At 64.4% G+C, this 46,628-nt stretch carries 45 protein-coding genes and 1 pseudogene; 21 read left to right on the top strand and 25 right to left on the bottom strand.

Translation table 11 applies throughout. The annotated features are described in order from the left end of the window. Positions 1 to 179: 179 nt before the first annotated feature. The 4 genes from NKI15_RS30225 to NKI15_RS30210 form a co-directional block, all read right to left on the bottom strand. Positions 180 to 794 (bottom strand): LysE family translocator, encoded by a 615-nt coding sequence (locus NKI15_RS30225; RefSeq protein ID WP_023704199.1) that lies wholly within the window; start codon positions 792 to 794, stop codon positions 180 to 182. Positions 795 to 891: 97 nt separating this feature from the next. Then, positions 892 to 2,352 carry an amidase gene (locus NKI15_RS30220; protein ID WP_352515312.1) on the bottom strand — a complete coding sequence of 487 codons (1,461 nt, stop codon included), beginning with the start codon at positions 2,350 to 2,352 and terminating at the stop codon, positions 892 to 894. Further along, complete coding sequence (locus NKI15_RS30215; protein ID WP_023704197.1) at positions 2,349 to 3,257, bottom strand: ribokinase; 909 nt, start codon at positions 3,255 to 3,257, stop codon at positions 2,349 to 2,351. The genes NKI15_RS30220 and NKI15_RS30215 overlap by 4 nt, the downstream gene beginning before the upstream one ends. A 141-nt stretch (positions 3,258 to 3,398) precedes the next feature. Beyond that, positions 3,399 to 4,304 carry a methylated-DNA--[protein]-cysteine S-methyltransferase gene (locus NKI15_RS30210; protein ID WP_023669734.1) on the bottom strand — a complete coding sequence of 302 codons (906 nt, stop codon included), beginning with the start codon at positions 4,302 to 4,304 and terminating at the stop codon, positions 3,399 to 3,401. A 115-nt stretch (positions 4,305 to 4,419) separates the two neighbouring features. Between NKI15_RS30210 and NKI15_RS30205 the strand changes: the two genes are divergently transcribed. Then, entirely contained in the window at positions 4,420 to 5,235 is an 816-nt protein-coding gene (locus NKI15_RS30205; protein WP_023704196.1) for a class I SAM-dependent methyltransferase, read from the top strand. Between the two features lie 10 nt (positions 5,236 to 5,245). Here NKI15_RS30205 and NKI15_RS30200 read toward each other — a convergent pair whose 3' ends face one another. Next, the gene (locus NKI15_RS30200) at positions 5,246 to 5,740 is read right to left on the bottom strand and encodes a DUF2244 domain-containing protein (RefSeq protein WP_023669732.1); all 495 of its coding nucleotides are present in this window, start codon (positions 5,738 to 5,740) and stop codon (positions 5,246 to 5,248) included. Between the two features lie 22 nt (positions 5,741 to 5,762). On the opposite strand from NKI15_RS30200, the gene nth reads away from it, so the two are divergent. Then, positions 5,763 to 6,596 (top strand): endonuclease III, encoded by an 834-nt coding sequence (nth, locus tag NKI15_RS30195; protein WP_023707573.1) that lies wholly within the window; start codon positions 5,763 to 5,765, stop codon positions 6,594 to 6,596. Here the strand turns inward: nth and NKI15_RS30190 are convergent. The 4 genes and pseudogenes from NKI15_RS30190 to NKI15_RS30175 all read right to left on the bottom strand — a co-directional run bounded on the left by NKI15_RS30190 (position 6,556) and on the right by NKI15_RS30175 (position 10,253). Then, positions 6,556 to 8,064, bottom strand: coding sequence for a tripartite tricarboxylate transporter permease (locus tag NKI15_RS30190; RefSeq protein ID WP_023683079.1), 1,509 nt, complete (start codon positions 8,062 to 8,064; stop codon positions 6,556 to 6,558). The two genes, nth and NKI15_RS30190, sit on opposite strands and share 41 nt — an antisense overlap. 9 nt (positions 8,065 to 8,073) lie before the next feature. Beyond that, the gene (locus NKI15_RS30185; RefSeq protein WP_023686558.1) at positions 8,074 to 8,547 is read right to left on the bottom strand and encodes a tripartite tricarboxylate transporter TctB family protein; all 474 of its coding nucleotides are present in this window, start codon (positions 8,545 to 8,547) and stop codon (positions 8,074 to 8,076) included. Positions 8,548 to 8,641: 94 nt separating this feature from the next. Further along, a complete protein-coding gene (locus NKI15_RS30180) occupies positions 8,642 to 9,619 on the bottom strand; it encodes a tripartite tricarboxylate transporter substrate-binding protein (protein ID WP_023704194.1) in 978 nt (325 codons plus the stop codon). A 178-nt stretch (positions 9,620 to 9,797) separates the two neighbouring features. After that, positions 9,798 to 10,253, bottom strand: a pseudogene (locus tag NKI15_RS30175) (DUF2214 family protein). A gap of 141 nt (positions 10,254 to 10,394) precedes the next feature. Here NKI15_RS30175 and NKI15_RS30170 point away from each other — a divergent pair. From NKI15_RS30170 to NKI15_RS30160, 3 genes are all read left to right on the top strand, one after another. Beyond that, the gene (locus tag NKI15_RS30170) at positions 10,395 to 10,625 is read left to right on the top strand and encodes a YdeI/OmpD-associated family protein (protein WP_023683083.1); all 231 of its coding nucleotides are present in this window, start codon (positions 10,395 to 10,397) and stop codon (positions 10,623 to 10,625) included. A gap of 196 nt (positions 10,626 to 10,821) precedes the next feature. Beyond that, positions 10,822 to 11,307: a GNAT family N-acetyltransferase gene (locus NKI15_RS30165; protein ID WP_352887879.1), complete on the top strand. Its 486-nt coding sequence runs from the start codon at positions 10,822 to 10,824 to the stop codon at positions 11,305 to 11,307. 120 nt (positions 11,308 to 11,427) lie between these two features. Then, positions 11,428 to 12,528 (top strand): OmpA family protein, encoded by a 1,101-nt coding sequence (locus NKI15_RS30160; protein WP_023704192.1) that lies wholly within the window; start codon positions 11,428 to 11,430, stop codon positions 12,526 to 12,528. Here NKI15_RS30160 and NKI15_RS30155 read toward each other — a convergent pair. After that, entirely contained in the window at positions 12,515 to 13,288 is a 774-nt protein-coding gene (locus tag NKI15_RS30155; RefSeq protein WP_023686553.1) for an IclR family transcriptional regulator, read from the bottom strand. The two genes, NKI15_RS30160 and NKI15_RS30155, sit on opposite strands and share 14 nt — an antisense overlap. 206 nt (positions 13,289 to 13,494) lie before the next feature. Between NKI15_RS30155 and NKI15_RS30150 the strand changes: the two genes are divergently transcribed. From NKI15_RS30150 to NKI15_RS30130, 5 genes are all read left to right on the top strand, one after another. Next, the gene (locus NKI15_RS30150) at positions 13,495 to 14,472 is read left to right on the top strand and encodes a Bug family tripartite tricarboxylate transporter substrate binding protein (RefSeq protein WP_023686552.1); all 978 of its coding nucleotides are present in this window, start codon (positions 13,495 to 13,497) and stop codon (positions 14,470 to 14,472) included. Between the two features lie 125 nt (positions 14,473 to 14,597). Beyond that, positions 14,598 to 15,134, top strand: coding sequence for a tripartite tricarboxylate transporter TctB family protein (locus tag NKI15_RS30145; RefSeq protein WP_023683087.1), 537 nt, complete (start codon positions 14,598 to 14,600; stop codon positions 15,132 to 15,134). A gap of 4 nt (positions 15,135 to 15,138) precedes the next feature. Continuing rightward, a complete protein-coding gene (locus NKI15_RS30140) occupies positions 15,139 to 16,662 on the top strand; it encodes a tripartite tricarboxylate transporter permease (RefSeq protein ID WP_352887875.1) in 1,524 nt (507 codons plus the stop codon). Positions 16,663 to 16,677: 15 nt separating this feature from the next. Beyond that, complete coding sequence (locus NKI15_RS30135; RefSeq protein WP_031196007.1) at positions 16,678 to 17,856, top strand: CaiB/BaiF CoA transferase family protein; 1,179 nt, start codon at positions 16,678 to 16,680, stop codon at positions 17,854 to 17,856. Then, on the top strand, positions 17,853 to 18,719 hold the full coding sequence (locus tag NKI15_RS30130) for a citryl-CoA lyase (protein ID WP_031196006.1): 867 nt from the start codon (positions 17,853 to 17,855) through the stop codon (positions 18,717 to 18,719). Before NKI15_RS30135 ends, NKI15_RS30130 begins: the two co-directional genes overlap by 4 nt. A gap of 6 nt (positions 18,720 to 18,725) precedes the next feature. On the opposite strand, the gene NKI15_RS30125 is transcribed toward NKI15_RS30130, so the two are convergent. Together NKI15_RS30125 and NKI15_RS30120 are read right to left on the bottom strand one after the other, a co-directional pair. Next, the gene (locus tag NKI15_RS30125) at positions 18,726 to 19,202 is read right to left on the bottom strand and encodes an NUDIX hydrolase (protein ID WP_023669717.1); all 477 of its coding nucleotides are present in this window, start codon (positions 19,200 to 19,202) and stop codon (positions 18,726 to 18,728) included. A 122-nt stretch (positions 19,203 to 19,324) separates the two neighbouring features. Then, a complete protein-coding gene (locus tag NKI15_RS30120; protein WP_023669716.1) occupies positions 19,325 to 19,597 on the bottom strand; it encodes a hypothetical protein in 273 nt (90 codons plus the stop codon). A gap of 248 nt (positions 19,598 to 19,845) precedes the next feature. Between NKI15_RS30120 and NKI15_RS30115 the strand changes: the two genes are divergently transcribed. Beyond that, positions 19,846 to 20,436 (top strand): invasion associated locus B family protein, encoded by a 591-nt coding sequence (locus NKI15_RS30115; protein ID WP_352544912.1) that lies wholly within the window; start codon positions 19,846 to 19,848, stop codon positions 20,434 to 20,436. Between the two features lie 15 nt (positions 20,437 to 20,451). Here the strand turns inward: NKI15_RS30115 and NKI15_RS30110 are convergent, their stop codons facing one another. The 6 genes from NKI15_RS30110 to NKI15_RS30085 form a co-directional block, all read right to left on the bottom strand. Beyond that, positions 20,452 to 21,144, bottom strand: coding sequence for a response regulator transcription factor (locus NKI15_RS30110; RefSeq protein ID WP_023683092.1), 693 nt, complete (start codon positions 21,142 to 21,144; stop codon positions 20,452 to 20,454). Next, entirely contained in the window at positions 21,141 to 23,873 is a 2,733-nt protein-coding gene (locus NKI15_RS30105; RefSeq protein ID WP_352515316.1) for a DUF4118 domain-containing protein, read from the bottom strand. Before NKI15_RS30105 ends, NKI15_RS30110 begins: the two co-directional genes overlap by 4 nt. Positions 23,874 to 23,940: 67 nt before the next feature. Next, on the bottom strand, positions 23,941 to 24,507 hold the full coding sequence (gene kdpC, locus NKI15_RS30100) for a potassium-transporting ATPase subunit KdpC (protein ID WP_023710827.1): 567 nt from the start codon (positions 24,505 to 24,507) through the stop codon (positions 23,941 to 23,943). A 12-nt stretch (positions 24,508 to 24,519) separates the two neighbouring features. Then, positions 24,520 to 26,613, bottom strand: coding sequence for a potassium-transporting ATPase subunit KdpB (kdpB, locus tag NKI15_RS30095; protein ID WP_352887871.1), 2,094 nt, complete (start codon positions 26,611 to 26,613; stop codon positions 24,520 to 24,522). A gap of 232 nt (positions 26,614 to 26,845) precedes the next feature. After that, a complete protein-coding gene (gene kdpA, locus NKI15_RS30090) occupies positions 26,846 to 28,549 on the bottom strand; it encodes a potassium-transporting ATPase subunit KdpA (RefSeq protein ID WP_352887869.1) in 1,704 nt (567 codons plus the stop codon). A gap of 18 nt (positions 28,550 to 28,567) precedes the next feature. Further along, positions 28,568 to 28,657, bottom strand: a complete 90-nt coding sequence (locus tag NKI15_RS30085; RefSeq protein ID WP_023669708.1) for a K(+)-transporting ATPase subunit F — start codon at positions 28,655 to 28,657, stop codon at positions 28,568 to 28,570. Positions 28,658 to 29,059: 402 nt separating this feature from the next. On the opposite strand from NKI15_RS30085, the gene NKI15_RS30080 reads away from it, so the two are divergent. Continuing rightward, positions 29,060 to 30,850, top strand: a complete 1,791-nt coding sequence (locus NKI15_RS30080) for a flavin-containing monooxygenase (protein WP_023704186.1) — start codon at positions 29,060 to 29,062, stop codon at positions 30,848 to 30,850. A 154-nt stretch (positions 30,851 to 31,004) separates the two neighbouring features. On the opposite strand, the gene NKI15_RS30075 is transcribed toward NKI15_RS30080, so the two are convergent. Together NKI15_RS30075 and NKI15_RS30070 are read right to left on the bottom strand one after the other, a co-directional pair. Continuing rightward, positions 31,005 to 32,231 carry an amidohydrolase/deacetylase family metallohydrolase gene (locus NKI15_RS30075; protein WP_023726473.1) on the bottom strand — a complete coding sequence of 409 codons (1,227 nt, stop codon included), beginning with the start codon at positions 32,229 to 32,231 and terminating at the stop codon, positions 31,005 to 31,007. Positions 32,232 to 32,333: 102 nt separating this feature from the next. Beyond that, entirely contained in the window at positions 32,334 to 32,699 is a 366-nt protein-coding gene (locus tag NKI15_RS30070; RefSeq protein WP_023707576.1) for a RidA family protein, read from the bottom strand. A gap of 175 nt (positions 32,700 to 32,874) precedes the next feature. On the opposite strand from NKI15_RS30070, the gene NKI15_RS30065 reads away from it, so the two are divergent. Then, a complete protein-coding gene (locus NKI15_RS30065; protein WP_023726474.1) occupies positions 32,875 to 33,360 on the top strand; it encodes a hypothetical protein in 486 nt (161 codons plus the stop codon). A gap of 133 nt (positions 33,361 to 33,493) precedes the next feature. Here NKI15_RS30065 and NKI15_RS30060 read toward each other — a convergent pair whose 3' ends face one another. Next, positions 33,494 to 33,724 (bottom strand): hypothetical protein, encoded by a 231-nt coding sequence (locus tag NKI15_RS30060; RefSeq protein WP_023747054.1) that lies wholly within the window; start codon positions 33,722 to 33,724, stop codon positions 33,494 to 33,496. 146 nt (positions 33,725 to 33,870) lie between these two features. On the opposite strand from NKI15_RS30060, the gene NKI15_RS30055 reads away from it, so the two are divergent. The 3 genes from NKI15_RS30055 (at position 33,871) to NKI15_RS30045 (ending at position 37,246) form a co-directional block, all read left to right on the top strand. Next, a complete protein-coding gene (locus NKI15_RS30055; RefSeq protein WP_023714111.1) occupies positions 33,871 to 34,512 on the top strand; it encodes a glutathione S-transferase family protein in 642 nt (213 codons plus the stop codon). 137 nt (positions 34,513 to 34,649) lie between these two features. Beyond that, positions 34,650 to 36,152 carry a helicase HerA domain-containing protein gene (locus NKI15_RS30050; protein ID WP_023737555.1) on the top strand — a complete coding sequence of 501 codons (1,503 nt, stop codon included), beginning with the start codon at positions 34,650 to 34,652 and terminating at the stop codon, positions 36,150 to 36,152. A gap of 128 nt (positions 36,153 to 36,280) precedes the next feature. Then, complete coding sequence (locus NKI15_RS30045) at positions 36,281 to 37,246, top strand: hypothetical protein (protein WP_352515319.1); 966 nt, start codon at positions 36,281 to 36,283, stop codon at positions 37,244 to 37,246. 70 nt (positions 37,247 to 37,316) lie between these two features. Here the strand turns inward: NKI15_RS30045 and NKI15_RS30040 are convergent, their stop codons facing one another. Further along, positions 37,317 to 37,760: an SRPBCC family protein gene (locus NKI15_RS30040; RefSeq protein WP_023683102.1), complete on the bottom strand. Its 444-nt coding sequence runs from the start codon at positions 37,758 to 37,760 to the stop codon at positions 37,317 to 37,319. A gap of 415 nt (positions 37,761 to 38,175) precedes the next feature. On the opposite strand from NKI15_RS30040, the gene eglC reads away from it, so the two are divergent. Genes eglC through NKI15_RS30025 form a run of 3 tightly spaced genes read left to right on the top strand, consistent with a single transcriptional unit; the run spans position 38,176 to position 42,684 of the window. Next, a complete protein-coding gene (eglC, locus tag NKI15_RS30035; RefSeq protein ID WP_023669698.1) occupies positions 38,176 to 39,600 on the top strand; it encodes an endo-1,3-1,4-beta-glycanase EglC in 1,425 nt (474 codons plus the stop codon). Next, complete coding sequence (locus NKI15_RS30030) at positions 39,601 to 41,361, top strand: type I secretion system permease/ATPase (RefSeq protein WP_023744106.1); 1,761 nt, start codon at positions 39,601 to 39,603, stop codon at positions 41,359 to 41,361. Positions 41,362 to 41,364: 3 nt separating this feature from the next. After that, positions 41,365 to 42,684, top strand: coding sequence for an HlyD family type I secretion periplasmic adaptor subunit (locus NKI15_RS30025; protein ID WP_023814687.1), 1,320 nt, complete (start codon positions 41,365 to 41,367; stop codon positions 42,682 to 42,684). Here NKI15_RS30025 and NKI15_RS30020 read toward each other — a convergent pair. From NKI15_RS30020 to NKI15_RS30010, 3 genes are all read right to left on the bottom strand, one after another. Continuing rightward, complete coding sequence (locus NKI15_RS30020; RefSeq protein WP_023814686.1) at positions 42,671 to 42,985, bottom strand: type II toxin-antitoxin system RelE/ParE family toxin; 315 nt, start codon at positions 42,983 to 42,985, stop codon at positions 42,671 to 42,673. The genes NKI15_RS30025 and NKI15_RS30020 overlap by 14 nt on opposite strands. After that, positions 42,982 to 43,263: a type II toxin-antitoxin system ParD family antitoxin gene (locus NKI15_RS30015; RefSeq protein ID WP_023669694.1), complete on the bottom strand. Its 282-nt coding sequence runs from the start codon at positions 43,261 to 43,263 to the stop codon at positions 42,982 to 42,984. The genes NKI15_RS30020 and NKI15_RS30015 overlap by 4 nt, the downstream gene beginning before the upstream one ends. 68 nt (positions 43,264 to 43,331) lie before the next feature. Next, positions 43,332 to 44,327, bottom strand: coding sequence for a GlxA family transcriptional regulator (locus NKI15_RS30010; protein WP_023814685.1), 996 nt, complete (start codon positions 44,325 to 44,327; stop codon positions 43,332 to 43,334). A gap of 289 nt (positions 44,328 to 44,616) precedes the next feature. Between NKI15_RS30010 and NKI15_RS30005 the strand changes: the two genes are divergently transcribed. Continuing rightward, positions 44,617 to 45,765 (top strand): amidohydrolase, encoded by a 1,149-nt coding sequence (locus NKI15_RS30005; protein ID WP_352515320.1) that lies wholly within the window; start codon positions 44,617 to 44,619, stop codon positions 45,763 to 45,765. Positions 45,766 to 45,888: 123 nt separating this feature from the next. After that, positions 45,889 to 46,212 carry a protein kinase family protein gene (locus NKI15_RS30000; RefSeq protein ID WP_352515321.1) on the top strand — a complete coding sequence of 108 codons (324 nt, stop codon included), beginning with the start codon at positions 45,889 to 45,891 and terminating at the stop codon, positions 46,210 to 46,212. Positions 46,213 to 46,628 lie beyond the last annotated feature (416 nt).

Below are 46,628 nucleotides of genomic sequence, written 5' to 3'. Positions count from 1 at the left end.
GGGGGGGCCCCCTGGCCGGGGGCTCCACACGGGCCCCCCCCCGGGGCGGTGGCGCCGAAGGCGACGGAGAGGTGTTCCAGGAAACGCCAGCGTCTCACTCCGCTGGAACACCCCTCAACCGTCTCGGCGCTATCGCGCCGATCCACCTTCTCCCACAAGGGGAGAAGGAAAAGGCGCCGTTACTTCGCCTTTGAAAACGCCAGCCACACGCCGCCGCCGACCAAAAAACTGCCGCTGATCCTGGACATCAGCTTGATGCGGCTGGCCGAGAGCAGGCGGCCGGCGCGGCTGGCGGCGAGCGCGTAGGTCGAGTCCGAGACGGCGGCAAAGATCATGGCGGTAAGGCCCATGACGACGATCTGCAGGGTGTAATTGCCCTGCGGGGCGATGAATTGCGGGAAGAAGGCGCCGAAGAACACCAGGGTCTTGGGGTTGCTCAGCGCCACGAGCAGGCCCTGCAGGAAGAAGCCGCCGCGCGGCTTTCTCGCGGTGCCGTCGGCATTCAGCGCGCCCTTGGAACGGAACATCTGCACCCCCATCCAGATCAGATAGGCGGCGCCGATCAGGCGTACCCATTCGAACCAGTGGCCCATGCCCGATATCAGCGTGTTGAGGCCGATGCCGACAATGGCGATCATCACGGCGAGCCCGGCCTGCGTGCCGGCGACATTGGCAAGGCCGGCGCGGTAGCCATGGCGGATGCTGTTGGCGATGATCAGCGTCACAGTCGGACCGGGCACCAGGATGATGACGATGCAGGCAAGGACATAGGCGGCGTAGAGTTCCAGCGACATGGGGATTTCCTCGAGGATGCGCTTAGGCGGCTGGCTGCAATCAATGCATGGCGGCGGGGCTGGTGCAAGCCGGTCGCAGACCGTGCCGCCCCTCGCGTCAGGACGCCCCCACCTGCCAAGGCAAGGTCGCCTCATAGGCCGCTCCGGCCCTGAGCACGGCGAGGTCGCCGCGCGGCCGGCCGATCAACTGCATGCCCATGGGGCGGCCTTTGTCGTCGAAGCCGACAGGCACGTTGAGCGCCGGACAGCCGCCGAGCGTGGCGAAGGCCGAAACCTGCATCCAGCGATGGTAGCTGTCCATGGCGCGTCCGGCGACCTCACTTGGCCAATGCGTGCCGACTTCGAAAGGAAACACCTGCGCCGTCGGCAGCGCGATGAGATCGAAGTGCTCGAACAGCGACAGCAGCGTCCGGTGCCAGGAGGTGCGGATGACCGAGGCCGCGCGGATCTGCGGCGCCGTCAGTCGCATGGCGTTCTCCACCTCCCAGACGGCTTCCGGCTTCAGCAGGGCGCGCTTGTGCGGGTCGTCATAATGGACTTTCAGCGCCGAGCCGCTGCTCGCCTGCCGCAGCGTCACGAAGGCTTGCCACAGTGCCTCGAAATCGAAATCCGGCAGCAAGGGCTCGGTCAGGAAGGATGCCTCCGCGAAGCGGCCGAGTGCGGCCTCGCACAGGTCGAGGATGCCAGGCTCTACCGGCAGGTGACCGCCGAGATCACCGAGCCAGCCGACGCGGCCGCCGCTTGCCGGCGTTGCCAGCCCTTCGAGGAACGAACCAGGCTTTTCCCAGGACAAGGGCGCATGCGGATGGTAGCCCGCCTGCACATCGAGCAGCAGCGCCATGTCCCTGATGCTGCGGCCCATCGGTCCGTCTATGCCCATCTGGGCATGAAAGACTTCAAGATCCGGCCCGCCGGGGACAAGGCCCTGCGACGGGCGGAAGCCATAGACATTGTTCCACGCCGCCGGATTGCGGAGCGAGCCGCCGAAATCGCTGCCGTCGGCGACCGGGACCATGTCGAGCGCAAGGGCGACCGCTGCGCCGCCGCTCGAGCCGCCGGCGGTCAGCGCCGGATCGAACGCGTTCAGCGTCGGTCCGAAAACATTATTGTAGGTGTTGGATCCCAGCCCGAATTCGGGAACGTTGGTCTTGCCGATGATGATGCCGCCGGCCTTGCGGATGCGCTCGACGAAGAAATCATCCTCCTGTGGCACGAAATCGGCGAAGATCGGCGAGCCGAAACTGGTCCTCAAGCCGCGCGTCATGGCGAGGTCTTTTATCGCCATCGGCAGGCCAAACAGCGAGCCGGCCGGCCCGCCTTGCGCTAGATGCGCGTCCGCCGCGTCGGCCTCGCGCAGGATGTCGGAGCGCTCGCGCAACGAGACGATGGCGTTGACCAGCGGGTTTACCGCGTCGATGCGGTCGAGGAATGCGGCGACCAACTCGCGCACGGACAGGCGGCGCAGCCGGATCGCCTCGGCCAGGTCGACAGCGGACATCCGGCAGATGTCGCCGGCGGGGGGCACGGCGTGCTTCGTTGCGGGGCGCAGGGCTGTCATCCGGCGTTGTTGCGCAGGGCGGTGTCGACATCCGCCGCCAGCGGGATGGCCGGCTGGGCGCCGGGCTTCAGGCAGGCGAGCGAGCCGGCGGCTGCGGCGCGGGTGAGAGCCTGCTCCAGCGGCAGGTTGGACGCCAGCCCGGCGGCGAGATAACCGCAAAAAGTATCGCCGGCCCCGACGGTGTCGACCGGCGTGATCTTCAGCGCCGGCACGGTCAGGAAATCCTCCGGGGTCGCCGCCAGCACGCCGTCGCCGCCGAGCGTGACGACGATGGTGCGGCCGGTTTTGCCGGCGAAGTCGCGCATGCGCGCCGGGCGGTCGCGGCCTTTCAGCGACAGCGCCTCGCCGTAAAGGTCGAATTCGGTTTCGTTGGCGACGGCGTAGTCGGCCTTGCCGAGCAACGCTGCCGCCTCGCTACGGAACGGCGCGGTGTTGAGCACGGTGACGGCGCCGGCGGCGCGTGCGGCGTCAAGCGCTGCATCGACGGTCTGCAGCGGGATCTCGTGCTGCAGCAGGACGACGTCGCCCTTCGCAAGGAAAGCCTTGGCGAGATCGCCGGGCAGCACCGAATCATTGGCGCCCGGCACGACGGCGATGACATTCTCGCCATCGGCGCCGACGAGGATCAGCGCCGTGCCGGTGGAGGCGAAGCTCTGGCCGACGCCGGAGAGATCGACCTTGCCGGCCACGAGCAAAGCGAGGGCTTCGGTTGCGAAATTGTCCTTGCCGACGGCGCCGACCATGCGCACCTTGGCGCCGGCGCGCGCCGCAGCCAGCGCCTGGTTGGCGCCCTTGCCGCCGGGCGCGGTGGTGAAGCCGGAGCCGCGAACCGTCTCGCCCGGCGAAGGCAGGCGGTCGACATTGGCGATAAGGTCGAGGTTGATCGAGCCGACAACGATGATCAAGAAAGCCTCCTGCGGAATGCGCGGGAAGCTAACCTGTAAGCCGGCGGCTTGCCAGAGCGTGCGGATGTTTTGCGCCGGGAGCTCGCAAAAAGAAAAACACCGGCGAAGGGATTTCGCCGGTGTTGTTTGATGCGGGCAGCTTCAGGACGCGGTCTGGCCCGCTTCCCAACCGAGGATGGCGCGTTTGCGGGTCAGGCCCCAGTGGTAGCCGGTGAGTGCGCCGGACTTGCCCAGCGCCCGATGGCAAGGGACGACGAAGGACAATGGGTTGGCGCCGACCGCCGCCCCCACCGCCCGGCTGGCGTTTGGCGCGCCGATCCTGGAGGCGATCGAAGAATAAGTGCAGGCCTTGCCCATCGGGATCCTGAGCAGCGCGTCCCAGACGCGCAGCTGGAAGTCGGAGCCGATCATCACCACGCGCAGCGGCTGGTCGGCGCGCCACAATGTCGGATCGAAGATGCGCGCCGCATAGGGCTGGGTGGCGCTCATGTCCTCGACATAGGTGGCGTTCGGCCAGCGGCCCGACATGTCGGCGAAAGCCGCCCGCTCGCCGCCCGGATCGTTGAAGGCGAGCCCCGCAAGGCCACGGTCGGTGACCATGATCAGGGCGATGCCGAAGGGCGAGATGTGGTAGCCGTAGCGGATGGTCAGGCCGGCGCCGCGCGTCTTGTAGTCGCCCGGCGACATCGCCTCGTGGGTGACGAACAAATCGTGCAGCCGGCCGGGGCCGGACATGCCGAGTTCGAACGATGTTTCGAGGAGCGGCATGCCGGAATCGAGCAGTTTGCGGGCATGGTCGAGGGTGACCGCCTGCAGGAAGGCTTTTGGCGACAGGCCGGCCCAGCGGGTGAACAGCTTTTGCAGGCCCGTGGGTGTCTCGCCGACATCGGCTGCCAGGGCTTCCAGCGAGGGCTGGTCGCGATAGTCGAGGCTGATCTTCTCGATGGCGCGGCGCACGACCTCGTAGTCGCTGCCCTCGGGGGTGATGTCGTGCTGCAGGATCGCTGTCGGTTTCATCTGCGTATTCATGGTCATCTGGGCGTTCATGGCAATATCTCCTTGACCGCGAATATCGGTCTTTCCGCCCCTTGCAACCACCCGAAACTTGCCTTGTTGCCGCCTGTTCCCAGATAAATACTGGATTGCGCCCCGGGAGATGCCAATGGCCGGCGAAAGGGTGAATCTGAGCGGAGCAAGGGAGACCTTGCTGATGACGCTTTATGGCAAGGCACTGGAAAGCCGGCTGCCGCATTCGCTGCTCGGGGATCGCTTCGCCGACGAGGCCGTGCGCAAGATCGACTATGATTTCTCGCGCCTCAAGGTCGACACCAATCTCGGCATCGGCCTGGCGATCCGGGCCAAGACGTATGATGTCCGCGTTCAGGACTTCATCGCCAGAAATCCCGGCGCCATCGTGCTGCATCTCGGCTGCGGGCTCGATACGCGCATTTTCCGTGTCGATCCACCCGAAGGCGTGGAGTGGTTCGATGTCGATTTTCCGGATGTCATCGCGCTCCGGCGCAAGCTTTACCCGTCCCGGGACCACTACCACCTCGTCGGCTCTTCGGTAACCGACCCAGACTGGCTGGCAGAAGTGCCGCGCAATCGTCCGGCCGTCGTGGTGATGGAGGGGTTGACGCCTTATCTCCCGGTAGAGGAGGGGCCACGGCTGCTGTCACGCCTTGTCGCGCATCTTGCCGGCGGCGAGCTGATGTTCGACGCCTACAGCCACTTCGGCCTGAAGATGCTGCGCCTCAATCCGACCATCAGGGCGACGGGCGCCGAGGTTCACTGGGCGATCGACGACCCGCAGGTACTGGAGCGTGCCGTTCCGAAGCTGCGCTTTGTCGACGATATCTCGGCCTACAGCGCGGAACGCACAGCGCATATGAGCTGGTCCGCAAAACTGTTCATCGGGCTCTGGAGACACATTCCCGCATTGCGCAAGGTCGGCAGGATTTTACGCTACCGGTTCTGACGCGCCGGCTCTAACGCGTCCTGGCTTTTGTCAGAGCACGTGAAAATGCAGTGGCAAAACTCTCGCGGGAGTCAGGGTCCAGGAATGACCCGATCGGCACATTCTGTCCTTGTGCTTCCACCGTCATCCTGGTGATGCCGATCTCGGCATGGCGAGCGACGGAAAAGCGTGCCCAGAACGGGTTGAAGCGATGCGCTTCCGACTTTCCCGAGGGCGCCGTCTTGCGGATGTCGAGGCTGGTGCGCGACACCGACACTTCCTCGCGGGCACGGGCGGCACGATAGTTTGCGCGGAAGGCGATGTAGACGGCGATGACGTCGAGGCCGAAGAAGCCGAACACCGGCCAAGCGCCGCGCGACAGGAAAAACGCCCCGGTCACCACCCAGCCGAACAGCAGCGCGCCCATCAGCACGGCAAAGCCGGTGCGGCCCAGCGAGCGGTGCGGTGTCAGCAGCGCCTGGAAGAATGGCTCGTCGGCCTGAAACGAGGCGTTTGTGTCGCTCATCCCAGGATATTATAGGAGGGATATGGCCAGCCCCAAGTCCAAAAATCTTTCCCTATCCAAAAGTGAACTGCCGCCCGGGCGGCGCGACGGCTCGAATGCCAAGCCGCGACCGCGGCCGGCGCGGCTCCGTTCGCTCTACAGCGCCGCCGAGGTGCATGAGATCTTCCGGCGGTTTTCGGTGCAGCGGCCCGAGCCGAAGGGCGAGCTCGAGCACGTCAACGCCTTCACGCTGCTGGTGGCCGTGGTGCTGTCGGCGCAGGCGACCGATGCCGGCGTCAACAAGGCAACGCGGGCGTTGTTCAAGGTCGCCGACACACCTGAAAAGATGCTGGCGCTGGGCGGAGCCAGGGTCGGCGAGTACATCCGCACCATCGGACTCTGGCGCAACAAGGCCAAGAATGTCGTGGCGCTCTCGGAGGCGCTGATACGCGATTACGGCGGCGAGGTGCCCAGCGAGCGCGATGAGTTGGTCAAGCTGCCGGGGGTCGGGCGCAAGACCGCCAATGTCGTGCTCAACATGGCATTCGGCCAGCACACGATGGCGGTCGACACCCATATTTTCCGCATCGGCAACCGCCTCGGCCTGGCGCCAGGCAAGACCCCGGAGCAGGTCGAGGAAGGGCTGCTGCGGATCATTCCGGATGAGTATATGCGCCATGCGCATCACTGGCTGATCCTGCATGGCCGCTATGTCTGCAAGGCGCGCAAACCCGATTGCCCGGCCTGCGTCATTGCCGATCTCTGCAAGGCCGAGGTGAAGACGACCGATGTGCCGGCGCCGCTGGTGGAAATCGCGGCGCCCGGCGTCCCGACAACTAGCTTTCCTCCACGAACACCTCTTCGCGCTTCTTCTTGACCGACGGCAGGAAGACGACGACGAGCACGGCCAGTGCGACGAGCAGCAGGCCGGCGCTGATCGGCCGCGTCACGAAGGTCGAAGGGTCGCCGCGCGACAGGATCATGGCGCGGCGCAGGTTTTCCTCGAGCAGCGGGCCGAGCACGAAGCCGAGCAGCAGGGGGGCGGGTTCGCAGCGCAGCTTGGTCAGGATGTAGCCGAGCAGGCCGAAGAATGCCACCGCGTAGAGATCGAAGGCGTTGGTGTTGACGCTGTAAACGCCGATCGAGCAGAACGCCATGATGATCGGGAAGAGCACATAATAGGGGATCGTCAGCAGCTTCACCCACAGCCCGATCAGCGGCAGGTTCAGCACGATCAGCATCAGATTGCCGATCCACATCGAGGCGATGATGCCCCAGAACAGCGCCGGCTGCTCGATCGCGACATTGGGGCCGGGCACGATGCCCTGGATGATCATGGCGCCGATCATCAGCGCCATGACCGGATTGGCCGGAATGCCCAGCGTCAGCATCGGAATGAAGGAGGTCTGGGCGCCGGCATTGTTGGCCGATTCCGGTCCGGCGACGCCGGCAATGGCGCCCTTGCCGAACTCCTCCGGGTGTTTCGACACGCGCTTTTCGACCGTGTAGGAGGCAAAGGCCGCAAGCACCGCGCCGCCGCCGGGCAGGATGCCGAGCGCCGAACCGATGATCGTGCCGCGCACGATGGGCGCGGCCATCGCCTTGAAGTCGTCGCGGGTCGGCATCAGGCCGGAGACCTTTTTGATCATCACCGAGCGCTCGTGCTCGTTTTCGAGATTGCGCAGGATCTCGGCAACGCCGAAGACGCCGACCGCCACCGCGACGAAGTTCAGCCCGTCGGCATATTCGCGGATGCCGAGCGTGAAGCGCGGCGTGCCGGTGTAGATGTCGGTGCCGACAATGCCGAGCAGCAGGCCGAGCACGACCATCGCCAGCGCCTTGACGATCGAGCCGTGGGCGAGCGCGATGGACGAGACGAGGCCGACGATCATCAGCGAAAAATATTCGGCCGCGCCGAATTGCAGGGCTATTGCCGTCAGCGGCGGGGCAAAGACGGCGACGAGAAAGGTCGACACCGTGCCGGCGAAGAACGAGCCGATCGCGGCGATCGCCAGAGCCGCCCCGGCGCGACCGTTCCTGGCCATCTGGTAGCCGTCGATGGCGGTCACGGCCGAGGAGGATTCGCCGGGCATGTTGATGAGAATGGCGGTGGTCGAACCGCCATACTGGGCGCCGTAGTAGATGCCGGCCAGCATGATGAGGGACGAGACCGGGTCGCCGATCTGGAAGGTGATCGGCAGCAGCATGGCGATGGTTGCGGTGGCGCCGATGCCGGGCAGGACGCCGATCAGCGTGCCGAGCAGAACGCCGATGAGGCAAAAACCCAGATTGGCCGGCGTGGTGGCCGTCGAAAAGCCGAGTTCGAGGTTCCTGAGGAGGTCCATCTCAGCGCCTCACAATGCCAGCCATTGGGGCAACCAGGGGCCGAAGCGCTGGAATGGCAGCCCGAGCGCGTAGCTGAAGACCAGCACCGAAAACAGCGTCAGGCCGGCCGACAGCAGAAGTGCCGTCAGCGGCTTCATGCGGGCGCTGGCAAAAGAGGCGATCAGCGCCGTCAGGAAGATCGACGGGACGAAGCCGAGGCCGCGCACGGTCATGCCGAAAAAGATCGGCGCCGGCAGGATGAACAGCATGCCGCGCCACGCAATGGGGCCGATCGGCTCGCCCTCGACGCGCACCGCCTGGACGAGGATGATGGCGCCAAGCACGATCAGCACGATCGCCAGCACCAGCGGGAAATAGCCCGGTCCCATGCGGAAGGCGGTGCCGATTTCGAGGCCGAGCGATTGTATCGCGAAAAAGGCGCCGAAAAAGATGAACAGCGCGGCGCACAGGCCGTTTGTCCTGTCGATGGCGAAAGGTTTCATGGCGGTCCTCCCTGACCCTTGCGACGGCTGCCGTTGCAAATGTGAAACGGACGTCGAAGCGAAAACGGGGCGCCGGCAGCGCCCCGTTCAAGCCTCAGTCGGCGTATTGGCCGGCGGCTTCGATGATCGGCTTCCAACGCGTGATCTCGCCTTCCAGCTTGGCCTTCAGCGCTGCCGGCGTCGCGTCGGACTCGGACGACGGCTTGGTGCCCAGTTCGGCAAAGCGGGCGATGACGTTGGGGTCCTTCAGCGCGACCTGGAGCGATTTCGACAGTCGGCCGGTGATCTCGGCCGGCGTGCCCTTCGGCGCATAGAGGCCGTGCCAGATGCTGACCTGCACCGCGGGCAGGCCGGCTTCGATGGTCGTCGGCACGTCCTTCAGCACGTCGAGGCGTTCCGGCGTGGTGACGGCATAGGCCTTGATCGTGCCGCCCTGGATCTGCTTGGTGGTGTTGGTGGTCTGGTCGCACATAATGTCGACCTGGCCGCCGAGAAGGTCGGTCATGGCCGGGCCGGTGCCCTTGTAGGGTACGGTGACCAGCGGCGTGCCGATGGCGCTCATGAATAGCATGCCGCACAGATGCGAGGCAGCGCCGATGCCGGCATTGGCTACAGTGATGGTGTCCTTGTTGGTCTTGGCGTATTCGACCAGCCCTTTCAGGTCGGCCGGCTCCAGGTCCTTGCGGGCGACGATCGCCATCGGCACCTCGGTGACGAGGCCGACATACTCGAAGGCGTTCAGCGTGTCATAGGCGAGTTTTCTGTAGAGGGTCGCGCTGGTCGCCATGCCGATGTGATGGAGGAGCAGCGTGTAGCCATCCGGGTCGGCGTTGGCGACGCGGCCGGCGCCCAGCGTGCCGCCGGCGCCGCCGACATTTTCGACGATGATCTGCTGGCCAAGATCCTTCGACATGGCTTCGGCGACGAGCCGCGTAACCGTGTCGGTCGGACCGCCGGCCGCAAACGGCACGACGACGGTGATGGTGCGCTCGGGATAGGTCTGTGCGCTGGCGGCGAACGAATAAAGCGAGACGGCCGCGGCGGCGGCCAGGGCGGCTACAATTTTCCTCATCGTAATTCTCCTCCCAGGATATCAATCTCCGATCGCTGTGCAGGTCAGGCAGCGACGGTGCAACAAAGGCAAGCTAACAGATTGTCGCCTGACGCAAACTGCAAAATACAGCCGTGCGCAACCATGGCGATCAGTGCGGAGTATGCCCGGCGGAGATGGGTTTGGTGTTGGCGTTGCTTCAATAACCGTAGCCGCGCGCCATCGCCGCCGCGAAGATCGGGATCAGCAGGAAGATGAAGGCTTCGGCGCGCACATAGGTCTTCACCGAGGCGAGTTCCGCCACCGGCACCTGAAAGCCGGGATTTGCACTGGCTTGCCGCTTCCAGGAGATGAAGCGGATGGTCGGGATGATCGACAGCAGGCCAACGATGCCGAATGCCGCCATCTTGGCCCAGAACACCCAGTTGTAGACGTAGAATTCCCAGCCCTTCAGGCCCTAGATGACGCGGCAGATGCCGATGATGATGATCAGCATGGCGATGATGCCATAATGGCGGTCGATGCCGGCAAGCCGCTTGAGCGTGGCGGCGGAGAGGTCGCCGCGGATCAGGACAAATTCGGCGCCGATGATGCCGGCCAGCGACAACACCAGCAGATGATGGAAAATGGCAAGCACGAGATCGGTGGTGTCCATGGCGTTCTCCTCCCATTGGCGGTATCGAGACCGGCCCTTGCCGGACCGGTTGCGAAAGGTAGCATCGTTCGGCAGAATTCCCAGAGGCGGACCTGGGTTGGACCATCGGCGTCGCCATCCTGACAGCTGGGGTTTTCTGAAATGACCGGACTGAAGCGCGCCCTGAACCCGATGCCGGACGACATCCGCATCGCCCTGACCGAAAAAGGACTGACAGCGGCCTACGAGGCGCGGCCGGACTACCAGAAGAACGATTATCTCGGCTGGGTCGCCCGCGCCAAACGCAGCGACACCAGGCAGAAGCGGCTCGACCAGATGCTGGACGAATTGCGGCGCGGTGGGCTCTACATGAAGATGGTCTGGCACGGCTGAAAGTAAGCCGACGCTGTTCGCTTCGACCGTCTGGTCGCGCCAGGCCGTTCGGAAGCTTCCCTGGCTGAATGATGATCCGGCTTGGCCCTTGTCCGGGCGCGCTGGTTTGCTAAACGCTGACCGTCAACGGAGGCAGAGTTTCGTGGGCAGTCCAAAAACAGCCGGCGTCCCGGTTCTCGAAACGGAACGGACCATCATGCGGGCGCACCGGATCGAAGATTTCGACGACTATGCCGTCATGTGGGCCGACCCCGTCACCACCCGTTTCATAGGCGGCAAGCCGCGGACGCGGGAGGAAAGCTGGATGCGGTTCCTGCGGCATGCCGGCCTGTGGTCGCTGCTCGGCTACGGCTTCTGGGCGGTCGAGGACAAGGCCAGCGGTCGCTTCATCGGCGAAGCCGGATTCCACGACCTGAAGCGCGACATCGAGCCGTCGCTCGAGGGCATTCCGGAAGCCGGCTGGGCGCTGGCGCCGCAAGCGCATGGCAAGGGTCTTGCCAGCGAAGTCGTCAGAAGGGCCCTGGCCTGGGGCGACGAAACCTTTGCCGGCGCGAGAACCGTCTGCATCATCGATCCGGAAAACACCGGCTCGTTGAACGTTGCGGCAAAGTGCGGCTACACCAAGGTCCTGGAAACCACCTATCACGACGGGCTGACGATCCTGCTCGAACGGCGGGTGTGAAGCGCTTCATCGACGCAATTTCCACGTTCTGCCAGGGTTGGCTATTCTAATCTAGCTACGCAATTCCTGTGGGAAAACCGCTCACACTTTTCCTGGAATTGCTCTTTGGGGGAGCCGACCATGCGTGCGATCAATGCGATATTTCTGAAGCTTTTCTGGGCGGGGCTGCTGCTCCTGGCGGCCGTGCAACTGGCGGGCGCCGATGCGACGGTGCCGACCGCCGACATCGAGGGCGGTGCCGACAATCATCTGGCCAAGCGCTACGAGGGGTCGTTCATCGTCTCCTACGAAAAATTCGCCTATACCGATTTTACAGTGCCGCTGTCGCCGCTGAAGCCGAGCGCCGATCCGGATGCCCGTGACACGATGAACAACCGTGTGTTCGCGCCGGACAAGAAGGCTGAGGTCGAAGGCGCGCTGACCCGCATCGCCTATGTGCTGCCGGCCGGGCGCTCCCCGCTCGAAGTGCTGCGCAACTACCAGGATGTGATCGCGGCCGCCGGCGGCGAAGTCCTGTTCGAATGCAAGAAGGAAGAGTGCGGCGGCGCCGCCGACCGGTCGTCGAGCGGTGGCGGCGGCGACATGAGCCTGATGATGTATTTCTTCCATGAAAGCGACGTCAAGGACGCGGCCTTTTCCAATGGCGCCTGTGCGGTAACCACCGGTATCAACGACCAGCGCTTCTTCGCTGCCAAGGTGCCGCAGGATGGCGGCGACGCCTATGTCACTGTTCAGGCCTATTCGCTGATCGACGACCTCTACTGCAAGGAACTCAACGGCCGCACCATCGCCGTCGTTCAGGTGCTGGAGCCCAAGGCGCGCGACAAGAAGATGGTGGTGGTCGAAGCGGCCAAGATGGCGGATTCGCTGTCGGCCACCGGCTCCATCTCGCTCTACGGCATCTTCTTCGACACCGACAAGGCCGACATCAAGCCGGAATCGGAACCGACGCTGAAGGAGATCTCGACGCTTCTGACCAACGAGCCCGGTATGGCGGTGATCGTCGTCGGTCATACCGACAACCAGGGCGCCTTCGACTACAATATCGATCTGTCGTCGCGGCGGGCGCAGTCGGTGAAGGCGGCGCTGGTCTCGAAATACGGCATCGATGGCGGCCGGCTGACCGCCGCCGGCGCCGGCATGATGGCGCCCGTCGCCAGCAATGACGGCGAAACCGGCCGCGCCAAGAACCGCCGTGTGGTGCTGGTCAAGGCGAACTGAGGCCGATCACGGTTTCAGCGCCGGCTAGGCGCGCTGCCTGCTCCAGCATCGAGGCATCCTCGCCGAAGGCGCGGGTGGCGCGAGCGGCGGCCTCCAGCAGGTCCGGTGTCATGCGGCGCAGGAACGCCGTGTCGACGCGTGTCGACGGGCCGGCGAGCGTCAAGGCGCCGAGCAGAACGCGGCCCGGTCCGAACACCGGCACCGAGACGCCCGCCGTCTCAGGGTCGCGGTCGCCGATCGACAGATAGTGGCAGGCGTTGCGGATGGTCTCGTATGGTTCGCCCGGCTGGCCTGAAAACGCTGCCAGCACGCGGCCGCCAGAGCCGGTGAGCAACGGCAGCAGGTCGCCTTCCCGGATCGTGTAGCGGATCGGGTGCTTGGATTCGACGCGGTAGAGACAGGTGCGGGCGTCGCCCGAGCGGACATAGAACGCCACGCTTTCCCAGCTGCGTTCGGCAAGATCGCGCATGATCGGCAGCAAGATGTCGACCGCCACGACCGAGCGCTGGTAAAGCGCGCCAAGCCGGAAGGTGGCGGGTCCGATGCGGTAGCGGCCATCGTCGAGCCGCTCCAGCAACTGCCCACGCAGCAATGAGTTCGCTAGCCTCAAAATGGTGCTTTTGTAGAGCCCGGTGCGCGCCGCGATCTCGGCCAGGCTGAGCGAGCGGTCGGCGGTCGCGAACGCGTCGAGAATGGCGATCGCGCGGTCGAGCGCGGCAACACCATCGGCCGGCAACGGCTGGGATCGCGCTTCGGTCATCTCACGAACAGTTTCATTCCAGTTTACCTGCTCGGACAAAGGCCGGCCGAAGCGATTGTGCCGCACATCCATGGTTCTGTCTAGTAGAACAGCGTTCCTGTTGACAGAACGTACCGAAATCGGCATGAATTTTTGCCGAGCGGGTCTGTTTTCAGGCTACGTTTCTGGCAGGCACCGGAGGAGGTGTCGTGATTTGGAGGAATCCCATGCTGAACAGACGCAGATTTTTGATGAGCACCGCGGCCGCAGGCGCTGCCGGATTCGTTGCAACGCATTTGACGCCCGCCCTCGCTCAGGATGCACCGCAGATCCAGATCTTCGTGCCGGCCGCGCCCGGCGGCGGCTGGGACCAGACGGGGCGCACCATCGACCAGGTGCTGCGCAGTGAAAAACTGATCTCCGGCTCGCAGATCACCAATGTCGGCGGCGCCGGCGGCACGGTCGGCCTGCCGCAGTTCATCAGCCAATGGAAGGGCAAGGGCAATTCGCTGATGGTGGCCGGCATGGTCATGGTCGGCGCCATCATCGCCAACAAATCGGCCAACAACCTCTCCGAAGTGACGCCCATCGCTCGCCTCACCGGCGAGTTCGAGGCGCTGGTGGTGCCGGCGGATTCGCCGTTCAAGACGGCCGGCGATTTCGTCGCCGCGCTCAAAGCGGATCCGACCAAGGTTCCGGTGGCCGGCGGCTCGGCCGGTGGCTCCGACCACATCCTGTTCGGGCTGATCGCCAAGACGGTCGGCGTTCCGGCAACCAACCTCTCCTATGTGCCTTTCGCCGGCGGCGGCGAGGCGCTGTCGGCGCTGCTCGGCAACCAGGTGGCGGCCGGCATTTCCGGCTTCGGCGAGTTCTCCGAGCAGGTCAAGGCGGGCGCGCTTCGGCTGTTGGCGATCTCCGCCGACAAGCGCCAGGACGGCATCGACGCACCGACGATGAAGGAAGCCGGCATCGACGTCGAACTGTTCAACTGGCGCGGCGTATTCGCACCGCCAGGCGTCTCCGACGCCGACAAGGCGGCGATGGTCACGATGATCGAGACCATGGCCAAGAGCGATGCCTGGGCAGCCGAATGCAAGAACCGCAACTGGACCCCCATCCTTCTGACCGGCGACGATTATGCGAAATTCCTCGTCGACGACACCGCCCGCATCACCGCGATCCTCAAGGATCTCGGCCTCGCCTGATGTCTTCAGGGGCGGCCACGGCCGCCCCTTCCGACATTAGCCTGCGAGATGGACATATCATGCGCTGGGAGTGAAACTGCGGATGCGGCCGGCGGGAGGATGCCGGCCATCTCGGGAGGACATCGATGAGCACCAGCGACCAGCAGCCGGCGCCCCCGCGCCTTGCCATGCCCGAATTGTTGATCGGCATCGGGCTTCTCGCCTGTGCCGCGGCCGTGGCGTGGCAGACCCTGGCGATCCCGGTTTCGCCGCTCTATTCCAAGGTCGGGCCGACCGTCTTCCCCTACATCACCATGACAGGCATGATCGTGCTTTCGCTGCTGCTCATCGTCGCCGCGCTGCGCGGCGGCTGGCAGCCGCAGGAGGAAAAGGAAACGCCGACCGACTGGAAGGCCATGGGCATCGTCGTTGCCGGCCTGGTCGCCAATCTGGTGCTGATCCAGCCGCTCGGCTTCACCGCCGCCTCGGTCATCATGTTCGTGCTCGTCTGTTATGGCTTCGGCAGCAAGCACACGCTGCGCGATGCGCTGACCGGCCTGATCCTGGCGCTTGCCGCCTATTTCGGCTTTGCCAGGGCGCTCGGCGTCAACATTGGCGCCGGCTTCATCGAAAACCAGCTGAACACGGTGATCGACGCGATCATCGCCACTGCGAGGGGCTGACGCCATGGAGACGCTCGGCCATCTCGCCCACGGATTTTCCGTCGCTTTCTCGCCGATGAACCTGCTGTGGTGCCTGGTCGGCACCACGCTCGGCACGGCCATCGGCGTGCTGCCCGGCCTCGGGCCGGCGCTGACCATCGCGCTGCTGCTGCCGATCACCTACCAGGTGGCGCCGGAGGCGTCCTTCATCCTGTTTGCTGGCATCTATTACGGCGCCATGTATGGCGGCTCGACGACCTCGATCCTGCTCAACACGCCGGGCGAAAGCGCCACCATCGTCACCGCGCTGGAAGGCAACAGGATGGCCCGCTCGGGTCGCGGCGGCGCGGCACTGGCGACCTCGGCGATCGGCTCCTTCGTCGCCGGCACCATCGGCACGATGGGCGTCGCCTTCCTGGCCCCGGTGGTGGTGAAGTTCGCGCTCGCCTTCGGGCCGGCCGAATATTTCTCGCTGATGGTGCTTGCCTTCATCACGGTGTCGGCGGTGCTCGGCTCGTCCTCCGTGCGCGGCCTCACCAGCCTGTTCATCGGTTTCGTCATCGGCATGATCGGCGTCGACCTGCAGACGGGACAGCCGCGCTTCACCTTCGGCATGAACGAACTGCTCGATGGCGTCGATGTCATCATTGCCGCGGTCGGCCTGTTTGCCGTCGGCGAGACGCTCTACATGGCCTCGCGCCGCTATGCCGGCAAGGACGAGATCGTGCCGCTCAAGGGCTCGCTCTACATGACCGCGGCCGAATGGGGGCGCTCGTGGAAGCCATGGCTGCGCGGCGCTTTCATCGGCTTCCCGATCGGCGCCATGCCTGCCGGAGGCGCCGAGATCCCGACCTTCCTGTCCTACGCCATCGAAAAGAAGCTGTCGAAGCACAAGGAGGAGTTCGGCACGGTCGGCGCCATCGAGGGCGTTGCCGGACCGGAAGCCGCCAACAATGCGTCTGCCGCCGGCGTGCTGGTGCCGATGCTCACCCTTGGCCTGCCGACCTCGGCGACCGCCGCAATCATGCTGTCGGCCTTCCAGAGCTACGGCATCAATCCGGGACCGCTGCTGTTGACGACGCAGGCCGATCTGGTCTGGGGCCTGATCGCCAGCCTGTTCATCGCCAACGTCATCCTGGTCGTTCTCAACCTGCCGCTGATCGGGCTGTGGGTACGGCTGTTGAAAATCCCGGCGCCGCAGCTCTATGCCGGCATCCTGGTGTTCGCCACCGTCGGCACCTACGGCATCTCGCAATCGCCGATCGACCTCGTCATCCTCTATCTCCAGGGGGCCGCCGGCTTCCTGATGCGGCGCTTCGATTTCCCGACCGCGCCGGTCATCATCGGCATGATCCTGGGGCCGCTTGCCGAAACGCAGTTCCGCCGGGCGATGACGATCTCGAACGGCGACTGGTCGGTGTTCTACACCCACAAGCTGTCGCTGGTGCTGCTGATCCTTGCCTTCATCGGGCTCGCCGGTCCGCATATCTGGGCCTTCATCGAGCATCGGCGCCGGCGCGGACCCGAGCATGTGCCGGGCGATGCCTGAGCGACCTGGAGCATCATGACCGATCTGCTTGCCGGCATCCGCATTCTCGACCTGACCAATGTGCTGGCGGGCCCTTATTGTGCCTACCAGCTGGCGCTGCTCGGCGCCGATGTCATCAAGGTCGAGACGCCGCAAGGCGGCGATCTGGCGCGCCAGCTCGGCGCCTCGCCGGCGCTCAACGAGGCGGGGATGGGCGCGTCGTTCCTGGCGCAGAATGCCGGCAAGCGATCGGTGGTGCTGGATCTCAAAAGCGAAGCCGACCGCGAACGCTTCCTCGATCTCGTCGCCTCCGCCGATGCGCTGGTCGAGAACTTTCGACCGGGCGTGATGGGGCGGCTGGGGCTTGGCTATGAGGCGCTGAAAGCGGTTCGTCCGGGTCTCGTCTATTGCGCCATATCGGGGTTCGGCCAGACCGGGCCGATGCGCGACAATCCGGCCTACGACCAGATCATCCAGGGGCTGTCCGGCATCATGAGCATCACCGGCACGCCGGAGACCGCACCCTTGCGGGTCGGCTATCCCGTCGCCGACACGCTGGGCGGGCTGGTCGGGGCCTTCGCCATCGCCGCGGCGCTGGTCAAGCAGAAGACCTCGGGCGAGGGCGCGTTTCTCGATGTCTCGATGCTCGAATGCACGCTGTCGGCGCTGGGCTGGCCGGTGTCCAACTATCTGACCGCCGGCGTCGAGCCGCAGCCGATGGGCAATGAGAACATGACGGCTGCGCCCTCCGGCGCGTTTCGCACCGGCGACGGCCTGCTCAACATCGCCGCCAACAAGCAGGAGCAGTTCGTCACGCTTTGCCGGCTGATCGGCCAGCCGGAACTGGCCGACGATCCGCGCTTTGCCGAGCGCGAGACGCGCAAGCAGAACCGCGCTGTGCTGAAGGTGCTGATCGAGACGGCCTTGGCGAGCGCCTCGGCCGCAGCCTGGGAGGAAAAATTCAACCGCGCCGGCGTGCCGGCGGGCCGGGTGCTGACGATCCCCCAAGTGCTTGGCGAGCGCCAGGTGGTCGAGCGCGACATGACCACGCGTTTCCAGGGTCTGCCCGGCATGGCGCAGCCGCTGACCGTGGTGCGCGGCGGCTTCATGGTCGATGGCGCGGCACCCTTGCCGGTCCTGCCGCCGCCTGTGCTGGGCGAGCATATGGACGAGGTTTTTTCCACCCTGCCGCCGCGCGCCAGGAGAAGCGCGTGAGCGAGAGAAAAACCGGCCGCGAACGCGGCGAGGAATGGTGGCAGACCGGCATCATCGAGATGAGCCCCGGCATTATCCGGCTGCGCGGCTATGAAATCCAGGAGCTGATCGGCCGCGTCAGCTTTCCGGCCACGATCTGGCTGATGCTGCGCGGCGAATTGCCGAGCGAGGAGCAGGCGGCGCTGCTCGGCATTGCGCTGGGGGCGGCCGTCGACCACGGGCCGCAGGCGCCGTCGATCGCCATTGCCCGCATGGCCATCACCTGCGGCGTCGGCATCAACAGCGCCATGGCGTCCGCCGTCAACGTGCTGGGTGACGTGCATGGCGGCGCCGGCGAACAGGCGCTGTCCTTCTATGGCGACATTGCCGTGGCACTTGACCAGGGTGTTGCGCTGGACCAAGCCGTAGCCGCACGGCTCGACCGTTTCTTCGCCGAGGAGAAAGGCTATGTGCCGGGATTTGGCCATCGCTTCCACCCGGTCGATCCGCGCGCGCCGCGCCTGATCGCAGTGACGCGCGAGTTTGCCGCGCGCGGCGTCGTCAGCGGACGCTTTGCCGACATCGCCGAGGCCGTCGAATCAGAGGTGGCACGGCGCAAGGGGAAGAAAATACCGCTCAACATCGACGGCGCCACCGCCGTCATCTATGGCGAGCTCGGCTTTCCGCCGCCGTTGACGCGCGGCCTGTTCGTGCTCTCGCGCTCGGTGGGCATCCTGGCGCATGCATGGGAACAGTCGCAGCAAAGCGAGCGCAACAAAGGGCCGCTGCCGCGCGAATGGCTGTGGGCCTATACGGGCACGCCGCTGCGGCCATTTCCCGCTGAGGGGGATGAGGGTCCCGCTGAAGGGGACGAGGGCAAGTGAGGTTGGTCAGGCCGGGTCCGGCACTGCCGGCTGAGGCGGCGCCAGGTTGGCCATCAGCGTCGAGAGATCCGGCTCATCGATGAGCAACGCCGCGTCCTGCGGCTTGAGCCATGCCCGCTGGCGGCTCTTGGCCTCCTGCCAGTTGGCCAGTTCCTCGGACACCTCCAACAGATAGACGACGACGTCGACGCGCACGAAATTGTGCTCCAGCCGTTTCCAATAGGAATAGCTGCCGGCCGGCGCCTTGCGGGTCTTGCCGAGCACGCCGGCTTCTTCGCGCGCCTCGATGGTGGCGGCCTTGCGCCCGCTCTTGCCTTTCATGGGCCAGCCCTTGGGCACGATGAACCGCTTCGTCGCTCGCGACGTCACCAGCATCACTTCGAAATTGCCTGAAACGTCCAGGCGAAAGGGAATGGCGGCGACCTGGCGAATGCGTTCGCCTCGCCTTGCCTTGCGTACCGCCTTTTTCTTGGTCGTCGCCATGTGCTGAAAATCCGGTCGGCGGGCGCACCGCCGCACGCCGCCTGCAAACCCCTGATATGCCCGCGAGGCAATGAGGCATTTTTAGTAAATAAGTCGACTAAGTAAATCGCAAGCGACCGATATCAACGGCAAACACGCACAATCTGGTTGTTGACGATCTGAATCGGACAAGCTTGCCGGACGACGGGCACTTCGGGGCGCGGCTGCGGCACGATCCGACGGTCCTGCTCGCGATATTGCTGCTGCTGTTGCTGGAACTGCTGCCGCTGCAGGCTGTTGCGCAATTGCTGCAGCTGGTTCTGCTGGATCAGCCGGTTGGCGCTGGGATTGACGGACTGAGCCGCAGCAGATTGCATGATGCCGGCGAGCGTTGCCGCCGCCAGCATTGCCGACATGAGAACTGTCGATAGGCGAAGCGTCGACATCAGTTCATTCCCGTACAGATATAGCCTCCTCTCTATATAGGGCGTTCGTCTCGATCTGCCATGGGCCGGTCTGCCATGGGCCGATCTGCCACGGGTTGGCGAAATCCCTGAGGAAGCGGCCCGGCCGCACTTGACAGAAAAGATCGATTGACCGCTCTATCTGGCGCGGATCTCGGCCTCAATCGCGGCTGACTCGAGGCACAATCGGGAGCATATTGATGAAAAGCAGGCAAGTATATTTCGCGGCGCTACTGGGCAGCATCTGTATTCTTGGCCCGGTGGCAGTCGCGGCGCAAACCAAGACCGACAAGGCGGCGCCTGCCGCCGCAGCGCCCGCCCCTGCTGCCGGCCCGACATTGCCTGGCGGCGCCTCGGCGCTGTCCGAGACACATGGCGACTGGACGGTCAATTGCCAGGTAACCGGCACGGCCAAGGTTTGCAGCCTGTCGCATCAGCAGTTCAACAAGCAGTCCAACCAGCGCCTGCTGGCCATCGAGCTGTCGAGCAAGAGCGGCGAGGATGCCACCGGAACGCTGGCGCTGCCGTTCGGCCTGGCGCTCGCCAAAGGCGTCAGCCTGACCATCGACGACCAGAAGCTGGAAGGCAGCCTGCCGTTCAACACCTGCCAGGCCGTCGGCTGCCTGGTGCCGGTGGCGTTCGATGCCAGCGTCACGCCGCTGCTCAAGGCAGCCACCACGCTGAAGATCGACGCCTTCGCGGCCGACACCGGTCAAGCGGTGAGTTTCACCATCCCGCTCAACGGCTTCGGCGGCGCACTGGCACGGACGGCGGAATTGTCGGTCGACTGAGCAGCGAGCGCGCGGTCACTCAACCTCGCGTAGCCGGTACCCCACCCCGGTTTCGGTGGTGATGTAGCGCGGCTGGTCGGGCGACTTTTCGATCTTCTGCCGGAGCTGGCGGACATAGACCCTGAGATACTGCACGTCGGTCGAATCGCCCCACACCTGCTTCAGAAGGAAATGGTGGGTCAGCACCTTGCCGGCATGCTGCACCATAATACGCAATATGTCGTATTCCTTGGGGGAGAGCTTTATCTCCTTGCCTTCGACCTTGACGATGCGCTTGACCAGGTCGACGCTGAGATCGCCGGTGTGGAACACCGGCTTTTCGCCATGCTGCTGGAATTTGTGGCGCAGCGCGACGCGGATGCGGGCGACCAGCTCGTTCATGCCGAACGGCTTGGTGATGTAGTCGTCAGCGCCGAGTTCGAGCGCCGCGACGATGCCGGCTTCGTCGGTGCGGCTGGACAGGATGACCACGGGCACGTCGAGGCCGTCGTCGCGCCATTTGCGCAGGAGATCGAGGCCACCCATGCCGGGCAGGCCGAGGTCGAGCAGGATCAGATCCGGCTTTTGTGCATCGACGAGTTCGATCGCAGCGTTGGCGTTGGGCGCTTCGCTGACCGCATAACCCTGGCTGCCGAGGCCGACGCGCAGCAGTTTGCGGATCGGCGGCTCGTCGTCGACGACCAGTATGCTGACGTTGGAATTTGTCATGCCGGATCACCAGAGTTTTGCCCGTCCGCGTTCCGTTCGTCCAGGCCGGGCGATCGTGCCGGCTTCGGCATGCGGATGGTGAAGACCGCGCCTTGGCGATCGCTGCGGTTCGCCGCCATGATCGTGCCGCCCATCGCCTCGATGAAGCCCCGGCAGATCGACAGGCCGAGCCCGGTGCCGGCCTGGACCTGATCGCGCTTGCGCACCCGGTAAAAGCTGTCGAAGACGCGCTCCAGGTCGGCGGGCGGAATGCCCGGTCCCTCATCCATGATCTGCAGCACGACGGAGCCATTGTCGGCCCAGCCCTGCAGCCGGATTGTCGATCCCGGTGGCGCGTATTTCGCGGCATTGTCGAACAGATTGAACAGCACCTGCTCGAACAGCACCGGATCGAGCTTCAGCATCGGCAGGTCGGGCGGAATATCGATCTCGGTCTTGTGCCCGGCAGTGATCTTGCGTGCCCGCTGCAAGGCCGAGCCAACGACATCGCCGACATAGTGCAGGGCGAAATTCGGTTCCATGGCGCCCGATTCAATCTTGGTCATGTCGAGCAGATTGGCGATGAAGCGGTTCAGCCGTTCGGACTCGTCGAGCACGGTGGTCAGCAGCTCGGCCCGATCGTTCTCGGGCAGTGCCGGCGCAAATTCCCTGAGCGTGCCGGCCGCGCCCATGATGGCCGCCAGCGGCGTCTTCAGATCATGCGAGATCGACGTCAGCAGTGCCGAGCGCAAGCGGTCGGCCTCGGCCGCCAGCCTGGCGCGATCGACATCGGCGACCAGCTGGATGCGCTCGATGGCAACCGCCGCCTGGTCGGCCAGCGCGTCGAGCAGGCGCTGTTGCTCGGGCGTCAGCAGCGGGCCTTGCTTGTCATTGTCGAGGCCGACGACGCCGACGGCCGTGCGTGCGGTGCGCAAGGGGAGGTAGAGGCGTTTTGCCCCGGGCAGGGTATCGGCGCCACGGCCGGCAGCCCGGTTGTGTTCCCAAGCCCAGCGTGCAGCCGCGATGTCGGCCTCGGCCAGCGTGTCATCGGGGGGATAACCGGCCTTGACGGTGATCGTGCCTTCTTCCGGCAAAAGCAGCACCACGCGCAGCTTCAGCATCGAGGCGATCTGGAAGGCTGTGGCCCACAAAACGTCGTCGAGCGTGCCGGCGCCGGCGAGCTTCTTTGAAAAGAGGTAGATGTCCTCGGTGGCCCGGGCGCGTGAACGGGCGGCGGCTGCCTGACGTTGCACACGCGCCGTCAGATTGCTGGCGATGACGGCAACGACGAGGAAGACGGCGAAGGCAACGATGCTCTCCGGATCGCGGATCGTCATCGTGTAGCGCGGCTCGAGAAAGAAGAAGTTGAAGGCAATGGCGCTGAGGAAACAGGCGTACAGCGCCGGCCACAGGCCAAAGGTCACTGCCGATGTCAGCACCGCCAGCAGAAGCACGCTGGCAAGGTTGCGAACGTCGAGGAACTGATCGAGAACGGCGCTGACGGCAAGCGCGCCGGCGACATAGACGGTCGAGAAAAGATAAGGCCAGATTTGAAATGGCGTCTGCTCGGCCGCCGCCTTGACCCTCGACGTGGCCTCGTTGTCGCGCTCCGTTCCTGAAATGACATGGACGCTGATATCGCCGGCATTGCGGATCAGATCGTAGGTGAGCGAACCCTCGATCAGTTCGCGCCAGCGCGAGCGGGTCGGCCTGCCGACGACGATATGGGTGAAATTGTTCACTGTGGCGTGGCGGACGATGTCCTGGGCGACGTTCTGGCCCGGAATGGTCGTCACCTCGGCGCCAAGTTGCTCGGCCAGGCGCAAGAGCGTGGCCAAGCGGTCCTTGTCTTCCTCCGACATGGCGGCCGAACGCGGCGTGTCGACATGCAGCGCCGTCCACGGTGCGCGCAGCCGGTCGGCCAGCCGGCGCGCATAGCGGACACGAGACGCTCCGCCCGGACGCGCATCGACGCAGACGAGCACCCTTTCGCCCGCCGCCCAGGGGCCGGGAATCGCGTGCGACTGCATGTGGTTGAGCAACTGCTCGTCGACGCGCTGGGCGGTGCGGCGCAGCGCCAATTCCCGAAGCGCGGTCAGATTGCCCGGCGAGAAATAGTTTTCGACTGCGCGCTGGGCAGTGTTGGGGAAATAGACCTTTCCCTCTTTCAGCCGCTTGATCAGGTCGTCGGGCGTGAGGTCGATGATCTCGATGTCGTCGGCCTGGTCGATGATGGAGTCCGGGACCGTTTCGCGCACCCTGACGCGGGTGATCTGTGCCACGACGTCATTCAGGCTCTCGACATGCTGGATATTGAGCGTGGTGTAGACGTCGATGCCGCGCGCAAGGATTTCCTGGACGTCGAGATAGCGCTTGGGGTGGCGGCTGCCGGGTGCGTTGGTGTGGGCGAGTTCGTCGACGAGCACCAGCGCCGGCCATCGGGCGAGGATGGCGTCGATGTCCATCTCATTCAGCACGCGGTCCTTGTAGTCGACCTTCTGGCGCGGGATGACCTCGTAGCCTTCGACCAGCGCCAGGGTTTCCTTGCGGCCGTGGGTTTCGACGATGCCGATGACCACGTCGATGCCGTCGGCAAGCATGGCGCGGCCGGCCATCAGCATTTCGTAGGTCTTGCCGACACCGGGTGCAGCACCCAGAAATATCCGCAGGCGGCCGCGCTCTTCCCGTTCCGCATGCTCGAGCAGCGCGTCCGGAGAGGGTCTGGTATAGTTGCTTCTGGCGTCCGGCATCAGGCTCGATCATGAACGGCGCCGAGGATCGTGTCGATCCCTGGCCCCTGGCTTCAGAGATTGTCTCTCACTGCTTGGTATCGTCCAGTGCCAGGTTGAGCGCCAGCACATTGACGACCGGCTCGCCGAGGAAGCCGAGTTCGCGGCCTTCGACATGGCTGTCGACAAGCGCCTTGACCTTGGCTTCGTCGAAGCCCCTGGCCTTGGCCACCCGAGCGACCTGGAAATAGGCGGCGTCCGGGCTGATGGCGGGGTCGAGGCCGCTGCCGGACGTCGTCACCAGATCCATCGGCACCGGCTGGTTCGGGTTCTCCGCCTTCAGCTTTGCAACATCGCCCTTGATGCGGTCGATCAGCTTGGGGTTGGTTGGACCGAGATTGGAGCCGCTGGACGCTGCGGCGTTGTATCCGTCGCCGGCAGCCGAGGGGCGGCCATGGAAATACTTGTCGTCGGCAAAGCCCTGGCCGATCAGTTCGGAGCCGATGACCGTGCCGTTTTTCTCGATCAAGCTGCCATTGGCCTTGTGCGGAAACAGCGCCTGGGCGATGCCGGTCATGCCCAGGGGATAGATCAGGCCGGTCAAAACGGTGAAAAAGACGATCATGATAACAGCGGGTCTTATCTGAGTGAGCATGGACGTATTTCCTTAAGCGAGGCCGAGGCCGGTGACGATCATGTCGATCGCCTTGATGCCGACGAAGGGAACGATGATGCCGCCGAGGCCGTAGACCAGCAGGTTGCGGCTGAGCAGCGCGCCGGCGCCGATGGCGCGGTATTTGACGCCTTTAAGCGACAGCGGGATCAGAGCGATGATGATCAGCGCGTTGAAGATGATGGCCGACAGGATGGCGCTCTGCGGCGTCGCCAGATGCATGATGTTGAGCGCTTGCAGGGGGCCGATTGTATGTCCCGGCGCAACGTAGAAGACGGCAAACATGGCCGGGATGATGGCGAAGTATTTGGCGACGTCGTTGGCGATCGAGAAGGTCGTCAGCGAGCCGCGCGTCATCAGCAGCGCCTTGCCGATCTCGACGATCTCGATCAGCTTGGTCGGGTCACTATCGAGGTCGATCATGTTGCCGGCCTCGCGGGCGGCAACCGTGCCGGTGTTCATGGCGACGCCGACATCGGCCTGCGCCAAGGCCGGCGCGTCGTTGGTGCCGTCACCGCACATGGCGACCAGCTTGCCCTTGGCCTGTTCGTCGCGGATCAGCTTCAGCTTGTCCTCGGGCGTGGCCTGGGCGAGGAAATCGTCGACGCCGGCTTCGGCTGCGATCGCCGCCGCAGTCATCGGATTGTCGCCGGTGATCATCACGGTGCGGATGCCCATTTTGCGCAGTTCGGCAAAGCGCTCGCGGATACCACCCTTGAGGATGTCCTTGAGGTGGACGACGCCGAGCAGGCGGCCGTCACGCTCGACGGCCAGCGGCGTGCCGCCCGACTTGGCGATCTCGTCGGCGATCGCCTGGAGATCCTTGACGGTGTCGCTGCCGGGGCGCGTGCCGTGAGTGGCCGATGTCGACTGGCTGACATAGGCGAGAACCGTATCGACGGCGCCCTTGCGCACCGACGAGCCATCGATGTCGACGCCGCTCATCCGGGTCTGCGCGGTGAAGGGCACGAAGCTGGCATGCAAGGTTGCCATGTCACGGGCGCGGATGGCGTATTTCTCCTTGGCCAGCACGACGATCGAGCGTCCCTCAGGCGTCTCGTCGGCGAGCGAGGCGAGCTGCGCGGCATCGGCCAGTTCCTGTTCGGTGACGCCCTTGACCGGGCGGAATTCGGTGGCCTGGCGGTTGCCGAGCGTGATGGTGCCGGTCTTGTCGAGCAAAAGCGTATCGACGTCGCCTGCCGCTTCGACGGCACGGCCGGACATGGCCAGCACGTTGAAGCGCACCAGGCGGTCCATGCCGGCAATGCCGATGGCCGACAGCAGGGCGCCGATGGTGGTCGGGATCAAGGTGACGAACAGCGCGACCAGCACCGTCACCGGGATATAGCCGCCGGAATAGGAGGCAAAGCTAGGGATCGTGGCGGTGGCCAGCACGAAGATCAGCGTCATGCCGACGAGCAGGATGTTGAGCGCGATCTCGTTGGGCGTCTTCTGGCGCGAGGCACCCTCGACCAGCGAGATCATGCGGTCGAGGAAGGTGTGGCCGGAGGCGGCTGATATGCGCACGCGAATCCAGTCGGACAGAACCTGCGTGCCGCCGGTGACCGCCGAACGGTCGCCGCCGGATTCGCGAATGACGGGTGCGGACTCGCCGGTGATTGCCGCCTCGTTGACCGAGGCCACGCCTTCGATCACTTCACCGTCGGACGGGATGATGTCGCCGGCTTCGACCAGCACGATGTCGCCAACCTTCAGGCTGGTGCCGGGCACCAGCTTGAACCTGGAGCGGTCTTCGCCGGCAAGCAGCTTGGCCTGGGTTTCGGTGCGCGCCTTGCGCAGCGAATCGGCCTGCGCCTTGCCGCGGCCTTCGGCGACGGCCTCGGCGAAGTTGGCGAACAGCACGGTGAACCACAGCCAGATGATGATCTGCAGCGTAAAGCCGAAATCGCCGCCGCCGGTGGCGAGATCCTTGACGAACAGGACCGTGGTAAGAAGCGAGACGATGGCGACGACGAACATCACCGGGTTCCTGACCAGCGTGCGGGGGTCGAGTTTCCTGAAGGCGCCGCCGATGGCCGGCCACAGGATGCGGGCATCCATGATGCTCGCGGATTTGGACTGGCTCATTTGGTGGCTCCAGTATCTGAACTGTTGGCCGGCACCGACCGATCGGATGCCGAAAAGAGGGGCGGCGGACCATAGGCCAGCAGCCAGATCACGATCATGACTGCCGCGAGGCCGAGGAAGGTAGATACGCTGGGGAAGGGAGGGGGCGTTTCCTCCCCCTCATTGCCGGCTCGTGGGCCGGCTCGCGGCCGGGCCTTCATGCGTTTTGGGTAGAACCAGGACATGACAAGCCTCAGAATGTCTGGCCGTTGATGGCAGCCAGGTGCTCGACGATCGGTCCGATCGCCAGTGCCGGGAAGAAGGTCAGGCCGACGACGATCAGGATGACGCCGACGAGCAGGCCGACGAACAGCGGGCCGTCGGTCGGGAAGGTGCCGGCGGAAGCCGGAACCGTCTTCTTCGTCGCTAGTGAGCCGGCAATGGCAAGCGCTGGAATGATGACGAAGAAGCGACCCACCCACATGGAGATGCCGAGCGTGATGTTGTACCAGGGCGTGTTGCCGGAAAGGCCGCCAAAGGCCGAGCCGTTGTTGGCCGCCGCCGAAGTGTAGGCATAAAGAACCTCGGAGAAGCCATGCGGACCGCCATTGGCCGTCGAGGCGACGGCGCTTGGCAGCACGACCGCTATTGCCGTGAAGACCAGCATGACCAACGGCAGAGCGAGGATGGCGAGCATTGCCATCTTGATCTCCTTGGCCTCGATCTTCTTGCCGAGATATTCGGGCGTGCGGCCAACCATCAGGCCGGCGACGAACACGGTGATGACGATGAACATGACGATGCCGTAGAAGCCGGCGCCGACGCCGCCGACGATGACTTCGCCGAGCTGCATGTTGAGCATCGGGACCAGGCCGCCAAGTGCTGTGAACGAGTCATGCATGGCGTTCACCGCACCGCAGCTCGCAGCCGTGGTGATGACGGCGAATAGTGCCGAAGCGGCAATGCCGAAGCGGCTCTCCTTGCCTTCCATGTTGGCGCCGTCGACGCCCAACGCATGGACCAGCGGATTGCCCGCGGCTTCCGCCCAGTAGCAGATAACGACGCCAGCGATGAACAGCACACCCATCGTGGCCAGGATCGCCCAGCCCTGGCGCTGGTTGCCGACCATGCGGCCGAAGACGTTGGTGAGTGCAGCACCCAGCGCGAAGATCGTCACCATCTGGATCATGTTGGAGATGGCGTCGGGGTTTTCGAAAGGATGCGCGGCATTGGCGTTGAAGAAGCCGCCGCCATTGGTGCCGAGCATCTTGATGGCGACCTGCGAGGCGACCGGCCCAAGGGCGAGCGTCTGCTTGGCGCCCTCCAGCGTGGTGGCGTCGACATAAGGCCCGAGCGTCTGCGGCATGCCGAGCCAGACATAGACAAGGGTGAGCACGATGCTGAGCGGCAGCAGGATGTAGAGCGTGCAGCGGGTCATATCGACCCAGAAATTGCCGATCGATTTGGCCGAGGCGCGGGCGAAGCCGCGGATCAGCGCCACCGCAATGGCAATGCCGACGGCGGCGGACATGAAGTTCTGAACAGTCAGGCCGGCCATCTGCACGAGGTAGGACAACGTGCTTTCGCCGCCGTAATTCTGCCAGTTGGTGTTGGTGACGAAGCTGACGGCAGTGTTGAAGGCGAGATTGGGTTCGACCGATGCCATCCCGGCCGGATTGTAAGGCAGGACGCCCTGCAGGCGTTGCAGAAAGTACAGCACCAGGAAGCTGGCAAGGCTGAAGAAGATGATTCCTGCCGCGTAGGTCGTCCAGTGCTGCTCCTCGCGCTCGCTGGTTCCCGAAATGCGGTAGAGGCCGCGCTCAACGGGCCCGAGTATGGGCGAGAGAAAGGTGCGATCGCCATTGAAGACGCGGTACATGTAGCCGCCGAGCGGCTTCACCAGCAAAACGACGATCCCGCAATAAACCAGGATCTGTATCCATCCGTTGAGTGTCATGGGTTTCCGTGCCTTGCTTCAGAAGCGTTCTGGGCGAACGAGGGCGTATGTCAGGTAGACGAGCAGGAACAAGGTCACGCCGCCACCGAGGATGTAATCGACAAGCATGGTGCGATCCTTCCGCTTAAAGAGCGTCGCAAGCTTTGATGTAGGCGAGGGAAAGACCGAAGAACAAAACCTCGATCCCGATGACGACGATGTCCATTTGTGTTGGTCCTTGCTTCTGCTTGTATTTGGCGCCAGCGACTGGCGAGCCAGAAATTCCATGAGAACGGCCCGCCGTAACTCTGGGGTCACGGCGTCCGCAGCGTTTTGCTCGAGATGGAATATGGACCCGATCGCCATAAAGGTTCGAGACGGGGCCGGGAGGAAAGATATAAAATTCCTATAAAGATTTCCGGGAGATGGCTCCGTTCCGGGCCGCTAGAAACCGACGCCATGATATCGCGACCCCTCTTGCGGCGGCTCCGTCTTTCGAAACAATGGGAACGCAAAACGAGGGAAAAACAGATGCTCGACATGGCACCATCGAAACAGGCGGCGACATGGCTTTGCGCGCTTGCACGGGCGCTGGAAGCTGATGACGCCGAGGCGGCCGCCAACCTGTTCGTCGAGGATTGCTACTGGCGCGATCTGCTGGCTTTCACCTGGAACATCACCACGATGGAAGGCCGCGATGAGATCCGCGACATGCTGCAAGCGACGCTGGCGGAAACGAAGCCCTCACACTGGACGCTGTCCGGCGAGGCGACCTCGGATGAGGGCACCGTCGAGGCCTGGTTCACGTTCGAAACGGCGGTCGCGCGGGGCGAAGGGATTGTGCGCCTTACGGACGGCCGCTGCCGGACCTTGTTCACGGCGGTGCGTGAGCTCAAGGGGTTCGAGGAACAAAAGGGACCGGCGCGGCCGCTTGGTATCCGTCACAAGGCCGATCCGAAGCGCGAAACCTGGGCGGAGGCGCGGGCGCGCGAGACGCGCGACCTCGGCGCCACCGAGCAGCCCTATTGCCTGGTGATCGGCGGCGGGCAGGGCGGCATCATGCTCGGCGCGCGGCTGAGGCAGCTCGGTGTGCCCACCATCATCATCGAGAAAAATGCGCGCCCCGGCGATTCCTGGCGCAACCGTTATCGCTCGCTCGTGCTCCACGATCCGGTCTGGTACGACCATCTGCCCTACATTCCGTTCCCGGAGAACTGGCCGGTGTTCACGCCCAAGGACAAGATGGGCGACTGGCTGGAGATGTACACCAGGGTGATGGAGCTCAACTACTGGGTCGCCACCAAATGCCTCAGCGCCAGCTATGACGAGGCCGAGAAGGTGTGGACTGTGGTGGTCGACCGCGTCGGCCGGCAGATCACGCTGAAGCCGAAGCACATTGTCTTTGCCACCGGCGCCTATGGCCCGCCACGCCAGATCGCGCTGCCCGGCGCCGAGACCTTCAAGGGCGAACTCCTGCATTCCAGCCAGTATGCAAGCGGCGAGAAATTCCGCGGCAGACGTGTCGCTGTCATCGGCGCGGCAAGCTCGGGGCACGATGTCAGCGTCGACCTCTGGGAGAGCGGCGCAGACGTCACCATGATCCAGCGGTCGCCGACGACAGTGGTGAAATCCGACACTCTGATGGAAGTCGGCTTCGAGATCTTCTCGGAAAAGGCTTTGGCGCGCGGCATCAGCACCGACAAGGCCGACCTGATCGTCGCGTCCACGCCGTTCGCGCTTGTACCCAAGGGCCAGCGGGATCTTTACGAGGTGATCAAGGCACGCGACGCAGACTTCTACGACCAGCTACGCGCCGCCGGCTTCGCCATCGATTTCGGGGAGGACGAGACCGGGCTGTTGATGAAGGCCTACCGCACCGGCTCCGGCTACTACATCGATGTCGGCGCCTGCGAACTGATCATCAATGGCGAGATCAAAGTGAAGAGCGGCGTCGGCATCAGTTCATTGACGCCGACCGGCATCCTGTTCGACGACCGCAGCGAGCTGGCCGTCGATGCGATCGTCGCCTGTACCGGCTACCAGTCGATGAACGAGACCGTGGCGGCCATCGTCTCGCGCGAGGTCGCCGACAAGGTCGGGCCATGCTGGGGCCTCGGCTCCGGCGTCAAGGGCGATCCCGGTCCTTGGCAAGGCGAGCTGCGCAACATGTGGAAGCCGACGGCGCAGGACGCGCTGTGGTTCCACGGCGGCAATCTGGCGCTGTCGCGGTTTTACTCGAAATATGTGGCGCTGCAGATCAAGGCGCGGATGGAAGGGATTGCGACGCCGGTGTTTGGGGCGGTGAGTAACGCAGGGCGCTAGCGATCTCCTCCCCCCTCGAGGGGGAGATGTCGCCGAAGGCGACAGAGGGGGTCGCCGCGCGTGGAGCGCTGACCTCCAGCTGCCGCGAGGAGCTTGCGTCCGGTCGAACCGACCCCCTCTGGCCTGCCGGCCATCTCCCCCTCAAGGAGGGAGATTATCCACGCCCGAAATGCCGTGCCGCGACCTCGACATGCGTATGTGCCGCATGCGGCTCGAAGCGCTCGGTCTCGTTGTGGTCGGGCGCCTCGTTCGGCCACCAGACACCGCCGATAACAATGCCTTCTGAGACCAGCCGCTGATCCGCGATCAGCGCCGCACCGACCGCATCGACGAAGGTAAAGCGCCCGGGGCGCAGTCTCAGCACCGCGACATCGCCGACACCGCCAACTTTCAGCGTCCCAAGCTCCGGCCTGGCGATCGCCTCGGCTGGCCTTTGCGTGGCGGCGCGCAGCACCTCGACCAGCGGCATGCCCAGCGCCATCAGCTTCGACATGCAGACCAGTATGTCGAAGGCCGGACCGTCGACGCAGTAGAGATGCACGTCGCTGGAGATGACGTCGGGCGCGAGGCCCTCGGCCAGCATCGCTTTCGCCACGGCGAAGTCGAACGATCCCATGCCGTGGCCGATGTCGAAGATGACACCGCGTTCGCGGGCCAGCCGCATGTCCGGCCGCACCGCGCCGGAAGCGAACACCGGCGCGTTGGGGAATGGCCGAAAACAATGGGTGAGGATGTCGCCGCGGCGCAGCCGTGGCAGCACCTCGGAACGGCCGGGCGGCGGCTCGTCTATATGCGCCATCAGCGGCAGACCGACCTGGTCGGCGGCTTCCAGCGCAAGATCGACCGGGGCGATGCCGCTGGCGCCGCCGGCATGCTTGCCGGAGCGCACTTTTACCCCAACGACGACATCGGCGTGCTCGCGCACCGCGGCCACCGTCTCGCGTGGCTCGCAGAGCCTGAGATCGCTGCATTCGCCGACCGAGACGCTTTGCGAGAAGCCGAATATGCCGGCAAAGGAGATGTTGACGTAGGCGAGAATACGCACCTTCGAGCGCTCGATGACATGGCGGCGAAAGCCCAGAAAATTGCCGGCGCCGGCGCTGCCGGCATCGATGAAGGTGGTGGTTCCGCTCTTGGCCGCCAGCCGGTCGGCGTCGACGCCCAGCGAGGTGCCGCCCCAATAGACATGGCTGTGCAGGTCGATGAGGCCGGGCGTGACGATGCAATCCCTGGCATCCACGACCTGCGTAGCATGCTCGGCGTCGATGGCAGTCTCGATGGCCGCGACGCGACCGCCCGCAACGGCGACATCGCGCGGCGCGTCCAGGCCCGAGGCCGGATCGATCAGGCGGCCGCCCTTGATCAGGAGATCGAACTGCATCGGCGCCTGCCTCTCTTCGTTTTGGGGCATGATCTCTGGACAAAACGGTTTCCGTTTGTCCGAGAAAACCGGTTTCCACTTTCGGGATCATGCCCCGACTGGTCAAACCGGCCGGTAGGCGACGGCTTCGACCTCGATCTTGATGTCGATCATCAGCCGCGATTCGACCGTGGTGCGGGCCGGCGGATTTTTCGGGAAGTGCTTGGCGTAGACGGCATTGAAGGCGCCGAAGTCGCGCGCGTCCTCGAGCCAGACCGTGGTCTTGACGACATCGTCCATGGTGCAACCGGCCAGCGCGAGTGCCGCCTTCACATTCTGCAGCACCTGCTCGGTCTGCTCGGTGATGCCGCCCTTGACCACGATGCGGTCGCTGTCGACCGGCACCTGACCTGAGATGTAGACGAAATCCCCGGCGCGCACGGCCGGCGACAGCGGCACGTGGGATGTTCCAAAACACTCTTTAGGCAAAGGAAACTCCTGTTCAGAATGGCGGGCCGCGCCCCGTTTTCGACGACCGCTCTACGCCTGTCCCGGTGATCCTCATAGGGGGCTTTTTGGAAAGCAGCATTTTTCCAAACGCGTGTTGCTTTATCGCAGGCTCGCCAGCATCTTGCGCGTCGCATTTTCCCGACAGGAGATTTCAATGACCTTCGACAAGAACCCGTTTCCAGAGGGCGATGCCGATCGCCACGCGCTCTGGGAAATGTTGGTGCGGCGCGACATCGACGCCTTTATCCGTCAGGACTGGTCGATGGTCGAGGATGATTTCCTCGCCGACAGCTTCTTCGGCATGCATGCGCATTTCCTCAGCGATGCCGACGCCTGGCGTCTGCAATTCCCGAGCCTTGCCGTCTATCGCGACGAATGGCTGCGCCAGGCCAAGGAGACGGCGGCGGCCAGATTCGCCGAGCCGCTGCGCGAGGCGCTGTTTCGCGTCACCAACATGCGCGACATCGATGTCGATGGCGACCGCGCCGTGCTGCACAAGAAGTTCAACGGCTCGGTGGCCAAGGCCGATGGCAGCGTCGACAAGCTGAAATGGCAGACGCTGTATTTTTGCAGGAAGGTGGCGGGCCACTGGAAGATCGGCGGCTTCGTCGGCTACATGCCGCATCCCTTGGGGATCTGAGTCTTGCCCGCTTATGCTATTGCCGGCCTTCGCGCACGAAGACGTGCGCCTCCCGGGCTGCAGTTGTAAAAGCTCGCCAACCGAATCCACTCGAGCTCAAGCGAGTTGAACGGCACAGGTTCGTCCCACAGGGCTAGCGGGAGCGGTGGTCGAACACGACCGCCATGGTCTTACCAATTGCCGCCATGACGACGAGCTCGACGAGATCGTCGTCGCTGTCGACACAGGTTGGATCCATGCGGCGGATAGCGTCGGGCGCCGCCCTGGTCGAGACGGTATCGCCGGCGCGGAATCTGGAAAGCGCAGAGGAAACAAGGTTCTGGGTTGTCACGTCGATGACAGGTACGCTCTGCACTACGTTCATGGCTTCCTCCTGCCAAGAACCCTCTCCCGAAGGAAATAATACGCCGAACGACGGCGTGTGCCAGCGGAATCGTGGTCCGACCAGATTGCCGGGAGGGCACGTTTGCGTGTTTGATAGGGTCGAGCCCACAGCGTCCAGGACCGGATATGAAACTGTACTTCAGCCGCAATCCCAATCCGCGCCTTGCGGTAGCAACGGCACGTCATCTGCAGGCCAAGGTCGAGTGTGAGTTCGCGGCACCCATGGCGCCCGGGCAGGCTGAGCGGTTTCGTCAGCTCAATCCCAATCTTACCCTGCCGATATTGGCATGGACGGGCGGCAGCCTGTGGGAAGCCGACGCCATAGCCTGCCTTCTGTCGCGCGAAGCGGGTTCGGATTTCTGGCGCGGCGGCGGCGACCAACCCGACATGATCCGCTGGCTGAGCTGGGGCAAGGAAAATTTCGTGCGGGCCTGCGACACCGTGCATTTCGAGCGCGGAACCAAGCAGCGCTACGGGATTGGGCCTGTCGACCAGGGCAAGGTCGAGGAGGGGCTGGCGGAGTTCCGCATCGCGGCAGCGATTCTCGAGGCGGAGCTCGCCAAGCGGCCATGGCTTGTGGGCAAGTCGCTTTCCTATGCCGATTTCCGCATGGCGACGTTTTTGCCGTTCAACGATGCAGCCGGCCTGCCGCTGGTGGACTATCCCTCTGTTCTGGGTTGGTATCGCCGGCTCGAAGCCATCGATGCCTGGCGCGATCCCTTCGACGGGCTGGAAGCGCCGCTTCTGCCGCCGGTCAACTCCGCTTGATGTGCCTTCCCTTTGGGCAGATGGGCTGATGTGTGGCGCTTTGGCAGCATAGGTGTGGAACAGCGGGCGAGTTGCCATGGCGCGCTCGACGGCTCGCGGCCGGGTTGATAAGCCCTGTCCGCAAGGAGAGTCGTGACATGACCGTAGCCATCGAGATGGGACAGACGACGGCGGGTGCGTCGGCGGCGCTCGACCTTGAGGAGCTGCTGGCCACCCGGCTTCTGGTGCAGGGCAATTCCGGCTCCGGCAAATCGCACCTTTTGCGCCGGCTCCTGGAGCAGAGCGCGCCCTGGGTGCAGCAGACCATCATCGACCCGGAAGGCGATTTCGTCTCGCTGGGCGACCATTACGGCCATCTGGTCATCGATGCCGAGGAGCATACGGAGCGTGGCCTGCAAGCAGCCGGCGAGCGGGCGCGCATCCACCGCGTCTCCACGGTGCTCAATCTCGAAGGGCTCGATGCCGAGAACCAGATGCGGCGCGCCGCTGCCTTTCTCGGCGGGTTGTTCGAGGTTGCCCGCGAGCATTGGTATCCGATGCTGGTGGTGGTCGACGAAGCGCAGCTGTTCGCGCCCGCCGTGGCCGGCGAAGTGTCCGACGAGGCGCGAAAGCTCTCGCTCGGCGCCATGACCAATTTGATGTGCCGCGGCCGCAAGCGCGGCCTTGCCGGCATCATCGCCACGCAGCGGCTGGCAAAGCTCGCCAAGAATGTCGCGGCGGAGGCGTCCAATTTCCTCATGGGCCGTACCTTCCTCGATATCGACATGGCGCGCGCCGCCGACCTTCTGGGCATGGAACGGCGTCAGGCCGAGGCGTTTCGAGACCTGGAGCGCGGGCACTTCATGGCGTTGGGCCCAGCGCTGTCGCGCCGTCCGCTGGGCGTGCGCATCGGCCAGACCGAGACCAGCCCGCGCAACGGTACGCCGCGGCTGATGGCAATGCCGGAAACAGCGCTTGAAGACGCGCGCGCCATCATCCTGGCGGCGCCGCCGCCCGAGACGATGCGCGCGCCGCGCCGGATGGCGTCGCCGGAGCTGCTCGACCAGCTGATGGCGGCCAAATCAGCGGCGATGGAGATCCGCCCGGAACCTGCGGAACCGGCGGTAAGCGCCGAGGATATGGCCGAGCGGCGAGAGCGGGTGGACCGTGTCCTGCGCGCCATCCTGGCGCAGCCCGATGCGGGTTTCCGCGTCATCGGAGTGCTTTATCAGGAGTTCGTCGTCCGCTGCCGCATCGAAGGCCTCGCTTCGGTGGTGCCGGACCTCTCAGAATTCCGTCGCATGCTGACGCGTGCCCGCGCCGGGCTCGGCGCCGACATGGCAGGAGATGACGCCTGGCAGGACGTTTCCGTGCGCGCCTCGCTGCTGCCCGAGGACATGCAGGGCGTGTTCATGATGATCGCCCGCGCCGCCAAGGAGGGCTGGCCGTGCCCGAGCGACGCGGCGATCGCGCGCGCCTACGGCTCGCATTCGCTGCGGCGCGCCCGGCGGCTGCTCACCTATATCGAGGAGCAGGGCCTCATCGTCTGCCAGCTCGACGGCACCGGCCGCCGCACGGTGACGCTGGTCGAGCTCGCCTGGGCGACGGCGCCGGGCGACCCCAATGCCGCGGAGGCGGAACAGGGCAGCCTGGCGCTCTGAAAGGCGAACAGGCAGCTACCTGACTTGCTTGCGCGGTTCTGAACAAGATGTGTTTCGCCGATCGGCGCGCGACGATTTATGATGGGTTTCCGAGAATCGCAGAACGGTTCGGGCGGGAGGGTTGTCCGGTGCGGTTGAAATCTCTGGCTGTCTTTGTCTTTGGCCTCCTCGCCATCGCCGGCATCGCCTTGACGATGTCTGCCCGGTCTTTTGCCGCGTCCTCCGATATGCCGGCCTGGCTGCAGGCCCATGTCGGCAATGACGACGGCGAGATTTCGCAAGTGGTGCTGGAGCGGGCGCGCGCGCTTTACCTGAAGAAGGTCGCGCAAGGCGCGGTCCACAATGGCTGCTATTTCGCCATGGATGCGACGCGCCCCGGCGATCTCGGCAATGGCGTGCTGGGGCGGCGCTACTACGTCATTTGCGAGGCCAAGCAGTCGTTCAGGGCGATCTCGTCGGGCCATGGGGGCGGCCGAAATTTGAAAGGCGTGGTCGATTTCTCCAACGGCAAACGCTGCGCGAAAAACTTCGGCAATGCCCTGGACTCGTCCTTGACGACCGGTGGCGCCTATATGACCGGCGAGGCAAAGACCTCATTCAAGGGTTTTTACCGCATCGGCGCAAAAAAGGACCAGGCGCTGCTGCGCACCTTCATCCAGTTCGACGGTGAGGGGGAGACGGCGAATGCCAGGCAGCGGGTGATCGGTGGCCACGCGGCGCGGCTGTTGCGCGGCATGTGCCTGCGCAAGAACCCGAACAGCTCCTATGCCGACCATGACGGCTTCGTGCCATACGGCAAGCTGGTGGATTATGCCGGCGGCCGCAGCAATGGCTGCACCAGCTGGTCGCCGTCCGACGCCGACCAGATCATTTCGATGGTGAAGGGCAATCCGACGACGCTCTATATCTACCCGGAATCGCGCGACATCACCGCCGTTGGTAAATCGGGCGCCTATTGGAATGCGTCCTGCCTGAAGGAGATCGGCAAGCCGAAATTCTGGCCGCGAAAGAGCCTTGAGCCGATCATCGCGCAATACGCCAAGGACAACCCGCCACCGCCGCCACAACCGTTGCCGATCTGCACCGGGCCGTGAGGGATGAGTCCTCGGCTCGGCATTGTCGGCGGCGCGGACTGGCTGGGCGGCGCCGCCGATCCGATGGGCTCTACTGATTGATCTCGGGTTCGACGAGCTTTGCCAGATTGCGCAGCGACTCCTGCCAGCCGAGATAGCAGGCTTCGGCCGGAATAACGTCCGGAATGCCGGCCTGCGTGATGTCGAGTTCCGTGCCGACCGACACTTTCTTCAGCAGCACGGTCACTTCGATCTGGCCGGGCAAATTGGGGTCGTCGAACCTGTCGGTGTAGCGCAGGCGCTCGCCGGGAACGAGTTCGAGATATTCGCCGCCGAAGGAATGGCTGCCGCCCGTCGTGAAGTTTCGGAACGACATCTTGAAGGCGCCACCGACTTTCGCGTCGAAGCTGTGCACGGTGCAAGTGAAGCCGTTCGGCGGAAGCCATTTCGCCAGCGCGTCGGCTTCTGTGAATGCGCGGTAGACCTTCTCCGGGCTGGTCGTCAGAACGCGGTGCAAACGTACGGTGCTTGGCATCTCTTCGGTATCCTTTGTGGTTTCGTTGTTCGATGCCCCAAGGACGGGTGAACCTCACCCGGTCCGACATAGCTGTCAAATTTTCTTGAGCCCTTTGCCGGCAGCCATCCGCCCGCGACTTCGAGTCGCCGCCTCAGGCAGGCGGTCGTGTCGCGTCAAATTGCATGAATCATTGACAGGTTGCCTAACCTTTCGGCGCGGATCTCACAATTTATTAAAATTGTAAGTCTCTCCTACAAAGTTGTATTAGGATCAGCTTAACGCCTTCGGCATTATCTATTAAATGATGGGCGACGATCTCCTTGGTGTACTATAGAATGATTCCCTGGAACGACGGATCAATTTAAGAGTTGATCCGAAATGGTCGCTCGAAGGTTGTCGAACGACCAAGGCAGCACGCGCAAGGAGTGTCGGAATGACCACAGTCCTCAACGCCAAAGGCATTCCACTTCCCTATACCGGCGCTTCCACCCATTGGTTCTCGGCGACTGGAGGCGCGCCTTACCGCTACGGCACCTCGGGCAACGATTCCTTCTGGGGCGACACCAACGTCAAGGTCACCATGTATGGCGGCGCGGGGGACGACTATTACCATCTCTATTCGACGATCAACAAAGCGGTCGAGAACTACGGCGCGGGCGTCGACACGATCGATACCTGGATGAGCTACAAGCTGCCCGCCAATTTCGAGAACCTCGTCGTCACCGGCGACGGCCACTATGCCTTCGGCAATGCTCAGGACAACATCATAACGGGCGGCGCCGGCAGCCAGACGCTGGACGGCGGCAAGGGCAATGACGTGCTGATCGGCGGCGCCGGCGCCGACACCTTCATCATCACCAAGGGCAATGGCAGCGACCTTATCTCCGATTTCGGCGCGACCGACACGGTGCGCCTCAACGGCTATGCCTTCACCTCGTTCGAGGCCGTCCACGCCAATATGGTCCAGGTGGGATCGAACGTGCAGCTGAACCTCGGCTCGAGCGAGGTGCTGGTGTTCCACAACACCACGATCGACAAGTTTCAGCCCGGCCAGTTCGAGCTGCCGATCGACAAGACCGGCATGACGCTGTCGTTCAACGACGATTTCAACACGCTGAGCCTGTGGAACGGCCAGAGCGGCATCTGGGATTCCAATTTCTGGTGGGGGGCGCAGAACGGCAGCTCGCAGCCCCAGAACGGCGAGCTGCAATGGTATATCGACGCCAATTATGCGCCGACCAGCTCGGTCCATCCGTTCAGCGTCGCAAGCGGCGTGCTCACCATAACCGCGGCGCATGCGCCCGACGACATCAAGCCGCTGATCAACAATTACGAATACACTTCCGGCATACTGACGACGCACGACACCTTCTCGCAGACCTATGGCTATTTCGAAATGCGGGCCGATCTCCCGGAAAATGCCGGCGCGTGGCCGGCCTTCTGGCTTCTGCCCGAAGACGGTTCATGGCCCCCGGAACTCGACGTGATCGAAATGTATGGGCAGAACCCGAATGCGCTTCTCATGACCGCGCACACAAATGAGACGGGAACCCACACCACGGTCGGGTCGACGGTGAATGTCTCCAACACCGACGGCTATCACACCTATGGCCTGTTGTGGACGCCGGACAAGCTGGTCTGGACCTATGATGGCGTCCAGGTCGCGGAAGCGGCGACGCCGTCCGATATGAACAAGCCCATGTATATGCTGGTCGACCTTGCGGTCGGCGGTCAAGCCGGCGCGCCGCCCGACCATCTGGCGACGCCCGCGCAAATGAAGATCGACTATATCCACGCCTATACGCTGAACGATTTGCAGCAGAGCCATCTGAGCACGACAGCCGAGCACGCGGTCTAGATGTCACGGGACCGCGCGCCACTCAGGGATGCGGCCATCGGCCTGCGCCCGGTTTTCCTGCGCGGCATCGCCGATATCGGCATCTTTTCGTTGCTGATCAACATCCTGCTCCTGGTGATCCCGCTCTATCTGCTGCAGGTCTATGACCGGGTGTTGCCGTCCTCCAGCGTCGAGACGCTGCTTTATCTCTCGGCCATGGCGGTCCTCGCGCTCGCCTTCCTCGGCCTGCTGGACGCGGTCCGCGCCATCTACGCGCAACGTGTTGCGGCCACCGTCGACCTGAAACTGGGCGCGCGGACATTCGCCGCCTCGCTTGGCGCCAGACATGCCGGCAGCGGGCTGTCGCCGCTGAACGACCTTGCCACGACTTGCGCCTTCATCAGGTCGCGCGGCGTGGCGGTGTTGTTCGACCTGCCGTTTGCGCCCGTCTTCCTGGCCTTGCTCTATTTCATCCATCCCGTCCTGTTCTGGCTGACGCTCGCCGGCGCCGTGCTGCTGTTTCTCTTGGTCGTGGCCAACCAGCTTGCCATCGGCAGGAACGATGCCATGTCGGCGGAACGCTCGGCGGTGGCCAGCCAGGCGGAACAGGCCTTCGCCCGCAACACCGACACGCTGCGCGCCATGGGCATGGTGCAAAATGCCGCCGCGGTCTGGGGACAACACGTTGCTGAGGCGCTGACCCTGCATGACCGTTCCGGAAGCGCCAATGCGATCTTCAGCGCGACGTCGCGGGCGCTGCGCATGATGCTGCAACTGGCGATCCTCGGCGCCGGCGCGTGGCTGGTGCTACAAGGGCAGATGACCGCCGGCATGATCTTCGCTTCGTCGCTGGTGTCGTCGCGCGCGCTGCAGCCGCTCGACCAGCTGATCGGATCCTGGCGGCAGATCGTCGACGCCAAGCGATGCTGGAAGCGGCTGGACACCGCCCTTGCGGCGCAACCAGCGCAGGGGCGCAAGCTCGCACTGCCCGATCCATTGGGCGCGATTTCGGTGCAGGATCTGTTCTTCATCGCGCCGACTGCGGCTTTCGGCACGGAGCCCATCCTCAAGCGGTTGAATTTTGCCATCGGCGCCGGCGAAGCGGTGGCGATCGTCGGCCCGAGCGGGGCCGGCAAATCGACGCTGGCGAAATTGCTTGTGGGCGCGCTGCAGCCGACCGGCGGCGCGGTCAGGGTCGACGGCGCCGACCTGAGGAGCTGGGACGAAACCCAGCTTGGCAGGCATATCGGCTATCTCGCGCAGGAGGTGGAGCTTTTCCCGGGATCGATCGCGCAAAATGTCGCCCGCTTCGAACCCGACGCCGATGACGCCGCGATCGTCGAAGCGGCCAGGCGCGCCGAGGCGCATGAGCTGATTCTCACGCTGCGCGACGGCTATCAGACCATGATAGGCCCGTCGCATACCGTGCTGTCGGGCGGCGAGCGCCAGCGGATAGGGCTGGCGCGCGCCTTCTACGGCAAGCCACGCATGCTGGTGCTGGACGAGCCCAACGCCCATCTCGACGGCAGTGGGGAGGCGGCGCTCGAAGGGATGCTTTCGGCCGCGCGAAGTGTAAGCGTCACGACAGTCGTCATCACGCATCGCCCTTCGATCGCCGCGGCCTGCGACCGCGTCATGGTCCTGCGCAACGGCATGGTCGAAGCTTTCGGCCCGGCGAGCGAGGTGCTGAGGCAACCGGCGGCCGGCAAGGCCGGGAGCGCGGTGGTGACAGGCTCGTTCGTGCCGACCGTGCGCCCGCACAGCGTCCGCTTCGGGTCATAGACGATGATGCAGCAGAGCCTCGCCTTCGAAGGTCGACCGCGCACCGACTTCCGCCGCATGGCCGTCGTCGGCTACGTGGCCATAGCGCTCTTCGTCGGCTGCTTCGGCTATTGGGCGGCGAACGCGCCGCTCTCCGGCGCGGTGATCACCTCCGGCACGATCTCGGCGACGGGCGGCAACATCCTCATCCAGCACCCCGAGGGCGGCATCATCGAGCAGTTGCTGGTGCATGAAGGCGACCGCGTGCAACAAGGCGAACCGCTGGTCCTGCTCGACCGCAGGGCGGCCGAGACCGACCTCAACCGGCTGACCAGACAGACGATCGCGCTCAGGGCAAGTGCCGCGCGACTTGAGGCCGAGCGCGACGGATCGGACAGGCTGGCGCCGATCGCCGAAGCAGCACCCGCGCCGTTCCAGCGCGATTTCGACAATCTGGTGCACGAACAGCAGAAGGAGTTCGAGGCCAGGCTCGCCCGGTTCCGCTCCGAGCAGTCGATCCTGGCGCAGCGCGTCGCCATGCATCGTGAGTCGGCGCTGGGACTGGAGGCGCAGAAACTCGCCATCCAGCAACAGGCCGAGATCGTGAAGAAGGAACTCGGCATCAAGACCGGCCTGCTCGACAAGGGTCTCACCAACCGCAGCGAATATTCGCAGCTTCTGCGCAGCGAGGCCGATCTGGTCGGCCAGGCCGGCGCGCTGGAGGCGGATATCGCAGCGACCAAGACGCAGATCGTCGAAGCCCAGGCGCAGGTCGAGCGCGCGACCACGCAGCGCGTCGAGGACGCGCTGACCAAGCTCGACGAGGTTCGCACCAGCCTGGCCGACATCGGCGAACAGATCACCGCAGCCGAGGCGGTGCTGGGGCGCACGACGATCAAGGCGCCGGCAGCCGGCATCGTGGTATCCTCGATCTACAACTCCAAAGGCAGCGTGATTGCGCCGGGGCAGAAGATTATGGAGATCCTGCCGACCGCGTCGGGCCTCATCGTCGACGCGAAGCTGCGACCGAAAGACGTGGACCTGGTTCGCGTCGGCCAGCCGGCGAAGCTCAGGCTGTCCGCCCTGAACGCGCGCCTCACCCCTGAGGTCCCGGCTACGGTGACGCAAATTTCCGCCGACCGGCTGATCGATGAAACCACGCATGAGGCGTATTTCCGCGCCAGGCTGAAGATCACCGACACGCTGCCGCAGGGCGTGAAAGCCGAGCAGCTTTACCCGGGAACGCCGGTCGAGGCGTTTATCAGCACCGGCGACCGAACCTTCCTCGAATATCTGGCGCGGCCGATTCTGGACTCGTTCGCGCGGGCGTTCACGGAGCGATAGGCGCCAACTCGTCCTCCCAGTTGACGCCGCCGTAGAACACCCTGAGAATCACCACCTGGTTGCCTTCTACGGTGAAGGCCACAGTCAGGCGGCGCTCGAAGCCATCGATGCGAAGCCCCGGCCGCACATCATCCCTTAGGGTTCCGCGTTCCGAGGCATAGTCGAGACCCAGGCAAAATCGCTCGATCCGCTCGATGTATCGAAGGGCGGTGAGGTTGCCGGATGCGTGAGCGACCGTATCGTATATCCATAACAGGTCCGTCTGGGCTTCCGGCAAAAGGACAACATGCCGGCGCTTCACACGTTCCCCTTGAGGCGAGCTGCGTGATGTGCGCGGATGCTGTCAAAAGACTTGTCGGCCGGGATGGCCTGGGAGGGGTCTGCCTTCCACCTATCATAGGTCGGCGCGACCTCCTCACGCAGCCAGCGCTCCACGGCGGCGTCGCGTTCCTGCAATGCGCGAAGACCGGCGCGGATCACTTCACTGCTGGTCGCGTATGTGCCGGACCGAACGAGCTGGTCGATGAAAGCAGCCTGCTCGGCCGGCAGGCTGAAGGTGCGTTTTTCGGTGGCGGACATCGATCCCTCCTATCAGGTTGGTATGATATTATCATACCAACGGCGAGATCGCACGCCCCAATATAGGCTTAGGGACCGCTCCCCTTGCCGTCGGCAAAGACACCGGACATTCGGTTCGGATGCCTGAGATGGGTCGGCGTGATACCGGTCTGATGGCGGAAGACACGGCTGAAATGGCCGGCATTGGGAAAACCGCAGCGGTAGGCGATGTCGCCGATTGCCAAGTCGCTCCCCTCCAGCAGCGACTTGGCCTGATGTACGCGCAGCGCAAGATAGGCGGCCATCGGGCCGATGCCGAGCTCGGCGCAGAACAGCCGCTCAAGCTGGCGCCGGGATAAATGCAACCGGCCCGCGATCTCGGCGACCGACAGCGTCTCCTGGAGATTGCTTTCCATCAGAAGCAGCGCCCGTTTCACCGCTCGGCTCGACGCGGCCGGAAAGAGATCGCCGACGGGCTGCACATCCAGGCTCGAGCGGATGCGGTCGAGCACGAGGATCTTGGCGGCTTTTTCCGCAGCCTTGCGGCCGATGAACTGCGACACGAAATGGCCGGCAAGGTCGGCCGCACCCGTGCCTCCGGCGCAGGTCGAGCGGCCCCTATCGACGGAAAACAGGCTGTCGGCATGGGCGTTCACATCAGGGAATTGGCTGCGGAAATCCTTGATGTGAAACCAGCTGACGGCAGCACTGTAGCCATCGAGCAGACCGTAGCGCGCGAGCACGAAGCTGCCGGTGCAGAGTGCCGTCAGCGGCACGCCCTTTTCGGCCGCCCGCAACAGGAAGACCTCCTTTTCGGAGCTGAGGCTGCGGTTGGTGTCGAGCAGGCCACCGACCACGACGACATTGTCGAACTCCTGCGGATTGCCGATCGCCTTGGTCGGCAGCAACTCGACACCGCAACTCGCCCGGATCGGCAGGCCACGCTCGCCGACGATCTCCCAGTCGAACTCGATCCGGCGGCTGCGGTCGCCTTCATCGCCGGCGAGCCGCAGCGTGTCGATGAACAGCGACAGCGGCGACAGCGTGAAGTCGCGAACCAAGAGAAACGCAAACCGCCTGGCCATTGTTGCTCCGAAACCGTTCCTTCGGGTGGATGGAAGCAATTATCGCGAAAGATGTCGCACAGGCGAGCACGCGGCGCTTTTCAGGAGAAGCCACCGGATGTCGGAGATGAGATCGACGGCCTCAGTGCGGAGCTGGAAATTCTCTGGGTTGTGTGGTGGTCATGGGATGTCGTCATCTACGCTCACACAAGACAGGCAGATGGACCAGTGGAATTGATCAGTATGGCACGGCGTGAGAAAAACCCTATCGTGTTTGTGTAACCTGCAGCACCAAAGCGGAGCCCAAGCCATGACCCTGACCAATCGCGATATCATCGAGCTGACGGCATGGCGCCGCAAGCTGCACCAAAACCCGGAAATCTCCAACGAGGAAGAACAGACCGCCAAGGAAGTCGTCAGCTTCCTCGCCGATACAGCGCCGGACAAGGTGCTGACCGGCCTCGGCGGTCATGGCGTGGCGGCGGTCTATGACAGCGGCCAGGCGGGACCGACGGTGCTGTTCCGCTCGGAGATCGATGCGCTGCCGATCGAGGAGCTTTCGGGCGTCGAGCATGCCTCGCAGGTGCCGGGAAAATCGCATATGTGCGGCCATGACGGCCACACCGCGATCCTGGCCGCACTTGGCCGCCAGCTCGGGCGTGAGCGGCCGGCCCGCGGCCGCGTCGTCTTGATGTTCCAGCCGGCGGAGGAAACCGGCAATGGTGCGGCCGGCGTCGTCGCCGATCCACGCTTTGGCGAGATCGCGCCGGACTTCGCCTTCTCGCTGCACAATCTGCCGGGCGTGCCGTTCGGCGAGGTGCGGCTCAAGCCCGGCGTCGTCAACTGCGCCTCGCGCGGCATCCGCATCGTGCTGGACGGCAAGACCGCGCATTCCTCCATGCCCGAAACCGGCGTGTCGCCGATGCCGGCGATCAGCCAGCTGATGCCGGCGCTTCCGGCACTGGGGCGCGGCACTTTCGCCGATGACGATTTCAGCATGGTCAGCGTCACCCATGCGACGATGGGCGAGGCCGTGTTCGGCATCGCGCCCGGACATGCGGAGGTGTGGGCGACGCTGCGCACAAGGCGCGACGAGCGCATGGCGGAGCTGGTCGCAGCTGCGGAAGCCCTGGCTGCGGGGATCGCGGGCGAGCACCACCTTTCCGTGCGCTGCGACTATCACGAGATCTTCGTCGCCAGCGTCAATGCGCCGGATGCGGTGGAGCATCTCAACCGCGCACTCGACGAGGAAGGTGTCGCGCGCAGCGAAGAGGCCCTGCCGATGCGCGCCTCGGAAGACTTCGGCATCTTCGGCCACAAGGCGAAGTCGGCGATGTTCTTCCTCGGCGCGGGCGAGCGCACCCCGTCATTGCACAATCCCGACTATGATTTTCCCGACGATCTGATCCCGCTCGGCTCGAAGATCTTCATGCGCACGGCGCGCAACCTGCTGGGCTGAGCGCCCATGCAAGATACGCATCCTGAAGCTGCCTTTTTCCCGCTGGAATCGTCTTGTAGTCGCGTCCTACATTAGGAGGGGCTTGCGGATGAGAATTGCAATGTCGTCGCGTTGACTGCGACAGTGGCAGGGTGCGTATCGTCTCCGGTCCAGTATGGAGCCTCGCTCTCGACCCAAGACCCGAAATGGGCGACGCCGGAATGCCAGCAGGCCCGCACGGATGCCTTGAACTACGACCGGCGCGAGAAGGAGCATCCGGGATGGGCCGCCGGCGTCGTGCTGGGGCCCTACAGCATGGGTCTCGTGGCGGCGATCAAGGAGCATGAGCAGCAGCAGCGAAGGCTGTTGGCGCGCCAGATGCATCTGCAGTGCTCGAGCCTGCCGCTGCCGAAGGATTTGGACTTCGATCCGCAAATCTACGCACCAAAGCCGGGGAAATATCCGTAGGGCTGGGATTGGTTTGCACAGGGACCATAGCGGAGGCTTGCGCCCTACGAATACCCCCGCCCTCAATCCCTCCCAACAAGGGGGAGGGAGACTAGGTTGGCGCTGATTTCCGCAAAACCGTCTAAGTCGAAAAAGGGCTGGGCGTGCGGCAGCGTTCCCTCCGCCTTGTGAGGGTCCGAAGGACGGGCGAAACCCTGGCTCGCCCCGGCAAGTTAGAGTGGGGGTCCTCTACGTAAAAGCTCATATGCGATAGCCCATGCCCCGAGGCATTGGCATTGCCAGCTCTGTATGAAGCGCTCCTCCGCTCTCCCCACCAGCTTTGGGTAGTGTGCTGAGAGTTCTGCAAATTCGCTGAGAGAGGGCGGTCATGGCAGGCTGGTGATGTTCAACGTCACCGATTCCTGGAAGGAACGCCA

Origin of the sequence: Mesorhizobium sp. M0862 (assembly GCF_040319795.1) — a bacterium.
In the GTDB taxonomy this organism is placed as follows: Bacteria; Pseudomonadota; Alphaproteobacteria; order Rhizobiales; family Rhizobiaceae; genus Mesorhizobium.
This window is presented reverse-complemented; position numbering and strand designations above follow the sequence as displayed.

What these genes read in the sequence shown, in the direction of transcription:
- NKI15_RS30115 (WP_352544912.1), top strand. Translation starts at nt 19,846, where the DNA reads ATGAAAAGCAGGCAAGTATATTTCGCGGCGCTACTGGGCAGCATCTGT.
- NKI15_RS30220 (WP_352515312.1), bottom strand. Translation starts at nt 2,352, where the DNA reads ATGACAGCCCTGCGCCCCGCAACGAAGCACGCCGTGCCCCCCGCCGGC.
- NKI15_RS30200 (WP_023669732.1), bottom strand. Translation starts at nt 5,740, where the DNA reads ATGAGCGACACAAACGCCTCGTTTCAGGCCGACGAGCCATTCTTCCAG.
- NKI15_RS30210 (WP_023669734.1), bottom strand. Translation starts at nt 4,304, where the DNA reads ATGAACGCCCAGATGACCATGAATACGCAGATGAAACCGACAGCGATC.
- kdpA (WP_352887869.1), bottom strand. Translation starts at nt 28,549, where the DNA reads ATGACACTCAACGGATGGATACAGATCCTGGTTTATTGCGGGATCGTC.
- kdpB (WP_352887871.1), bottom strand. Translation starts at nt 26,613, where the DNA reads ATGAGCCAGTCCAAATCCGCGAGCATCATGGATGCCCGCATCCTGTGG.
- NKI15_RS30040 (WP_023683102.1), bottom strand. Translation starts at nt 37,760, where the DNA reads ATGCCAAGCACCGTACGTTTGCACCGCGTTCTGACGACCAGCCCGGAG.
- NKI15_RS30145 (WP_023683087.1), top strand. Translation starts at nt 14,598, where the DNA reads ATGAGCACCAGCGACCAGCAGCCGGCGCCCCCGCGCCTTGCCATGCCC.
- nth (WP_023707573.1), top strand. Translation starts at nt 5,763, where the DNA reads ATGGCCAGCCCCAAGTCCAAAAATCTTTCCCTATCCAAAAGTGAACTG.
- NKI15_RS30135 (WP_031196007.1), top strand. Translation starts at nt 16,678, where the DNA reads ATGACCGATCTGCTTGCCGGCATCCGCATTCTCGACCTGACCAATGTG.
- NKI15_RS30060 (WP_023747054.1), bottom strand. Translation starts at nt 33,724, where the DNA reads ATGAACGTAGTGCAGAGCGTACCTGTCATCGACGTGACAACCCAGAAC.
- NKI15_RS30125 (WP_023669717.1), bottom strand. Translation starts at nt 19,202, where the DNA reads ATGGCGACGACCAAGAAAAAGGCGGTACGCAAGGCAAGGCGAGGCGAA.
- NKI15_RS30140 (WP_352887875.1), top strand. Translation starts at nt 15,139, where the DNA reads ATGGAGACGCTCGGCCATCTCGCCCACGGATTTTCCGTCGCTTTCTCG.
- NKI15_RS30225 (WP_023704199.1), bottom strand. Translation starts at nt 794, where the DNA reads ATGTCGCTGGAACTCTACGCCGCCTATGTCCTTGCCTGCATCGTCATC.
- NKI15_RS30065 (WP_023726474.1), top strand. Translation starts at nt 32,875, where the DNA reads ATGACCTTCGACAAGAACCCGTTTCCAGAGGGCGATGCCGATCGCCAC.
- NKI15_RS30005 (WP_352515320.1), top strand. Translation starts at nt 44,617, where the DNA reads ATGACCCTGACCAATCGCGATATCATCGAGCTGACGGCATGGCGCCGC.
- NKI15_RS30160 (WP_023704192.1), top strand. Translation starts at nt 11,428, where the DNA reads ATGCGTGCGATCAATGCGATATTTCTGAAGCTTTTCTGGGCGGGGCTG.
- NKI15_RS30010 (WP_023814685.1), bottom strand. Translation starts at nt 44,327, where the DNA reads ATGGCCAGGCGGTTTGCGTTTCTCTTGGTTCGCGACTTCACGCTGTCG.
- NKI15_RS30185 (WP_023686558.1), bottom strand. Translation starts at nt 8,547, where the DNA reads ATGAAACCTTTCGCCATCGACAGGACAAACGGCCTGTGCGCCGCGCTG.
- NKI15_RS30205 (WP_023704196.1), top strand. Translation starts at nt 4,420, where the DNA reads ATGGCCGGCGAAAGGGTGAATCTGAGCGGAGCAAGGGAGACCTTGCTG.
- NKI15_RS30170 (WP_023683083.1), top strand. Translation starts at nt 10,395, where the DNA reads ATGACCGGACTGAAGCGCGCCCTGAACCCGATGCCGGACGACATCCGC.
- NKI15_RS30180 (WP_023704194.1), bottom strand. Translation starts at nt 9,619, where the DNA reads ATGAGGAAAATTGTAGCCGCCCTGGCCGCCGCCGCGGCCGTCTCGCTT.
- NKI15_RS30075 (WP_023726473.1), bottom strand. Translation starts at nt 32,231, where the DNA reads ATGCAGTTCGATCTCCTGATCAAGGGCGGCCGCCTGATCGATCCGGCC.
- NKI15_RS30110 (WP_023683092.1), bottom strand. Translation starts at nt 21,144, where the DNA reads ATGACAAATTCCAACGTCAGCATACTGGTCGTCGACGACGAGCCGCCG.
- NKI15_RS30120 (WP_023669716.1), bottom strand. Translation starts at nt 19,597, where the DNA reads ATGTCGGCAATGCTGGCGGCGGCAACGCTCGCCGGCATCATGCAATCT.
- NKI15_RS30080 (WP_023704186.1), top strand. Translation starts at nt 29,060, where the DNA reads ATGCTCGACATGGCACCATCGAAACAGGCGGCGACATGGCTTTGCGCG.
- kdpC (WP_023710827.1), bottom strand. Translation starts at nt 24,507, where the DNA reads ATGCTCACTCAGATAAGACCCGCTGTTATCATGATCGTCTTTTTCACC.
- NKI15_RS30190 (WP_023683079.1), bottom strand. Translation starts at nt 8,064, where the DNA reads ATGGACCTCCTCAGGAACCTCGAACTCGGCTTTTCGACGGCCACCACG.
- NKI15_RS30085 (WP_023669708.1), bottom strand. Translation starts at nt 28,657, where the DNA reads ATGCTTGTCGATTACATCCTCGGTGGCGGCGTGACCTTGTTCCTGCTC.
- NKI15_RS30055 (WP_023714111.1), top strand. Translation starts at nt 33,871, where the DNA reads ATGAAACTGTACTTCAGCCGCAATCCCAATCCGCGCCTTGCGGTAGCA.
- NKI15_RS30050 (WP_023737555.1), top strand. Translation starts at nt 34,650, where the DNA reads ATGACCGTAGCCATCGAGATGGGACAGACGACGGCGGGTGCGTCGGCG.
- NKI15_RS30155 (WP_023686553.1), bottom strand. Translation starts at nt 13,288, where the DNA reads ATGACCGAAGCGCGATCCCAGCCGTTGCCGGCCGATGGTGTTGCCGCG.
- NKI15_RS30015 (WP_023669694.1), bottom strand. Translation starts at nt 43,263, where the DNA reads ATGTCCGCCACCGAAAAACGCACCTTCAGCCTGCCGGCCGAGCAGGCT.
- NKI15_RS30165 (WP_352887879.1), top strand. Translation starts at nt 10,822, where the DNA reads ATGCGGGCGCACCGGATCGAAGATTTCGACGACTATGCCGTCATGTGG.
- NKI15_RS30025 (WP_023814687.1), top strand. Translation starts at nt 41,365, where the DNA reads ATGATGCAGCAGAGCCTCGCCTTCGAAGGTCGACCGCGCACCGACTTC.
- eglC (WP_023669698.1), top strand. Translation starts at nt 38,176, where the DNA reads ATGACCACAGTCCTCAACGCCAAAGGCATTCCACTTCCCTATACCGGC.
- NKI15_RS30030 (WP_023744106.1), top strand. Translation starts at nt 39,601, where the DNA reads ATGTCACGGGACCGCGCGCCACTCAGGGATGCGGCCATCGGCCTGCGC.
- NKI15_RS30150 (WP_023686552.1), top strand. Translation starts at nt 13,495, where the DNA reads ATGCTGAACAGACGCAGATTTTTGATGAGCACCGCGGCCGCAGGCGCT.
- NKI15_RS30105 (WP_352515316.1), bottom strand. Translation starts at nt 23,873, where the DNA reads ATGCCGGACGCCAGAAGCAACTATACCAGACCCTCTCCGGACGCGCTG.